Annotated in this window: 53 protein-coding genes, 1 pseudogene and 1 riboswitch (2 of these 55 only partly in view); of the genes and pseudogenes, 18 read left to right on the top strand and 36 right to left on the bottom strand. The window is 62.0% G+C overall.

What is annotated here, in order from left to right; all coding sequences use genetic code 11:
- The 3 genes in view from IQ26_RS04730 to IQ26_RS04720 are tightly spaced (at most 2 nt apart) and all read left to right on the top strand, a layout consistent with a single transcriptional unit that may run on beyond the window.
- Positions 1 to 816 carry the 3' portion of a dihydrodipicolinate synthase family protein gene (locus IQ26_RS04730; RefSeq protein ID WP_145714352.1) on the top strand. The gene continues 102 nt to the left of window position 1, outside the view, so 816 of the gene's 918 nt are visible here — the last part of the coding sequence; its start codon lies off the left edge, out of view; its stop codon occupies positions 814 to 816.
- A gap of 2 nt (positions 817 to 818) precedes the next feature.
- Positions 819 to 1,826, top strand: a complete 1,008-nt coding sequence (locus tag IQ26_RS04725; protein WP_145714349.1) for an ABC transporter ATP-binding protein — start codon at positions 819 to 821, stop codon at positions 1,824 to 1,826.
- A 2-nt stretch (positions 1,827 to 1,828) separates the two neighbouring features.
- On the top strand, positions 1,829 to 2,794 hold the full coding sequence (locus tag IQ26_RS04720) for an ABC transporter ATP-binding protein (RefSeq protein ID WP_145714346.1): 966 nt from the start codon (positions 1,829 to 1,831) through the stop codon (positions 2,792 to 2,794).
- A 64-nt stretch (positions 2,795 to 2,858) separates the two neighbouring features.
- On the opposite strand, the gene IQ26_RS04715 is transcribed toward IQ26_RS04720, so the two are convergent.
- From IQ26_RS04715 to IQ26_RS04705, 3 genes are all read right to left on the bottom strand, one after another.
- On the bottom strand, positions 2,859 to 3,329 hold the full coding sequence (locus IQ26_RS04715) for a nucleoside deaminase (protein ID WP_145714343.1): 471 nt from the start codon (positions 3,327 to 3,329) through the stop codon (positions 2,859 to 2,861).
- Positions 3,330 to 3,863: 534 nt separating this feature from the next.
- On the bottom strand, positions 3,864 to 4,001 hold the full coding sequence (locus tag IQ26_RS40270) for a hypothetical protein (RefSeq protein WP_240547003.1): 138 nt from the start codon (positions 3,999 to 4,001) through the stop codon (positions 3,864 to 3,866).
- 249 nt (positions 4,002 to 4,250) lie between these two features.
- Positions 4,251 to 4,502, bottom strand: coding sequence for a type II toxin-antitoxin system Phd/YefM family antitoxin (locus IQ26_RS04705; protein ID WP_145714340.1), 252 nt, complete (start codon positions 4,500 to 4,502; stop codon positions 4,251 to 4,253).
- Between IQ26_RS04705 and IQ26_RS04700 the strand changes: the two genes are divergently transcribed.
- Positions 4,477 to 4,863, top strand: coding sequence for a hypothetical protein (locus IQ26_RS04700; RefSeq protein WP_145714337.1), 387 nt, complete (start codon positions 4,477 to 4,479; stop codon positions 4,861 to 4,863). The two genes, IQ26_RS04705 and IQ26_RS04700, sit on opposite strands and share 26 nt — an antisense overlap.
- Before the next feature lie 119 nt (positions 4,864 to 4,982).
- On the opposite strand, the gene IQ26_RS04695 is transcribed toward IQ26_RS04700, so the two are convergent.
- The 9 genes and pseudogenes from IQ26_RS04695 to IQ26_RS04655 all read right to left on the bottom strand — a co-directional run bounded on the left by IQ26_RS04695 (position 4,983) and on the right by IQ26_RS04655 (position 13,694).
- On the bottom strand, positions 4,983 to 5,657 hold the full coding sequence (locus tag IQ26_RS04695; protein WP_145714334.1) for a protein-L-isoaspartate(D-aspartate) O-methyltransferase: 675 nt from the start codon (positions 5,655 to 5,657) through the stop codon (positions 4,983 to 4,985).
- A 396-nt stretch (positions 5,658 to 6,053) separates the two neighbouring features.
- Positions 6,054 to 6,571 (bottom strand): annotated as a pseudogene (locus IQ26_RS04690) (site-specific integrase); the annotation flags it as partial.
- Positions 6,572 to 6,631: 60 nt separating this feature from the next.
- Positions 6,632 to 7,492: a universal stress protein gene (locus tag IQ26_RS04685; protein WP_145714331.1), complete on the bottom strand. Its 861-nt coding sequence runs from the start codon at positions 7,490 to 7,492 to the stop codon at positions 6,632 to 6,634.
- Between the two features lie 281 nt (positions 7,493 to 7,773).
- Positions 7,774 to 8,136: a Na+/H+ antiporter subunit G gene (locus tag IQ26_RS04680; RefSeq protein WP_145714327.1), complete on the bottom strand. Its 363-nt coding sequence runs from the start codon at positions 8,134 to 8,136 to the stop codon at positions 7,774 to 7,776.
- Positions 8,137 to 8,146: 10 nt separating this feature from the next.
- Complete coding sequence (locus IQ26_RS04675) at positions 8,147 to 8,416, bottom strand: K+/H+ antiporter subunit F (RefSeq protein WP_145714324.1); 270 nt, start codon at positions 8,414 to 8,416, stop codon at positions 8,147 to 8,149.
- The gene (locus IQ26_RS04670; protein ID WP_145714322.1) at positions 8,413 to 8,904 is read right to left on the bottom strand and encodes a Na+/H+ antiporter subunit E; all 492 of its coding nucleotides are present in this window, start codon (positions 8,902 to 8,904) and stop codon (positions 8,413 to 8,415) included. The genes IQ26_RS04675 and IQ26_RS04670 overlap by 4 nt, the downstream gene beginning before the upstream one ends.
- Positions 8,905 to 8,906: 2 nt before the next feature.
- Entirely contained in the window at positions 8,907 to 10,439 is a 1,533-nt protein-coding gene (locus IQ26_RS04665; protein WP_145714320.1) for a monovalent cation/H+ antiporter subunit D, read from the bottom strand.
- A complete protein-coding gene (locus IQ26_RS04660; RefSeq protein ID WP_145714316.1) occupies positions 10,436 to 10,819 on the bottom strand; it encodes a Na+/H+ antiporter subunit C in 384 nt (127 codons plus the stop codon). Before IQ26_RS04660 ends, IQ26_RS04665 begins: the two co-directional genes overlap by 4 nt.
- Before the next feature lies 1 nt (position 10,820).
- Positions 10,821 to 13,694: a monovalent cation/H+ antiporter subunit A gene (locus tag IQ26_RS04655; protein WP_145714307.1), complete on the bottom strand. Its 2,874-nt coding sequence runs from the start codon at positions 13,692 to 13,694 to the stop codon at positions 10,821 to 10,823.
- A 566-nt stretch (positions 13,695 to 14,260) separates the two neighbouring features.
- Between IQ26_RS04655 and IQ26_RS04650 the strand changes: the two genes are divergently transcribed.
- Both IQ26_RS04650 and IQ26_RS04645 read left to right on the top strand, forming a co-directional pair.
- Positions 14,261 to 14,506, top strand: a complete 246-nt coding sequence (locus IQ26_RS04650) for a type II toxin-antitoxin system VapB family antitoxin (protein ID WP_145714304.1) — start codon at positions 14,261 to 14,263, stop codon at positions 14,504 to 14,506.
- Positions 14,506 to 14,934, top strand: coding sequence for a type II toxin-antitoxin system VapC family toxin (locus tag IQ26_RS04645; RefSeq protein ID WP_145714301.1), 429 nt, complete (start codon positions 14,506 to 14,508; stop codon positions 14,932 to 14,934). The genes IQ26_RS04650 and IQ26_RS04645 overlap by 1 nt, the downstream gene beginning before the upstream one ends.
- A gap of 59 nt (positions 14,935 to 14,993) precedes the next feature.
- Here IQ26_RS04645 and IQ26_RS04640 read toward each other — a convergent pair whose 3' ends face one another.
- From IQ26_RS04640 to IQ26_RS04595, 10 genes are all read right to left on the bottom strand, one after another.
- A complete protein-coding gene (locus IQ26_RS04640) occupies positions 14,994 to 15,761 on the bottom strand; it encodes a hydroxymethylpyrimidine/phosphomethylpyrimidine kinase (protein ID WP_145714298.1) in 768 nt (255 codons plus the stop codon).
- Entirely contained in the window at positions 15,752 to 16,357 is a 606-nt protein-coding gene (locus IQ26_RS04635; RefSeq protein ID WP_145714294.1) for a thiamine phosphate synthase, read from the bottom strand. Before IQ26_RS04635 ends, IQ26_RS04640 begins: the two co-directional genes overlap by 10 nt.
- Positions 16,354 to 17,130, bottom strand: a complete 777-nt coding sequence (locus IQ26_RS04630) for a thiazole synthase (protein ID WP_145714290.1) — start codon at positions 17,128 to 17,130, stop codon at positions 16,354 to 16,356. Before IQ26_RS04630 ends, IQ26_RS04635 begins: the two co-directional genes overlap by 4 nt.
- 4 nt (positions 17,131 to 17,134) lie before the next feature.
- The gene (gene thiS / locus IQ26_RS04625) at positions 17,135 to 17,332 is read right to left on the bottom strand and encodes a sulfur carrier protein ThiS (RefSeq protein ID WP_145714287.1); all 198 of its coding nucleotides are present in this window, start codon (positions 17,330 to 17,332) and stop codon (positions 17,135 to 17,137) included.
- Entirely contained in the window at positions 17,301 to 18,302 is a 1,002-nt protein-coding gene (thiO, locus tag IQ26_RS04620; protein ID WP_145714278.1) for a glycine oxidase ThiO, read from the bottom strand. The genes thiS and thiO overlap by 32 nt, the downstream gene beginning before the upstream one ends.
- Positions 18,299 to 20,128 carry a phosphomethylpyrimidine synthase ThiC gene (gene thiC, locus IQ26_RS04615; RefSeq protein WP_145714273.1) on the bottom strand — a complete coding sequence of 610 codons (1,830 nt, stop codon included), beginning with the start codon at positions 20,126 to 20,128 and terminating at the stop codon, positions 18,299 to 18,301. Before thiC ends, thiO begins: the two co-directional genes overlap by 4 nt.
- Before the next feature lie 100 nt (positions 20,129 to 20,228).
- Positions 20,229 to 20,345: riboswitch (TPP riboswitch) on the bottom strand.
- Positions 20,346 to 21,299 (bottom strand): carboxylating nicotinate-nucleotide diphosphorylase, encoded by a 954-nt coding sequence (gene nadC, locus IQ26_RS04610; protein WP_145714268.1) that lies wholly within the window; start codon positions 21,297 to 21,299, stop codon positions 20,346 to 20,348.
- A complete protein-coding gene (locus IQ26_RS04605; protein ID WP_145714263.1) occupies positions 21,296 to 22,828 on the bottom strand; it encodes an L-aspartate oxidase in 1,533 nt (510 codons plus the stop codon). Before IQ26_RS04605 ends, nadC begins: the two co-directional genes overlap by 4 nt.
- A complete protein-coding gene (nadA, locus tag IQ26_RS04600) occupies positions 22,825 to 23,799 on the bottom strand; it encodes a quinolinate synthase NadA (protein ID WP_145714249.1) in 975 nt (324 codons plus the stop codon). Before nadA ends, IQ26_RS04605 begins: the two co-directional genes overlap by 4 nt.
- Before the next feature lie 59 nt (positions 23,800 to 23,858).
- Positions 23,859 to 24,821, bottom strand: coding sequence for an NUDIX hydrolase (locus tag IQ26_RS04595; RefSeq protein ID WP_145714238.1), 963 nt, complete (start codon positions 24,819 to 24,821; stop codon positions 23,859 to 23,861).
- Positions 24,822 to 25,405: 584 nt separating this feature from the next.
- Between IQ26_RS04595 and IQ26_RS04585 the strand changes: the two genes are divergently transcribed.
- Entirely contained in the window at positions 25,406 to 26,062 is a 657-nt protein-coding gene (locus IQ26_RS04585) for a TerC family protein (protein WP_145714224.1), read from the top strand.
- Between the two features lie 119 nt (positions 26,063 to 26,181).
- Here IQ26_RS04585 and IQ26_RS04580 read toward each other — a convergent pair whose 3' ends face one another.
- Positions 26,182 to 27,318 (bottom strand): site-2 protease family protein, encoded by a 1,137-nt coding sequence (locus IQ26_RS04580; RefSeq protein WP_407660217.1) that lies wholly within the window; start codon positions 27,316 to 27,318, stop codon positions 26,182 to 26,184.
- Positions 27,319 to 27,549: 231 nt separating this feature from the next.
- Positions 27,550 to 27,987, bottom strand: a complete 438-nt coding sequence (locus IQ26_RS04575; protein ID WP_145714210.1) for a CBS domain-containing protein — start codon at positions 27,985 to 27,987, stop codon at positions 27,550 to 27,552.
- Positions 27,988 to 28,394: 407 nt separating this feature from the next.
- Between IQ26_RS04575 and IQ26_RS04570 the strand changes: the two genes are divergently transcribed.
- Positions 28,395 to 28,805, top strand: a complete 411-nt coding sequence (locus tag IQ26_RS04570; RefSeq protein WP_145714196.1) for a DUF427 domain-containing protein — start codon at positions 28,395 to 28,397, stop codon at positions 28,803 to 28,805.
- 54 nt (positions 28,806 to 28,859) lie between these two features.
- On the opposite strand, the gene IQ26_RS04565 is transcribed toward IQ26_RS04570, so the two are convergent.
- Positions 28,860 to 29,276: an HD domain-containing protein gene (locus IQ26_RS04565; RefSeq protein WP_145714176.1), complete on the bottom strand. Its 417-nt coding sequence runs from the start codon at positions 29,274 to 29,276 to the stop codon at positions 28,860 to 28,862.
- 29 nt (positions 29,277 to 29,305) lie between these two features.
- The gene (locus IQ26_RS04560; protein ID WP_145714170.1) at positions 29,306 to 30,277 is read right to left on the bottom strand and encodes an SDR family oxidoreductase; all 972 of its coding nucleotides are present in this window, start codon (positions 30,275 to 30,277) and stop codon (positions 29,306 to 29,308) included.
- Between the two features lie 399 nt (positions 30,278 to 30,676).
- Between IQ26_RS04560 and IQ26_RS04555 the strand changes: the two genes are divergently transcribed.
- Complete coding sequence (locus IQ26_RS04555) at positions 30,677 to 32,209, top strand: FAD-dependent oxidoreductase (RefSeq protein ID WP_145714165.1); 1,533 nt, start codon at positions 30,677 to 30,679, stop codon at positions 32,207 to 32,209.
- A 48-nt stretch (positions 32,210 to 32,257) separates the two neighbouring features.
- On the opposite strand, the gene IQ26_RS04550 is transcribed toward IQ26_RS04555, so the two are convergent.
- Positions 32,258 to 33,301 (bottom strand): EscU/YscU/HrcU family type III secretion system export apparatus switch protein, encoded by a 1,044-nt coding sequence (locus IQ26_RS04550; protein ID WP_145714158.1) that lies wholly within the window; start codon positions 33,299 to 33,301, stop codon positions 32,258 to 32,260.
- An 89-nt stretch (positions 33,302 to 33,390) separates the two neighbouring features.
- On the opposite strand from IQ26_RS04550, the gene IQ26_RS04545 reads away from it, so the two are divergent.
- Positions 33,391 to 34,185, top strand: coding sequence for a tetratricopeptide repeat protein (locus tag IQ26_RS04545; protein ID WP_240547002.1), 795 nt, complete (start codon positions 33,391 to 33,393; stop codon positions 34,183 to 34,185).
- A gap of 72 nt (positions 34,186 to 34,257) precedes the next feature.
- Here IQ26_RS04545 and IQ26_RS04540 read toward each other — a convergent pair whose 3' ends face one another.
- From IQ26_RS04540 to IQ26_RS39080, 7 genes are all read right to left on the bottom strand, one after another.
- Positions 34,258 to 34,716, bottom strand: coding sequence for a hypothetical protein (locus IQ26_RS04540; RefSeq protein ID WP_240547001.1), 459 nt, complete (start codon positions 34,714 to 34,716; stop codon positions 34,258 to 34,260).
- Between the two features lie 13 nt (positions 34,717 to 34,729).
- Positions 34,730 to 36,064: a type II and III secretion system protein family protein gene (locus IQ26_RS04535; RefSeq protein WP_145714508.1), complete on the bottom strand. Its 1,335-nt coding sequence runs from the start codon at positions 36,062 to 36,064 to the stop codon at positions 34,730 to 34,732.
- 54 nt (positions 36,065 to 36,118) lie between these two features.
- Positions 36,119 to 38,272: a type III secretion system export apparatus subunit SctV gene (sctV, locus tag IQ26_RS04530; protein WP_167522662.1), complete on the bottom strand. Its 2,154-nt coding sequence runs from the start codon at positions 38,270 to 38,272 to the stop codon at positions 36,119 to 36,121.
- A gap of 2 nt (positions 38,273 to 38,274) precedes the next feature.
- Positions 38,275 to 38,538, bottom strand: coding sequence for a hypothetical protein (locus tag IQ26_RS04525; RefSeq protein WP_240547000.1), 264 nt, complete (start codon positions 38,536 to 38,538; stop codon positions 38,275 to 38,277).
- Between the two features lie 65 nt (positions 38,539 to 38,603).
- The gene (locus IQ26_RS04520; RefSeq protein WP_240546999.1) at positions 38,604 to 39,044 is read right to left on the bottom strand and encodes a hypothetical protein; all 441 of its coding nucleotides are present in this window, start codon (positions 39,042 to 39,044) and stop codon (positions 38,604 to 38,606) included.
- The gene (locus IQ26_RS04515; RefSeq protein WP_162457862.1) at positions 39,041 to 40,039 is read right to left on the bottom strand and encodes a SctD/MshK family protein; all 999 of its coding nucleotides are present in this window, start codon (positions 40,037 to 40,039) and stop codon (positions 39,041 to 39,043) included. Before IQ26_RS04515 ends, IQ26_RS04520 begins: the two co-directional genes overlap by 4 nt.
- A gap of 116 nt (positions 40,040 to 40,155) precedes the next feature.
- Positions 40,156 to 40,332: a hypothetical protein gene (locus IQ26_RS39080; protein WP_156090921.1), complete on the bottom strand. Its 177-nt coding sequence runs from the start codon at positions 40,330 to 40,332 to the stop codon at positions 40,156 to 40,158.
- A 228-nt stretch (positions 40,333 to 40,560) separates the two neighbouring features.
- Between IQ26_RS39080 and IQ26_RS04510 the strand changes: the two genes are divergently transcribed.
- Positions 40,561 to 41,403, top strand: a complete 843-nt coding sequence (locus tag IQ26_RS04510) for a MurR/RpiR family transcriptional regulator (RefSeq protein ID WP_240546998.1) — start codon at positions 40,561 to 40,563, stop codon at positions 41,401 to 41,403.
- 86 nt (positions 41,404 to 41,489) lie between these two features.
- Positions 41,490 to 50,474 carry a DUF4781 domain-containing protein gene (locus IQ26_RS04505; RefSeq protein ID WP_145714130.1) on the top strand — a complete coding sequence of 2,995 codons (8,985 nt, stop codon included), beginning with the start codon at positions 41,490 to 41,492 and terminating at the stop codon, positions 50,472 to 50,474.
- Here the strand turns inward: IQ26_RS04505 and IQ26_RS04500 are convergent.
- On the bottom strand, positions 50,459 to 51,430 hold the full coding sequence (locus IQ26_RS04500; protein WP_145714500.1) for a LysR family transcriptional regulator: 972 nt from the start codon (positions 51,428 to 51,430) through the stop codon (positions 50,459 to 50,461). The genes IQ26_RS04505 and IQ26_RS04500 overlap by 16 nt on opposite strands.
- A gap of 51 nt (positions 51,431 to 51,481) precedes the next feature.
- A complete protein-coding gene (locus IQ26_RS04495; RefSeq protein ID WP_208760103.1) occupies positions 51,482 to 52,117 on the bottom strand; it encodes a L,D-transpeptidase in 636 nt (211 codons plus the stop codon).
- A 123-nt stretch (positions 52,118 to 52,240) separates the two neighbouring features.
- On the opposite strand from IQ26_RS04495, the gene IQ26_RS04490 reads away from it, so the two are divergent.
- The 6 genes from IQ26_RS04490 to IQ26_RS04465 all read left to right on the top strand — a co-directional run.
- Positions 52,241 to 53,059 carry a hypothetical protein gene (locus tag IQ26_RS04490; protein WP_240546995.1) on the top strand — a complete coding sequence of 273 codons (819 nt, stop codon included), beginning with the start codon at positions 52,241 to 52,243 and terminating at the stop codon, positions 53,057 to 53,059.
- A 16-nt stretch (positions 53,060 to 53,075) separates the two neighbouring features.
- On the top strand, positions 53,076 to 53,735 hold the full coding sequence (locus IQ26_RS04485) for a hypothetical protein (RefSeq protein ID WP_145714127.1): 660 nt from the start codon (positions 53,076 to 53,078) through the stop codon (positions 53,733 to 53,735).
- A 76-nt stretch (positions 53,736 to 53,811) separates the two neighbouring features.
- Entirely contained in the window at positions 53,812 to 54,579 is a 768-nt protein-coding gene (sctJ, locus tag IQ26_RS04480; RefSeq protein WP_276316402.1) for a type III secretion system inner membrane ring lipoprotein SctJ, read from the top strand.
- Positions 54,576 to 55,202, top strand: a complete 627-nt coding sequence (locus IQ26_RS04475) for a SctK family type III secretion system sorting platform protein (protein ID WP_145714121.1) — start codon at positions 54,576 to 54,578, stop codon at positions 55,200 to 55,202. The genes sctJ and IQ26_RS04475 overlap by 4 nt, the downstream gene beginning before the upstream one ends.
- Complete coding sequence (sctL, locus tag IQ26_RS04470) at positions 55,202 to 55,816, top strand: type III secretion system stator protein SctL (RefSeq protein ID WP_145714118.1); 615 nt, start codon at positions 55,202 to 55,204, stop codon at positions 55,814 to 55,816. Before IQ26_RS04475 ends, sctL begins: the two co-directional genes overlap by 1 nt.
- Positions 55,813 to 56,875: the 5' portion of a FliI/YscN family ATPase gene (locus IQ26_RS04465; protein ID WP_145714115.1), read on the top strand. It continues 299 nt past the right edge of the window; only the first 1,063 of its 1,362 coding nucleotides appear in the window; its start codon is at positions 55,813 to 55,815; its stop codon lies beyond the right edge, outside the window. Before sctL ends, IQ26_RS04465 begins: the two co-directional genes overlap by 4 nt.

Raw genomic sequence — 56,875 nt, 5'->3', positions numbered from 1 at the left:
GACGGCGGCGTTCACGGGCTCTTCGTGCTCGGCTCGACCAGCGAGGTGGTCTTCCATGACGAAGCTGCCCGCAGGGCCATCATCGAGCACGCGGTCAAGGTCAACAACGGCCGTGTTCCGATCTTCGCCGGGGTTATCGACCCGACAACCGATCGTGTCATCAACCACGCCAGGATAGCCAGATCGGCCGGCGCTGACGCCATCGTGGTCACCGCGCCCTTTTATGCCCGCACCAGCCAGCCAGAGATCGGCGATCACTTTCGCTATATCAAGGACGCGGTCGACATCCCCATCATCGCCTACGACATCCCGGTCTGCGTGCATGTCAAGCTGGAGCGCAGGACCACCGTCGGCCTTGCCGGCGAGGGCGCTATCGCCGGTATCAAGGATTCCAGCGGCGATGACGGCAATCTGCGTTACGTGCTCAAGGACATGGCCAACGACCCGAAGTTCTTCGGCATGACCGGATCCGAGATCCTGGTCGACAGTGTACTGGCCATGGGCGCGCATGGTGTCGTGCCAGGCCTCGCCAATGTCGACCCGCACGGCTACGTCAAGCTGTGGAACCTGATGCAGGCGGGCGACCACGCCGCTGCTCGCCTGGAGCAGGAGCGGCTGCTGAAGCTGTTCGAGATGGTCTGGATCTCGCTCGGCAGGACAAGCGCTGGCTCGGCCGGTGTCGGCGCCTTCAAGACCGCGATGAGGAGCCTCGGCATTATCGCTTCGAACACCATGGCGCGGCCACAGCGCAGCTTGAACGACGAGGAAACCGCAAAGGTCGAAATCATCCTTCGCGACGTCGGGCTGCTGCGCTGACCGTGGACGCTCCGATCCTCTCGATTTCGGGTCTGCGGGCGGTGTTCCGTATCGCGGGACGCGACATCGCCGCCGTGCAGGACGTCGATCTGGCGATAGGCTCAGGCGAGACGGTCGCGCTCGTCGGCGAGTCGGGATCGGGCAAATCCGTCACCAGCCTCTCGATCATCGGCCTGTTGCCGAAGAAGATCGGACACATTGCCGAGGGATCGATCGCGCTACGGCGCAGGGACGGCACAGTCACCGAGCTGACCGGCCTCGATCCTGAGTCGCTGCGCAAGGTGCGCGGCAACGACATTGGCATGGTGTTCCAGGAGCCGATGACCAGCCTCAATCCGGTCTACACCATAGGCGAACAGATCGCCGAGCCAATCCGCATCCATCGCGGCAAGTCGCATCGTGATGCGGCCGCCGACGCTGTGCGGCTACTGGCTCAGGTCGGTATTCCCGATCCCGATCGGCGGGCGCGGCAATACCCGCATGAACTGTCGGGAGGGATGCGCCAGCGCGCCACCATCGCCATGGCCTTGTCCTGCGATCCGACCTTGCTGATCGCCGACGAGCCGACCACCGCGCTGGACGTCACCATCCAGGCCCAGATTCTCGACCTGCTGGCCGAGCTGCAAGCGCAACGCGGCATGGGCATTCTGTTCGTCACCCATAATCTCGGCGTCGTTGCCGAGATCGCCGACCGGGTCGCGGTGATGTATGCCGGGCGCATCGTGGAATCGGGTCCGGTGAGCGAGGTGTTCACCCGTCCGCGTCATCCCTACACCGCGGGGCTGATGCGCTCGGTACCACGGCTCGGCCAGGCCTCGGCACTGAAGGCAGCAGGAACGCCGCTTCCGACTATTGCCGGCAATGTTCCGTCGCTGGCGCTTTTGCCCAAGGGCTGTTCTTTCGCGCCGCGCTGTTCGATGGCGGTCGATGCCTGCCGCACGGCGGTGCCGCCATTGTTCGCGGCGACGCCGACCCAGCAAAGCCGCTGTTTGCGCTGGGAGGATCTTTGACAGTGGATGCCCCCTTCCTTTCGGTCAGGAACTTGACCAAGCATTTTGCGCCGACAGCGTTCTCGCGCGGTCCCATCGTCAGGGCACTGGACGATATTTCCTTCGATATTGCGCGCGGCCAGGTAGTCGGCCTCGTCGGCGAATCCGGGTCGGGCAAGACCACGATCGGCCGCTCGGTGCTGCGTCTCATCGAGCCGACGTCCGGCGAAATAAGAATTGACGGCGTCGATATCACCAGGCTGAGCGCCGGCCCGCTGGCTCGCCAGCGCCGCAAGATGCAGTATATCTTCCAGGATCCCTTCGCCAGCCTGTCGCCGCGCATGACCATCGGGCAGATCCTGACCGAAGGCTTGGATATTCAGGGTATCGGCAACAGGCACGAGCGGCGGGCGAGGGCGCAGAAGGCGCTTGCCGCGGTCGAGTTGCCAGTCGATGCCTATGACCGCTACGCCCACGAATTTTCGGGCGGGCAGCGTCAGCGCATCGGCATCGCCCGGGCGCTTACGCTCGAACCCGAATTCATCGTCGCCGACGAGCCGGTGTCTGCCCTCGATGTCTCCATTCAGGCGCAAATCATAAATCTTCTGCGCGATCTCCAGCTCCGGCTCGGTCTGACCATGCTGTTCATTTCGCATGACCTGGCCGTCGTCGAATACATCTGCGATACGGTGATCGTTCTCTATCTTGGGCGCATCATGGAAGTTGCACCGGCGGCCGCGCTCTATGCCAGGCCGCAGCATCCCTATACGCGCGCGCTGCTCTCGGCCATTCCGTCGCTCGACCCACTGGCCAAGCAAGGCCGGCAGGTGCTGAAGGGCGACATTCCAAGCCCCGCAAACCCGCCAACCGGGTGTGTTTTCCGAACCCGTTGCCCGGTTGCCCTGGACGCTTGTGCCGGCACTGTCCCGCCGCTGCGGGCAACGTCCGATGGCCATCTGAAGGCCTGCATTCGCGACGACATCGCTTGAGGCAAGGCCAAAAAGCGGCCGCCGTCATCTTCTGGCTCTGATCAATGAGTCCGAAGCCGAGGCTCTAAGCTTTGCCCAGATGCTTTGGCCAGAATTCCTGATGCACTTCGGCGGCTTCGTCTTCGAGGTTCGGGCCAACCACAGTGACGATGCGCGCGCCGGTTTGCGACACCGCCCGGCTCGGCACGTTCAACCCGATCCCAGCGATCTCGCCAAGCCGCGCTTCGGAGCACGCGAACACCATACGCCCGATGCCCGACCAGTAAATCGCCCCGGAGCACATCGCGCACGGCTCGGTGCTGGTGTAGAGCGTGCAGTCTGCGAGAAAAGCAGTGTCGTAGTGCTGCGCCGCCAGTTTAACCAGGTTCATCTCGGCGTGGTTCGTCATATCGTGGCCGGTGAAGACACTGTTTTCGGCGCGCAGGATTACTTCGCTGTCCTTCACCAGCACCGAGCCAAACGGTTCGTCGCCGCGTTGCATCGCGGATTTCGAGAGCGCAATCGCCTCGCGTAGAAACGGCTCGTGGTTTTCCATCAGAGTCTCCCCAAAAAGCTAGTGCGGGATGATTTAGTCTTGAATCGGAGGGATTTCCAAGGGTCTGCAAATCAGATTCATGTCGGCGATCTGCATCGCCGCAACTGTCGTCTTCTGGCTCTAATCAATGAGCCCTGAGCCTAGTTTTTGCGCGGGTCGTATAATGGCTGACTGGCCTCGGCTCAACGCCTTGTCTATTTCGGTTCTTCATGTAATGTCAAGTATTATGCTACTTCGATGGAGATATTCTATAATTACTCGCCAACAATTGGGACGATTTCGGAAGCAAAACCACGTTCGCCAACCGGCCGCGAGCCGGTTCTCCGCAGCCTTCTCGCTGGAGCGGTCCAGGACCTGGCAACGGCGTTCGACTTGCCGACAATGACGACAGGCTGAAGTGCGCATCGTGAAACGGAGCGGCGGCCGTGGTCGGGGAGGGGAGTGCGAGGGGAAGGGCGTAGGGCGCCCCTCGCTCCGGTCCTGGCCCAGTCGATGCGGGTAAGGACCGGAGGCCTGCCAAGAAGATCAGTCCGGCTATTTGCGAACGATGCCGCGCAATCGAAGCTGCGCCGCCGTCTCTTTGATCACGCCAGCAATCTTGCGGGCAAATGCGGGACTGAACGCGCCTATCGGCGTCGTCGTCACCAGATCATAGGCTTCATCGACCTGCACCGGTTATACTCGTCCAGGATCAGCCATGACGGATAGTCGAGGCCGCCACGGCGGCATTCGATTTCGCTGATGGCAAGATGCGGGCGCGACCGGTCGGGTTTTTGCGAAGTCAACGGAATGAGAAACTAGGCTGCGGGCGTTGCTGGCGTCCGGACAACGATGCAAACCGGCCCTGCCTTGCGTCCGGATTCCTCGCCAGCGTCTGCTTCCCGCGCCCATTGCAATAATATCGGAGCAGACCGCCGGCTTTTAAGCATGGGGCGTGTCGCCGGAAATTACTGCATCCAGTCCAGTCATGAGTTCATTGTGGACTTCATCCGGTGCGTCCTCGGGCGTATAGGCGACGGAATGCTGCTGGCCGACGAGCTGGTGGTACTGAGCAGCGGACAGGATGACGAGCTTTTCCTTGCCGCGCTTGGTCAGCGCCACCGGCTCGATCAATGCCGTTTCGAGGATTTCGCCTGACACGCGATTCATGTCCGAGAATGTGAATTGCTTCATCGCCGTACTTCCTTTTGAAGTACCTACAACAGGTAATTCACGTAAGAAAAGCAAGAATGGTTGCGCGCTGGCGTCACCATCTCTGCCGTCGGTCTGCCGGCGCGTAACTTGTAACATTGGCGGACACGCCGAGGTCAGATCCGCCATCGAGGCGGCAGAAGTGGCGATCTTGGCAACGCGAACACAGGCAGGCGTTCTCGCATTCGGAGCCGAGAACGATGTGCGTATTGCCTTCTCAGACAACACGATCGAGGAGTTTGACCTCCACACCATCGAGGTGCGCCGCCTGCGCTATGACGGCCAGGAGCGCGGACTGCTTCGTCAGGCACGCGCCATGCGCTCGCGCGCAAACATGATCTGACGCTCATCCGCCGCCGAAACACCGATCTTCTCGCTCCGATTGATCCTGCTGACCCGGACTGGATCCTGGCATCTAGCGTGGCGATGGGAAATCCCGGTCGCGGCTGTCTGCACCTTTTATTAGGCCGTTTCGAGCCGGCTGAACCGAACTGGGATAAGCTGCCGCGTCTCGAGTTGCCCTGCTGCATCCTTGTCGATGACAGTCAGAAACTGTGCTTCTTCAGACCCCAAAGGCAGAACCATGCGTCCCCCCGGCTTGAGTTGCTTCAATAAAGCGGGCGGTGTCCGCTCAGCCGCCGCCGTGGCCAGGATCTTGTCGAATGGGGCGTGCTCGGGCCAGCCGCGAGACCCGTCTCCGACACGAATGCCGACATTGGATAAGCCGAGGCCCTGCAGGAGCGCCTCCGCATGGCTTGCGAATTCCTCGACGATTTCGACGCTCCAAACTTGCCCGGCGAGCTCCGCGAGAATTGCGGTTTGGTAGCCCAGGCCGGTGCCGATTTCGAGTACCGCCTCGTGCGGTTGCGGCGCAAGGAGATCGGTCATCAGAGCGACAATGAACGGTTGCGAGATGGTTTTACCGAAGCCGATCGGCAGCGGCATGTCCTGGTAGGCATAAGGCGCAACCGACGCTGGCACGAAGAGATGCCGGGGTATCCGCCTCATCGCCGCCATGACCCGCTTATCGAGCGCCGCCTTGCCAAGTTCCTCGCTTGCGAGATCGGTATGGATTGCAATCATCTCGACCATGTGCCTGCGTAGCACTGCGAGATGCTCGTCGTTCATTGGCTTCATGACCGTCGGGCTGTCCTCAACCAGGCTTGCTGCCAGATAGCTTATATCCTGTTCGTCACAGCAACGCCCGCCATCGTTTCCAGTTGCGGGTGCTTACGGCGAGCGGAGGGATTTGGGCGTTGCGTGCTGGTCGGCATCCGCAGCGGCGCACTCGCAGAAACGAACTCAGACGAACGAACGACCGTTGAGGTGAGGGAAGATGCCGAGTGCCGCAGCCGTGGGAGTGGACTGCCTATTAGAACCAAGGGCATCTCAGGCCTCTGCCAACCTGGTCAGGCAAGAACCCGCGCCGCCCGCCCGAGCGTCCGTTCCGCGTCATCGTAGTCGTTGGAGGCTTGGCTGATGGAGCGGTGCTGCGATTGCTGCATGGCTTCAGGCAGCGGAACGCCGCAGCGTGCGGTCGCCTTCTGACATATCGCCGCGGACGCCAGCGGCCAGCGCAGCGCGTTTGACCAGCCGGGCCACCTCCTGGTCGTTCAGCCGCTCGGCGCCGACGGACCTGTCTTGCCCGGTGACACGTCGAAACAGCGGGCCATGGGCGATGCGTGCCAGCCTCAGCCAGCTCTGCAGGGCAACCACCGGGCAGGTGGCATTGGAAGAGCCTCGGCCGATCTCGACCTCACGCCAGCCGGTTTTGCCGCGCAGCGTCACCAGAACACCTTTGTCGAGAATGTCGACCCAGCCGCGGCCGTCCTCCGTGTGATCCCTGGCAACGTCGAGGCCGACGATTTCGGAACGACCCAGGCCCCGGCAAAACCCAGAAGCAGCATGGCACGGTCGCGCAGGCCAAGATCGAGCGTCTCCAGCATGGCGATCAGATCTTCTGGGAGAATGGCTTCCTTCTGAAGGGGAGGGGAGGCGTGGCTGTTGCGGATGCCGGCCAGCACCGTGGCGATATGTCGGTCCTTGCGATCCCCGGATGCGAACTCGCCTGACAAGAACCGCAGGTTCCATGCTACCGGAGCCAAGCTGTCCTAATGGTACAGAAACAGGGGCTTTGAGGAATTTGCCAGGACGTCTCGGGTACAGGAGCCAAAGATCTCACGGATTCCTCTATGCCCGTACGCACCCATCGCGATCATTCCCGCGCCCAAGGTTTTCGCTGTCCCAAGGATCGCTTCTGCCGGTGTACCTGCTTGAAGATCTCCCAATCCAATTCCATGCGCCTGTTTGGTGCCGTGCCGTCTCAGGAGTGCGCAGGCGCGGGCCGCGGCTGCCGCAGCGGCATCCTCTGATCTGTTGTCGACGGTGAGGACATGAACCTCCTGTTCTACGGCGAGCCCGAGCAACGCGAATATATGTAGTGTCCGTGATGCAGCGGGACTCCCATCGAAGGCAATCAGCACTGGCGCGGCCAGATCGTCATCTGGCTTGCCGCCGGGGGGGACGAGGAGCACCGGCCGCGGTTCGCCTCGAATGATCCTATCAATGCACAGAGGCATTTCATAAAGCTCTCCGTCCACGTCGAACATACTGTTGCGACCGAGCACCACCAAATCGTGAGCGGTTGCTTCGAACTCGATCTGGATCCGTGGATCGCCATCCACTCTCTTCGTTTCGAACGCGGCGAAGTCCGCATCCTTTGCCCGCTCACCGAAGGTCCAGAGAACGGCGTTGACGCGATCGGACGCAGTCTTGAGTAATGTCAGATCGAGCGCCTTTTTGTATGCCATGCCGCCGATCGGAACCGGCTCAGGACGCTGGATCCACGCGGAATTGACGATGCCAAGGCCCTCAACATGACCACGGTGGCGTTTGCCAAGTTCAAGCGCCAACTGTCCAGCTTCGACGCTAGAAGCCGATCCGTCGAGCGCTACGAGGATACTGCGTAGCATTGATGTCTCCGTGGCAGTTAACAAGCACTTCCGTACCATCGGGGCTAACTAAACGATTTGATCAACGTCAATCCTAGACGTAGAACCTGCTAAATCAGGCAGACACGTGGCGTAAAGGTGCGTGCGTGTTCCCATCAAGGCCACGGCCGCGAGCCGATCGACAGGCCGGATACATAGGAGCGACATTCCGCTATCCCTGCACGCCTCATTTGCGAAAGCAGCCGGTCCATATAAAGGGTCGTTCTCTGCTTAGCCTCATGGCGGCTCGAGAGAGATGGACGCTAGGAGCCATTCTCGTCGACGGTAGCCCACCCGACCTTGCCACCCGTCCCAGGCAGCGCGCTGCGTTCGCCCGGGGAACGAAGAATATGCGCCTTCGCAATCATGTGGGCGCTCACTGGTGCGGTTAGGAAAAGAAAGATCGTGATCAGCAGCTCATGTATCGAAAACTGGCCGCGCACGAGGAGGAAGTACAGCATCGACGCGACCAGGATCGACCCGATGCCGAGCGTGGTCGCCTTGGTTGGCCCATGCAACCGGCGCATCAGGTCGGGCAGCTTGGCGAGCCCGAACGATCCGACAAACAGGAAGAACGCGCCGATCAGGATCAGGCCGGCAATGAGTGCTTCTGACAGGGGATGCATCGTTGCGTCCTTATTCGATCACGTTGCCGCGCAGGAGATATTTGCAGAAGGCCACGGTCGTTACGAAACCCACCATGGCAAAGAGCAATGCGGCCTCGAAATACATGGTGGTGCCGTAAAGAATTCCCACCAGAACGATCAGAGCGATCGCATTGATCACCATCGTGTCGAGTGCCAGCACGCGATCCGTCACGTCCGGGCCGATGGCAAGGCGGTAGAGGTTCATCAGCAGGGCGGCGCCGACAATCCCAAGGGCGATGGCGCAGGCGGTGGCGATCATTCGAAAATCCTCTTGAGCCGCTGTTCGTAGCGCGTCTTGATCCGCGCGATTGTCGCTTCGGGATCGTCCGTTTCAAGGCAATGCACCAGCAGCGCGCGGCCGTCGGCGCTGACGTCGGCGGTAACCGTGCCGGGCGTCATGGTTATCGTTCCGGCCAATACGGTGATCGCCTCAGGTGTGGTCAGGACCAGCGGCACGGTGATGTAGCGTGTGCGCAACCGGTCGCCGCGCCGGAACAGGACCAGATAAGCGACCTGCACGTTGGACACGACGATGTCCCAGAGCACGATCAGAAGGTACTCGATGACGACAAGTGGAGCACGCATCCGAGGGCGCCCGGGCCAGTAAGCGCTCGTGGCTTTCGGGATGAGAAGCCCGAGCACGAGGCCGATCATTGCTTGCGCGATCGACACATCATTGTTCAGCAGCACCCAGACTACGGTGATGAGAATTGTCAGCAAAGGGTGCGGGACAAGACGCGTCAGCATGACTACCTCCCCGCCGCACGGATGCGCGCATCCGCACCGAGCACGGCTCGGACATAGGGATCGGGATCGAGCGCCTGCCGGGCGATCCCCTCGAGAGACCGCACAGCAGAGCCGGCTGCGACCGACAGTCCAGCGGTTCCTGCCAGCAACAGTCCGACCACCATGATCGGCAGCAACGACCGGCGATCTGGTTCCTCCATGACGTTGTTCGCGTCACGGCTCTTCCAGAACAGGGTCGAGCCGGCGCGCGCAAAGCCGACGATCATCAACAGGCTGGTGCCGAGAATGGCGAACCAGATCAGCGGCCAGCCTGGCGCGCCGCGCAGCGCCTCCAGGACCATAAGCTTGCCGATGAATCCGGACAGCGGAGGCATGCCGACCGCCGCGATGGCGGCCAGAAAGAACAGCCCGCCGATCAGCGTCGCACGCTGGATCTCGCGCGCCGGGATCAGGCGATCGAGCCATTGCGCGCGCCGTTCGGCCACTAGGTCGGCGAGCAGGAACAGCGCCGCTCCGGTCAACGTGCTGTGGATGAGGTAATAGAGCGCGGCTGTCACCCCGGCGAGATCGAAGGTCCCGAGCGCAATCAGCAGAGTGCCCATCGAGGCGACGACCCAGAAGCAGACGAGATCGCGCAACGTCCGGCTCGCCAGCATGCCGACCGAACCGAATACAAGGCTTACGATAGCCGCCGGCAGAATCCAGGGATTGGCCAGTTGCGCCAGCGCGCCGGCCTCGGTGCCGAAGATCAGTGCATAGACGCGCAGGATCGAATAGGCGCCGACCTTGGTCATGATCATGAACAAGGCCGCCGACGGCGCCGATGTCGACGCATAGGTGGCCGGCAGCCACCAGTGCAGCGGCACCAGCGCGGCCTTGATGGCGAACACGATCAGCAGCATCAGTGCGCCGCTTTTCAACAGCGCCTGATCGGCGGCCGCGACCTGCGCCACCTTGCCGGCGAGATCCGCCATGTTGAGTGTTCCGGTCACCGCGTATATCAGGCCGACCGCGAACAGGAACAGGGTCGAGGCCACCAGGTTGATCGCCACGTACTGAAAGCCCGCCTTCAGCCGCGGCGCGCCGCCGCCGTGCAGCATCAATCCATATGAGGCGATTAGCATCACCTCGAAGAACACGAACAGATTGAACAGGTCTCCGGTCAGAAAGGCCCCGTTGATACCCAGCAGCTGAAACTGGAACAGCGCGTGAAAATGCCGTCCCTGGGCGTCCCAGCCCTTGACGGCATAGAGAAGGACCAAAAACGCAAGCGCCGACGTCAGCACCAGCATGGTGGCCGAAAGACCGTCGAGCACCAGCACGATTCCGAACGGCGCGGGCCAGTTGCCGAGCCGGTACGCGCGCGGCTGCCCGTCGTTCGCCAGCACGAACAGTCCGATCGTGATCGCGAGCAGCGCCGCGGTCGCCGCCACGGACACGATGCGCTGACGCGCTAGGTCGTGGCGCAGCGCCAGGATCAGGAGCGCGGCGGTCATCGCAGGCAGGATGGCGGGAACGACGATCCAGTTGCTCATGCAGGCGAGCCCACGCGTACTGGGTCCGGCTTTTCGCGCGGAGCCTGCGCGTCGTCGAGCGTGTCGAGATCGACCCGGTCGGAACCGGTTTCCAGAAAACCGCGCAAGGCGAGGACCATAATAAGCGCTGTCATGCCAAACGAGATCACGATCGCCGTCAGCACCAGTGCCTGCGGCAGCGGATCGGTATAACCGGCAGCATCCGGACTGATGATCGGCGGGCGGTTGATCGCGAGGCGCCCGATCGCGAACAGGAAGACGTTTGCCGCATATGACAGGAACGTCAGCCCCACGATAACCGGGAACGTCTGGCCGCGCAGCAACAGGTACACGCCGACCGCAACAAGAACTCCCGTAGCACTGGCAACGAGCACCTCCAAGTCACTTCTCCTGTCGGACTGGGTCTGCGATGGCAACCGTGCCGTTTGGCTCAATCGCGAAGTGGATGTCCATTGGACTGTCGGTGTCGGGGGAGCGTTCCGCTCGCTGCGCGATCCGCGAAATCTGGGCGAGCGAGAGGATCGTCACGCCGACGACGGTCAGGAATACGCCGAGGTCGAAGGCCACGGCCGATGCGATCCCGAATTCACCCATCACTGGCAAATGCAAATAGTCGTAGGCGCTGGTCAGGAACGGGCGTTCGAACACCCAGGAAGCAATGCCGGTCAGACCGGCGATCGCTATGCCGCCGCCGATCAGCGCGTGCGCGTCGAAAGGCCTGCGCTCGGCCGCCCAAACGTAGCCGCTGGCCATGTATTGGGTGATCAGCGCGATGGCCACGATCAGGCCCGCAATGAAGCCGCCGCCGGGCTGGTTGTGGCCGCGCATGAAGATGTAGGCGCCGACCGTGAGCGCAAGGGGCAGGAGTACGCGGGTGGCAACCACCAGGATCATCGGGTGCGCGTCCTTGGCCTCCTCGACCATGCGCAAGGCTGCGAGCCGGCGCGCGGCGGCGCCCTTAAGCGACTTGTCGAGCAGCGCGAAGATCGTGATGGCCGCGATGCCCAGAACGATGATTTCACCGAACGTGTCGAAGCCGCGGAAATCCACCAGAATGACATTGACGACATTGGTGCCTCCTCCGCCGGGTTTCGACTCGGCCAGATGATAGGCCGATATCGAGTCGAAGCCGCGGGTCATCACCGCATATGCCAGGCCGGCGATTCCAATGCCCGCGACAGACGCGACGCCGGCGTCGCGCCAGCGCGCCAGCGGGCGGGTCTCGCGCGCGCTCGTCCTCGGCAGGAGATTGAGCGCGAGCAGCAACAGGATGGTCGTCACCACCTCGACGGAAATCTGCGTGAGCGCCAGATCCGGTGCCGAGAACTGCATGAAGCCGAGCGAAACCACCAGGCCGACGACGCTGGTCAGGATCAAGACCAGAATGCGATCGTGGTGCTGCAGGGCGACCGCGATGCTAGCGCCGATCAGCGCGATCCAGGCAATGACGGCGGGCACCGTCATCGGTAGCGTCGGACGCGTGCCTTCGCCATGGTTGACGCTCCAGAAGCCAACCGCGCCGAGAACCACAATGACACCGACAATGACGCCGACATAGCGTTGCAGCGACCCGGTATGCGTGGCATCAATCCAGCGCCGGGCCGTCAGCGCGACGGCACCGATTGCTGCCTCGAACATGGTCTTCGCATCCGGACGCAGCAGAACGAGCCGAATGGCGTTGAGCCGGTGATAGATGAAGAACGTGGCAGCGCCTCCGGCGAGCGCGACGAGACTGATGAGCAGTGCCGGGGTGATGCCGTGCCATAAGGCGAGGTGATATTCGGGCAACGGCCCGCCGACGACCGCGAGCGCGGTGCGTTCGACGATCGCCCCGGCGAATGTCGCCGGCATCAGGCCGATTGCAAGCACCGGCAGGACCAGCACGGCAATCGGCAGCCACATGCCCGCGGATGGATCGTGCGGACGGGCCGGGTAATCGTGTCGCCTGGGCCCGAGAAACGTCCTGATGCCCAACCGCGCCGAATAGGCGACCGAGAGCAAGGTCGCCAGCCCGGCCAGCGCCGGGAACAGCCAGGGTGTACCCAGATAGGACGTCTGCGCGACCTGTTCGAGCATCATCTCCTTGGATAGAAATCCGTTGAGCAGCGGAATCCCTGCCATCGAGGCCGCCGCGATCAGCGACAGCGTGGCCGTGATCGGCATCAGCGTGAGCAGCCCCCCGAGTCGGCGAATGTCGCGCGTGCCGGCCTCGTGATCGACCACGCCGGCGCTCATGAACAGTGCCGCCTTGAAGGTTGCGTGATTGAGAATGTGGAAGACTGCCGCGACAGCCGCCATCGGCGTGCCAAGCCCCAACAACATGGTCATCATGCCGAGATGGCTGACGGTCGAGAACGCAAGCACCTGTTTCAGATCGTCCTTGAAAATCGCGATCCACGCCGCGATCAGCATCGTTACCATCCCGACCGGCGCCACGATCATGAACCACGTATCGGTGCCGGCCAGGGCAGGCCACAGACGCGCTAGCAGGAACACACCGGCCTTCACCATGGTGGCCGAATGCAGGTAGGCGGAAACCGGCGTCGGAGCGGCCATGGCGTGCGGGAGCCAGAAGTGGAACGGGAACTGCGCCGACTTGGTGAAAGCGCCACCCAATATCAGCAGAAGCGCCGGCACATATAGCGGTGAAGCCTTGATCTGCGCGCCGCGCGCGAGGATTTCGGTGAGTTGGTAGGAGCCTGCAATGTGCCCGAGCAGCAGCATGCCGGCGATCAGCGACAGTCCGCCTCCGGCCGTGATGATCAGAGCCATACGGGCTCCCTGGCGTGCTTCGGGCAGATGCCGCCAGTATCCGATCAGCAAAAACGACGTGAGGCTCGTCAGTTCCCAAAAGACGAGCAAACCCAAGATGTTATCGCTTAGCACGATCCCGACCATCGCGCCTTGGAACAGCAGCAGATAGGCGTAGAAGCGCCCGATCGGGTCGTTCCGGCCGAGGTAGAAGCGCGCATAGATGATGATCAAAAGCCCGATGCCGAGGATGAGCGCGGCGAAGAATAGTCCAAGTCCATCCAGAAAGAATGAAAACGACAGACCGATCTGCGGCAACCATTCAACTTGCGTCCGAAGGACCTCGCCGCGGTAAACCGCGGGCGCCCGGGAGAGCAGAAGCACCAGCGCCGCGAGAGTGACAACGCCGGTCGCAGCCGCGCAGGCGTTTCGTCCCGAGCGCTCCAGCAGCGACGGAAGCACCGCACCGAAAAAGGGAATGAGGGCAATGAGCCACAACGTCATTCGGGGGACTCGCTGATTGCAGCGCAGCTCGGCCCCAGTTTCATGGCCGCACGTCGCAGCGATAAGTCAGGATATCCCAGAAACACTGGAGCAAATGAAGCACGTTCGGCAACCCGCTGCAATTGTCGCATCCCCGAACGTCTGTGTTCGGGGAGCCGGTGCGACCTCCGGTCGCGGGCGGAAATGGTAGGATTGTCCCCGACCAAATGCGCTAGACTGCCGCCTAACGCCCGTTCTCGGGCCCCGCGGAATCGACATTCGCCTCCGGAGCAGCCTGTGATAGGACCCTTGCTGGGGAGCATGAAAAAGTTGGGGGTCGTCAGGCAGCCAGCTTGAATGCATGGAGATGCTAGTCCTCCCAGCCGAAGGCGAACTGGATTGTTCGGTGCAGCGCGTAGAGTGTCATTGCCTCCGCGACGAGCGGCCGGCGCAGCCTTGCTCTTGCGGCTGCGCGGACGGGCGCTGGCGCCCACCGCCAGCGTGTAAGCGGAGGAGCGGTGTCGCCCGAAAAAGCCTAGCGCGTATATCGATGATGCGCTATATAGATATCCAAAGGAGATATCCACATGGCTCTTTTCATTCGGGATGCCGAAGTCGACGCGCTGGCGGAAGAAGTCCGAAAGCTCACCAAAACGAGAACAAAGACCGAAGCAGTGCGGCAGGCCCTGCGAACGCAGCTCGCGCAAGCGCGGCGGATACTCCCCGTCAACGAGCGCCTGGCCCGTTCAAAGGCGCTGGCCGATGCCATGGGCCCGAGCGATCCCACCTTCGATATGAAGGCCTATACCGACGAGATGTGGGGCGAGGCCTGATGTTCCTCGATGCATCTGTTATCGTCGCGATCCTCGGCCGCGAGCCCGGATTCGAGGAAATAGAAAAGCGGTTGTCAGTGTCCGACGGGGCGTTTTTCGTTTCGCCTCTGGTGAAGTTCGAGGCATCAGTGGCCTTGGCGCGGCAGAAGGCATTCGTGGCCGGACCGAACACCAAGCCGTCGCCGGCCCTGCTGCAGCAGGCAGAACTTGCGGTGAGCGCATTCGTTGATGACCTCGATGCCCAAGAGGTGCCGATCTCGCCAGAGATCGGGAAGCAAGCGATCAACGCCAGTGTGGCCTATGGAAAAGCCGTTGGGCATGTCGCTGATCTCAACTTCGGCGACTGTTTCGCTTACGCGTGTGCCAAGGTGCTGGGCGTGACACTTCTCTACAAGGGTAATGATTTCGCCCACACCGATCTCGCATAGCGTGGCTACCGACGACGGGGTGCCGCGGCGGATGGGACCATTCTAATCTCCAGGAGTCCTCAGTCCCGAGGACCGATTTTCCGAAACCTCTCGAAAACCAGCAGTTTGCTTTTGCGCACGCCGTCTTCAAGCAGGCTTCCGGTTGCCAGATGAGCGGCAATGGCGCTGGCTAACATGCAGCCCGTCCCGCGCATCGATCCGGCAAGACGCGGCGCATCGAAGCGGATGGGCTCGTGACCGGAGCGCAGCAGGATGTCCGTGGATCGACATCCCGCGGCGTGGCCGCCCTTGATCAGCAGGGCGTGCAACCCAGCGGCGATCAGCAATTTTTGACCTTGTTGCAATGCGCCGTCCTCGTCCATGGCCTGTTCCGAGCCGGCAAGGACAGCCAGTTCGATGAGGTTGGGTGTGGCGAGACGGCAAAGCGGGATGAGTTCATGCTTCAGGACGCCGATGGCGCCTGGTTCCAGAAGCGGCCTACCCGAAGAGGAGGCCAGCACCGGGTCGAGCACTGCCGGTATCTGTGGGTTTTCGCGCAGCACATCCGCGACGGCGACGATGATTTGCTCCGTTGCGAGCATGCCGATTTTGATGGCCGCTACCTCGTTGGCTTGCAGCGCGGCACGCATCTGATCGGCCACCAGATCGGGTTGCAAATTGTGGATTTCCGTGACGGCTTCATGCGTCTGCACCGTCACGGTGGTAACGGCAAGGCAGGTGCGCACGCCGAGGATCGAGATCGTCTCGATGTCGCGGGCTATGCCGGCGCCGCCGCTGGAGTCCGATCCGCCGACGACCAGCACATGCGGTTCGCGCCTCAACGCCATTGGTCTGTCTTTTCGATCCACTCGCGCGTTCGCGCTTCCGGATCGGCGTTCAATGTTATGTCGGTCACGACCGCCGCGCTGTCCGCACCAGCGCCGAAGACACCCTCGAGCCGGTCGGGGTTGAGCCCGCCAATCGCAACCAGAGGTGTCGGCGCGATCCGGCGCTTCCATTCGCCAATCCGTTCGAGCCCCTGCGGCGCCCATTTCATCTGCTTCAGGATGGTCGGATAGATTGGGCCGAGCGCGATATAGTCCGGTCTTGCGGCAAGGGCTGTCTCGAGTTCGAGATGATCGTGCGTGCTGAGGCCGAGACGAAGACCTGCAGCCCTTATCCGGGTAAGGTCCGCCGCTTGCAGATCCTCCTGCCCGAGATGAATGAAGTCGCAACCCTCCTCGATCGCCAGCCGCCAGAAGTCATTGATGATGAGCTGGCATTTGTAGCGGGCGCACAAGGCCTTCGCCTTGCCGATCTCGGCGCGCAGCGCAGCCTCGTCGAGGTTCTTGACGCGAAGCTGCACCACCCTGACGCCGAGCGGCGCCAGCCTTTCGATCCAGGCGGCGCTGTCGACGATCAGATAAAAAGGGTCGATGTTCATTGAAAGACAGCCTGGCCAATTGTCGGCGTCGATGGGACGGCGACGTCGCGCGGCTCGAGCAGACCCGAGCGATAGGCCTCACGGCCGGCATCGACTGCCTTGCCGAATGCCCGCGCCATGCCGACCGGCTCGGCCGCCCTGGCCACCGCCGTATTGAGGAGCACCGCGTCGAAGCCGAGTTCCATCACGAGAGCCGCGTGAGATGGGCGGCCGATGCCCGCATCCACGATCAGCGGGACATCCGGGAAATGGCCGCGCATCGAACGGAGCGCGGTGACATTTACCGGCCCGAGCGCCGAACCGATCGGCGCGCACCACGGCATCAGAACCTTGCAGCCCATCCCCAGCAGCCGCTCGGCGACGACGAGATCGTCCGTGGTATACGGGAATACGGCAAAACCGTCTCCGCACAGGATTCGCGCGGCCTCGACCAAACCGAAGACGTCAGGCTGCAGCGTGTCATGATTGCCGATCACCTCGAGCTTGATCCAGTTCGTGCCGAAGATCTCGCGCGCCATCTTTGCGGTGGTGACGGCTTCCTTGACGGAGTGGCAACCGGCGGTGTTGGGCAAGACGTGCAGACGCAGCGATTGGATGAGCGACCAGAATTTCTCTCCACCCCTGCCGCCGCCTGCCATTTCGCGGCGCAATGAGACGGTCACCGCGGATGCGCCGGATGCCTTGACCGCATCGGCAAGAATGGCGGGCGAGGGGTACTGTGCGGTGCCGAGAAGCAGGCGCGACGGAAGCTTCGTTCCGTAAAGCTCGAGCACGTTGCTAACCTCCTTGCATGGGTGAGAGAATTTCGATCTGGTCGCCGTCCTTCAACTGGAACAGCGTCCGCTCAGTCGCATGCACGAGCTCGCTGTTCACGGCCGTTGCAAGCCAGTTGCCCTCGTAGTCGAGCGCAGCGAGAAGCTCCGCCAGGGTGGCGGTGGCGATCTCATGCGCTTCGCCGTTGACCGTCAGTTTCATCAGCAAGCTCCACTGGTTTGTCAGGTTCGAAAACAAGCTCGGCCGCCCGGCACGCCATGGCGGGGGCCAGAAGGAAACCATGGCGGTAGAGCCCGTTGACCGCGATGGTCTTTCCGCTCGTTTGGACGCGCGGCAGGTTGTCGGGAAAGGCCGGGCGAACACCGACGCCGGTCTCAACGATCGTGGCCTCGCCGAAGGTGGGATGAACCGAATAGGCGCCATTCAGGAGTTCCATCATCGAGCGCGCCGTGACCGGTCCCGTGGACAGACTCTCGATCATCGTTGCGCCCGCCATGAAATGGTGGTCGGCGCGCGGCGCCAGATAGAGCGGCAAGCGCGGGTGCAGCAGCCTGACCGGGCGCGACAGCGAAATATCCGGCGCGCGCAGGATCAGCATCTCGCCGCGAACGCCGCGAAGCCTTTCATCGCGGGACGCCATTCCCGTACAGTCGATCTCGCGGTCGAAACCCATCATGTGCTGGGCATCCATTCCGAAGCGGAATTCGACGCCGCTTCCGGCGAGCTTTTCATGCAGCGTCGCCATGGCACGGCGTGGATCGAGATGGGCTTCGCCCGGGAAGAACAGCCCGCGACGGAAACGGCCGGCGAGATCGGGTTCCAGAAGCGCAATTTCGTCTTCGTCGACCCGCCGATGGCCCAACGTGCGACTTGCAAACCGGTCGAGTTCGCCCACATCCCGCGGCATCGCCAAAACGAGCGTTCCGGCCCGCGTGACATGACCCGGCAGCACCGCATCCCACCAGTCGGCGGCGTCGCGTCCGAGATCCAGCACCGGCTGCCCGGCGCTTTCGCGCTCGCACCAAGGCGCCAGCATGCCGCCGGCCATCCATGATGCATTGCCGGCAAGGCCTTGCCTGGCCTCGGCGACGGTCACCGCCGCGCCGCGGGCGGCGAGTTCGAAAGCGGCGGTAAGGCCGGCGACGCCGGCCCCTTTGACCAGCACCCTCATGATGGCTCCGACGCCTTCGGCATGGGCGGTTCGCCGTTCACCGGCATATACAGATCGCCGCCCTCGCGGTATTTCGCCGCCATCGCCGCCATGCCCTCTTTCTGGGCCTCGGCCCGAATGTCGTGGGAGATGCGCATCGAGCAGAATTTCGGTCCGCACATGGAGCAGAAATGCGCCAGCTTGTGCGCCTCCTTCGGCAAGGTCTCGTCGTGGAAGGAGCGCGCCGTTTCAGGGTCGAGCGACAGGTTGAACTGGTCCTCCCAGCGAAATTCGAACCGCGCCCGCGACAGTGCATCGTCACGCAGCTTCGCTGTCGGATGACCCTTGGCGAGGTCGGCGGCGTGAGCGGCTATTCTGTAGGTGATGACGCCGGTCTTGACGTCGTTGCGGTCAGGGAGACCGAGATGCTCCTTGGGCGTGACGTAGCAGAGCATGGCCGTGCCGTACCAGCCGATCATCGCCGCCCCGATGCCGGAGGTGATGTGGTCGTAGCCCGGCGCGATATCCGTCGTCAGCGGCCCGAGCGTGTAGAACGGAGCCTCGCCGCAGACTTCGAGTTGCTTGTCCATATTCTCCTTGATCTTGTGCATGGGGACATGGCCCGGCCCCTCGATCATGACCTGGCAATCCCTGGCCCAGGCGATCTTGGTCAGCTCGCCAAGCGTTTCCAGTTCGGCGAATTGCGCCGCGTCGTTGGCATCGGCGATCGAGCCGGGACGAAGGCCGTCGCCAAGCGAAAAGGACACATCATAGGCGCGGCAGATGTCGCAGATTTCTTCGAAATGCTCGTAGAGGAAGCTCTCGCGGTGATGATGCAGGCACCACTTGGCCATGATCGAACCGCCCCTGCTGACGATGCCGGTGACCCGGTCGACCGTCAGCGGGACATAGTGCAGCCGTACGCCGGCATGGATCGTGAAATAGTCGACGCCCTGTTCGGCCTGTTCGATCAGCGTATCGCGGTAGACTTCCCAGGTCAGATCCTCCGCGATGCCACCGACCTTTTCGAGCGCCTGGTAGAGCGGGACAGTACCGATCGGCACCGGAGAATTGCGGATAATCCATTCGCGGATGTTGTGGATGTTGCGGCCGGTGGACAGGTCCATAACGGTGTCGGCTCCCCAACGGGTCGCCCAGACCATTTTTTCGACCTCTTCGGCCATCGAGGAGGTGACCGCGGAATTGCCGATATTGGCATTGATCTTCACCAGGAAATTGCGGCCGATGACCATCGGTTCGCTCTCCGGGTGGTTGATGTTGGCGGGAATGATCGCCCGTCCGCGCGCCACCTCGTCGCGCACGAATTCCGGCGTGATGAAGTCCGGGATCGCCGCGCCGAAAGACTCGCCGTCGCGCTGCATCCCGCCGCGTAAGCTCTCGCGGCCGAGATTTTCGCGTATGGCGACGAACTCCATTTCGGGAGTGATGATCCCGGCGCGCGCATAGGCAAGCTGCGTCACCGCCTTGCCCGCCCCGGCCCTGAGCGGTCGGTGGCGGACAGGAAATTCCGGCGTCAGCCGTTCGCCTGACACGAACCCATTATCCTCCGCCCTGACACTGCGGCCTTCCTGGAATTCGACGTCGCCGCGCGCCTTGATCCACGCGTGCCGGAACCGGGCAAGTCCGTTCTCGATGCTCGTTTCGACGGTCGGATCCGTATAGGGGCCGGACGGATCATAAACGGTGACGGGTGGTTCGCCTGCCGTCGGATGGACGGCGATTTCCCGCATCGGCACCCTGATCTGCGGGTGGATCGTGCCGGGTTTGTGGATCTTCCTGGAGGCGGGCAGCGGTCCCGTCGAGACAGTGGGGGTAATGGCATTCATTTGAGGCTCCTTTGCTCATGCATTGGAGACCCAGTTCTGTGCCGGAAGGATGAAAAAACGCTTTGGCCGGCCTGCTTACAGGTTTTCGGGCATGGATTCCCGCAAAGCGCTTGCACCGTCCCTACGCCAGTATGAACTGGATCAGGTTCAACGGGTCACTGCGCCGCGAAAGCCAGCAGTATCTCAGCCCCTTGCCGGGACTCCCCTGGTGAATGCGTTAAATTGAGCGGGCGATCGCCATCTTGTCAAGCGCATTCGGCCCATCAGTCGGCACGCCAGCCGGGCGGGCAGAATCCGCGCCCGCGTAGAGCAACCGCGCGCCGGGCGTATAATCGAGGCCGATATCCAGGATCGGCGCGCTGTGGGTCAGCCAACCGACCGAAATCAGATCGACGCCCGTTGCGGCAATCTCCGCAGCCGTGTCCAACGTGATCCTGCCCGATGCCTCGGTGATTGCGCGGCCGGCAACCATTGCCACTGCTTGCTGCAGATCGTCGACCGACATGTTGTCGAGCAGCACAGCGTCGGGGGCGAACTCCAGCGCCTCCTCAAGCTGGGCTAGCGTGTCGACTTCGACTTCGATCTTGACCAGATGGCCGGCACCAGTCCGCGCCCGCTCGATGGCAGCGCGAATTCCGCCAGCAATGGCGATGTGGTTGTCCTTGATGAGGATCGCATCATCGAGGCCGAAACGGTGATTGGAGCCGCCGCCGGCGCGCACGGCATTTTTTTCCAGCGTCCGCAGACCGGGCGTCGTCTTGCGCGTGCAGACGATCCTCGCGCGGTACTCGCGAACCGCGGCGACCATTGATGCGGTCGCGGTTGCGATGCCGCTCAAATGGCATAAAAAATTGAGCGCTGTCCGTTCGGCCGTGAGCATGGCGCGGGCGGGGCCGCTTACCGACGCAATGATCTCGCCCTGCCCAACATGGCTGCCGTCTGCCCGCTCCATCACCATTTCGAGGTCCTGGTCGACAAGCCGGAACGCGAGCATCGCGGGATCTAGTCCGGCGACAACTCCGGCCTGGCGCGCAACCAGAACGGTCGTCGCACGATGATCCTTCGGCACGATGGCATCAGTGGTCAGGTCGCCCGCTCGGCCGAGATCTTCCACAAGTGCCGCCCTGACCGCTGGCTCAAGCATGATGGCGGGAAGCGGCGAAAGCTTCATCGTATCGCCTCTTCAAGTGTTGGCGAGCATGCGAGTTCCTGGGCTGCCGCCACCGCGGCGTCGAGCGTGAGTTCCGAACGGCGGGCAACGGCCGCGCGGTGCGGAAAGTCCGTCCGGTAGTGAGCACCGCGACTTTCCTGGCGTAGCAAGGCGGCAACTGCGATCATCAGTCCGACGGCCGCGGGACCTGATGCCGTGGCAAGCGGCAGCAACGCGCGTATAGCGGCTTTCAGCCCTTCGCCATCGCGTGCGACGCCAAGTGCGCCCGACAGTAGGGGGCGCAAAGGCATTGGATCAGGCCAATCCTGATTGCGGGCAATCGCTGGTTTTCGTCGGCCGCAAGGCGAACTCGCCACGCTTTCGGCGACCCAGCGCGCGCACACGACAGCCTCGGTCAGCGAGTTGCTGGCAAGCCTGTTGGCGCCGTGCAGCCCGGTTGAGGCGACTTCACCGCAAGCCCAAAGTCCCGAAACCGAAGTGTGGCCGGCTTCATCCACGGCCACGCCCCCCATGTGATAGTGCTGGGCCGGCCGTATGGGAATGAGGCCACGCGCCGGATCGATGCCGGCGCGCCGGCAGGCTGACGCGATCGTCGGAAACTGCCGCGCGAATGTCGGGCCGGGTTTTTCTCGCGCATCGAGAAAGACGCGGTGGCCGTTCGAAAGATGTTTCCAGATGGCGCGCGCGACAACGTCGCGTGGCGCAAGTTCGCCACCTTGCACGCCTTTGAGGAAGCGCTGGCCTGTTTCGTCAACGATCGTCGCGCCTTCGCCGCGAACCGCTTCGCTGATCAGCGGCATCGGGCGATCCGGCCCGTCAAGCGCGGTCGGATGGAACTGGATGAATTCCAGGTCAGCAAGGACGGCACCCGCGCGCGCCGCAAGCCCCAGACCTTGTCCGCAACTGCCCAAAGGGTTGGTGGTGTCGAAAAACAGTCCGCCAATCCCGCCGGTGGCGAGGATGACCCGTCCCGTACCGAAGAACAGGGGACCTGTCGGACAGCTTGCCAGCACACCAGCGATCGCATTGTCCTCCACAGCCAGCCGGCGCGCCTCTGCGCCCTCGATGACCGTAATCGAAGGGGTGGATCGCACCGCCGCAACAAGCGCGCGCATGATCTCGCGTCCACTGCCGTCGCCGCCGGCATGAACAATACGCCGCCGGCCGTGTGCGGCTTCCAGCCCGAGAAGCAGCGCTCCCTCTGGCGTCCGGTCAAAGCGAACGCCTTGGCACGCCAGATCTTCGATTGCGGCCGGCGCCGCCTGCACGATGAGCCGCGCAACTTCCACGTCGCAAAGCCCGTCGCCCGCGGCGAGCGTATCGGCAAGATGGAGCGAGGGGGCGTCGTCGGAGCCAAGGCTGGCGGCAAGCCCGCCCTGTGCCCATGTGCTCGATGCGTCTGCTCCAAGCGGCGTTCTCGACAGCAGGGCTACCGGCTCGGGTGCCATGTGGAGCGCCGTCATCAGCCCGGCAATGCCGCCGCCGACGATCACCGGCCGGCCGCCAAGATTGCGGATCTGCGTGTTCATACGGCCAGCATCCGTTCGACCGCAAGCCGTGCTCGGGCTGCAATCTCGGGCTCGATCCTTACCTCATGCCTGTTCTGCTCGAGCGCCAAATGGATGTTGGCGAGCGTTATCCGCTTCATATGCGGGCAGAGATTGCAGGGCCGGATGAACTCGACGTCGGGATGCTCCACCGCGATATTGTCGCTCATCGAGCATTCCGTCATCAGCACGACCCGAGGCGGCTTTTGGCTTCCGACATAATCGGACATTGCGGCCGTCGAACCCGAAAAATCGGCTTCCACGACCACGTCGGGCGGACATTCGGGATGAGCAAGCACCGTCACGCCCGGGTGATCCTCCCGCAGTTGCCTGATGTCGGCTGGCGTGAATCGCTCATGCACCTCGCAGTGACCCTTCCAGGCGATGATCTCGACGTCAGTCTGCGCGGCGATGTTCTGGGCCAGGTATTCGTCGGGCAGCATGATCACTCGAGCAACGCCGAGAGATTCGACCAAGATCTTCGCATTGCTCGACGTGCAGCAGATATCGGACTCTGCCTTCACTTCGACCGATGTGTTGACATAGGTGACGACCGGCACGCCCGGGTATCGTTGCCGAAGTAGGCGGACATCGGCAGCAGTGATAGAGTCTGCCAGCGAGCAGCCCGCCTTCAGGTCCGGGATGAGCACCGTCTTTTTCGGATTGAGCAGCTTTGCCGTCTCGGCCATGAAGTGCACCCCGGCAAGCACAATGACATCCGCTTCGACCGCCATCGCCTTGCGGGCCAGCGCCAGGCTGTCGCCGACAATGTCAGCCACGCAGTGGAAGATTTCCGGTGTCTGATAATTATGCGCCAGAATGACGGCGTTTCGCTGTCGTTTCAGCTCGAGGATGGCATCGATGTCGTCTGCAAACACCGGCCATTCGATGGGCGGGATGACCCGCCGCACCCGATCGTAGAGAGCGGCCGTGCGAGTGGAGGCCTTGAGCATTCTATTATGCTCCAGATGAGTATAATTATGGCATATGCTTATCTTGAGCATAAGAAATGTCAAGCGCGTGAAAGCGGCAATTTCGTCCCTGCGGCAGTTCGTTCTGCCAACACCGTCTGGCGAAAGCGGAAGCGCTTGGCAGGACGCCCTCCTGTGTCGGACATCGTCTCGCCTGTCTCCTCGACCAGGTCCTGCTGCTCGATGAGGCGCCGGAAATTCTGCTTGTGAACGAGTCTGCCAGCCAGCGCCTCCACGGTTCGCTGCAGCTGCAGCAGTGTGAATATCGGCGGCATCAGTTCGAACACGACGGGGCGGTATTTGATCTTGGTCCGAAGCCTGGCGATCCCCGTCGCCAGAATACGGCGATGATCGGCGATCATCGGCCGACCGGGAATCGGCGACGCGCCGCCCGTGTTCAAGCTGCGCACGGCTTCCGCCACCAGCGCGGCTTCGTAGAGCAGCTCGTAACGCTGCAGGGCAAGTTCCTCGTTCCAGTCGCGATCGTCCAGGCCAAAGGCGATTGCGACGCGCTGCCAGCGATCGTGACGCGTGTATGGGTTATCTGCTTCGTCAGCCCAGGCCCGCAGTCGGGGCATGACGACGTCCGGCAGCATAAGCGGCACCCCTGCGCGGTGATCTTCCCACGGAAAATAGTTGTACCAGCCTTGCCAACCATGCATTGGCGAACGCTCTGCCTGTTCTTCCCGCGTCAGGCCAAGATAGCTGATCGAGATCACTCGTTGCATACGCTCGTCGCCGATCCGGTCGCGATCGGCGAAGGTATATAGCTGCTCGATGTAGCCCAGCCGATGACCAGTCTGCCGCTCCACCCAGGCCCTCAGACCCGACTGCAAGGAGCGATGGCCGAATTCAAAAGGGCCAGACGGCAAAGCACCCGCTTGCCCGATGGTCAGGACGCGCGGCTCACCATTCGTCACGGCAATCACAACGGCGATCAGGTCCGCACTGATGGCCTGGCCCCGAGCGCTTCTTGCGGTCTGCTTCGTCGTCTTATCTTGCATTAGGTTCGATGGAATTCCGAAGGCACCCGGACGGGCAAGCTGAGCGAAAGGTGAACTGCTACCTCCTGCCCGTCAACGTCTAGCACGGAATGACAGGTGCAGTTTCAACGTGAAGGAATTGGAGGAAAGATCGGATCCGAGACCTCTCGCGAATGGTGACGCCGATCCATGTCAACGAATGCTGCGGGAATTGCGCGAACGCAGGCTTCTCGAGTTCCGCCAAGGTCATGTCAGCGTGCTCTATCGACTTGGCGTAACGAAATTTGCCGAGCTCGATGACGGATATGTCTATAATTGACGCTATAGTGGCCTATGACGCCAAGGCGCGACGCCTGAATTTCGCATAGCCGGATCACAATTAAGCCTTGAGTTTTTGCGCTTCCGGCAATAGCTAGGTGCTACCAGGCCGGGCCCCTCTGGCAGTCCATCGGGACTGTGATGTCGGACTGGAATTCCAATCCGGGTGGCCTGGCGTTGAGATCTCTTCAGCTGTAGCGGCATTCTCTTGTCATACGCGGTGTCCGCGTTGCTCTACGGTTATGCTCGCAAGCCGCGTCACCCCTAGCTGAACGCAAGGGTGCCGTATGACAGAATTCTTCAGTCCCGAAGCACTGACCGCTCTTTTGCAGGTCATCATGATCGACCTGGTGCTGGCCGGCGACAACGCCATCGTTATCGGCCTTGCCGCGGCCGGGCTCCCCAAGGAGCAGCGCAGAAAGGCGATCGTCATTGGCATTATCGCAGCGACCGTTCTGCGCATCGGCTTTGCCGCCGCCACAACCCAACTCCTGCAGATCGTCGGCTTGCTGCTGGCCGGCGGTGTGTTGCTGTTGTGGGTATGCTGGAAGATGTGGCGCGAGCTCCGGCAAAACCATGCGCAGGAAGCACAGGCGATCGAAGCGCTTTCGGAAAGTGACGTCGACCACGACGGCATCGTTGCCGGCAAAGCTCCACGCAAGACCCTGGCGCAGGCAACCTGGCAGATCATCGTCGCCGACGTCTCCATGTCGCTCGATAATGTTCTGGCGGTTGCGGGTGCCGCCCGCGAGCACCCGAACGTGTTGATCTTCGGCCTTATCCTCTCGATCGCGCTGATGGGCATTGCCGCAAGCTTCATTGCCAACCTGCTTCAGAAGCATCGCTGGATTGCCTATGTCGGCCTGGTGATCATCCTCTACGTAGCAGGCGACATGATCTATCGCGGTGCTCTTGAACTTATGCCTCACGTCGCGGGCTCTTAAAACGCAAAAGACAGGCGGGCCGGAACAACGTCGTTCCGGCCTGCAGATGTTCGAGACTAGCTTTACGCCGACGACCAGGCGCACTCGCTCGATCCGGCGGTAGAAGGAAGCCCTCGTGCTCAGATCCGTGTGAGCCGCGGTTTGCCCTCACGCAAACGGCCAAAACGGAAGGCATCCGAAACGGCTGAGCGGACCATAAGCATCTCGCCTATCGTTTCGTGTGTCATGAGCCCCACCAGCCGTTCGGAATTGTCCACGACGGCAACGGCAGGCACGTCTGACTGCTGCATGAGCCGCAGGCTTTCCTCGAGGCTTTTTCGGTAATGTATCTTCGGGATATCGTTGCGCATTGCGCTCGTAACCGGTGCAGCGGGTCCCTTTTCCTTCAATGTCCGGATCATGTCGTCGCGTGTCACCAATCCCTGGAGATGGCCAGCGGAGTCGATGACGGGGAATTCGTGCTGCGTGGTGGCGAGCAGCATCTCGATCGCCTCGTCGAGCGTCGCCGACCGTTCCAGCCGGGCGAACTCGGTGATCATCACATCCCCGACCAGGACGCTTGTGGCAACCTCCCGGATCTGTGCGTTCTGCGCTTCCGCAGCCGCGGCGAGATAGACGAAGATGCCGATGAAGATGAGCAGCGGGTTGTAGAACAGCCCAAGGAAACCGAAGACGAAGGCCAATCCTTGCCCGATCGAAGCGGCGATCTGGGTCGCGCGCGACCAGGAAAGGCGGGCGGCCAGCGCGGCGCGCAGGATACGGCCGCCATCCATCGGGAAGGCCGGGATCATGTTGAAAAGCACCAGGAAGACATTGACCCCTGCAAGCCTGGCGAGAAAATTCGTACGCGGATCCTCGATCCCGGCCATCTGTTCGACACCTACCGCGCCCCCGAGCAAGGCGAAGATCAGCGCGGCGATCGCGACATTGACCAGCGGCCCCGCGATCGCGATCACGAACTCCTGTCCCGGCTCTTCCGGCATGCGTTCGAGCCTGGCCACGCCGCCGATCGGTAAAAGCGTAATGTCGGGCGTGCTGATGCCGAAGTACCGTGCGGCGGCGATGTGGCCGAACTCATGCAGGACCACGCAGGCAAAGACGGCAATGATGAAGGCAACGCCTTCCCAAGCCGCTGGCGCGCCGCCGATCCGATAATGCGTCAGCCAAATCCAGACGAGCAGAAGCAGGAAGGTAAAGTGAACGCGCACGGTCGTGCCTGCGATCGTCCCGAGGTTCAGCGACCAACCCAAATCCATTCACTCCGAAAGGCCACCCTTCATCATAGGCCTTGGCGGGACGCTTGCAATCGTCCGAGAATATCTGCGCTCATCTATATCGTCTGCAACTGCCGGCCACCCAGGCTGCGAGATGCCGCTTGGCACACATGGCACGCCTGGCTGACGAGTTTGTCCGGCGGGGAGCCAGCATTGGCCGGCGCCCCCCGGGACAGAAGATGCTGACCGGGCGCTAACATGTCACGGTGTCAGTCAGTGAGCGGTTTGCGAATGCTCGCCGCCCGGCTTCGAGATGCCGCTTAAAGCCTCTCCCGCTTCTGCCGCTTCGCCGTTGGTCGCGAGATCCCCAAGGGAGATGATGCCGACGAGCCTCTTGTCGCGGTTCAAAACCGGTAGCCGACGCACCCGCAGGTCGCCCATGTTCTCAAGCACCTGCTCGACGTCTTCGTCTTCGAAGCAGTATTTGACCTCCCGGCTCATGACATCACGCACCTTGGCGTCAGGTCCCTTTCCCGATGCTACGCCGCGGATTGCGATATCACGATCGGTGATCATCCCGACCAGCCGATCGTTGTCGCCCACTGGCATCACCCCGGCGTCGAGCTTGCCCATCATCTTCGCTACTTCGCCAAGGGACTGTTCGGGGTTCGCGATCTGGACATTCCTCGTCATGCAGTTGCCGACTTTCATGGCAATCTCCCTTTGCTTGATGCCCCGTCGCCGATTCGGTGTTTATGACCCAAGGAACGAACTCTTCGGCGGTAACGTTCCGTTGAATCTGGATTGAGTGACCCGCAGCAGATTTTTCACCTGTGGCTGGGAGGGCTTGGAAAACCTGCATCGCCGGAATCTTGCGGCATATCTTTGACGCAAAGTCGACCCCCAACGCGCTCCAATGCGCCAATCGCCGTAAACGCTGCGGCAGCGATATTTTCCGTCACGGCGAAGGCATGGACGCGGCCATCGCTGCCAAAGTTCTCCGTTTGGACTCGGCTTTGCACCAATGCATTTGTCGAATCGCCGATGACTGGCCGAACTGGAACCTCGATGGGCGATACGACGTTTCAGAAGGACAGCGCAGTCAACGGAGAAGTCGAATGCAGCCCTTAGCCGCAAATTCCGCCCGCCGCCGCAGCGCGCTTGCGATCACCCCGTTCAATGGAACCGTGACGGTCAGGTTCTCAGACGCGATCATTGCCTCGACCGAGCGGGCAAAAGTGCTTTACGAAGAAAGACATGATCCTGTTTTCTATATCCCTTTCGAGGATATCTATTTCGACCTTCTGGAGAAGACGAACACGACAACGCGCTGCCCATTGAAGGGCACGGCGAGCTATTGGCGGGTTCACGCGGTCGGCGGATCGGCTGACGACTTCATGTGGGCTTACGAGACGCCCGACACCCCTGCATTGGCTATCGCCCGCCATGGCGCCTTCGATCCCGACAAGGCGCGCATCGATGCCGATCCTGCCGAGGACAAGCGGCATACGCCTCACATCCCCGAGTAGAAAGCGTTTGGATTTTCACATCGGCCGGTCACGCCCCAGGCGGCGATCTTTGCGTCAATCGGCGAACTCTTCGTCGAGGATCCGCAAGCCGTCTTCATATTTCGATGTCGAGGTGCCAACCTGCCGTGCCTGCCACAGATTGTCAGCGAGATCCGCGCGCTTGACCGGCAGCGCCAATGGGTTGGCCGCTGCCCTGCGCACGAAAGCGGGGTCGTCCTCGTCTGGCCTGCGTGTCATGGCATCGACTGCCGACACGATGGATGTTCCGAAACCAGCCGCCTCGAGCCGATCGCGGTCCCAACCCTCTCCCTTCTCGAGAACGTCGTGAAGGTAGGCAACGGCCTTCTCGTCGAGTGTTTCGACGGCGTCAACGACCCTGCGGCAATGTTCGATATAGGGCCGTCCGGTCTTGTCGGTCTGCCCGGCATGAGCCTGTTCGGCGATTTTTGCCGCGCGGTAAAACATGCTCATCGTGTCGATCCTTGCGTTGCCCCCGATCGTCAATAGCCTCCGATAATCGGCAATATTTCGCCGGTGATGTAACTCGAGCAGTGCGGCGAGGCGAGAAACACATAGGCGGGCGCGATCTCCTCCGGTTGCGCCGGCCGTTTCATTGGCGTGTCTGCGCCAAATTTCGAAACGTCGCCGGCTTGCTTGTCCGACGGGTTGAGTGGCGTCCACACCGGACCCGGTGCCACGGCGTTCACCCTGATGCCCTTGCTGATCAGGTTGCCCGAGAGCGCGCGCGTGAAGGCATGAATGCCGCCCTTGGTCATTGAATAATCGACAAGTTGCTTTGAACCCTCGATACCGGTTACGGAGCCGCTGTTGATGATCGCCGAACCGGGCTTCATATGCGGCACGGCCTCCTGCGCCATGTGGAAATAGCCGTAGAGGTTGGTCTTCAGCGTGGTGTCGAAATGCTCTTCGGTCAGATCGCCGAATTCGCTGGAATGGATCTGGAAAGCGGCGTTGTTGACCAACACGTCGATCCGGCCAAATTCCTTCACCACCTCGGCCACCGCTTTATGGCAGTGGTCGCGCTCGCTGACGTCGGCCTTGACCAGCATGCAGCGCCGGCCCTCGGCCTCCACGGCCGCCTTCGTCTTTTCGGCATCCTTGTCCTCGGACAGGTAGAGGATCGCCACGTCCGCGCCTTCGCGCGCGTAGAGAACGGCCACCGCTCGGCCGATGCCTGAATCGCCCCCGGTAATCAGCGCCACTTTGCCGTCGAGCTTCCTCGACCCGATATAGAACGGCGCATCGTAAAGGGGCGCCGGCTCGATTGCCCATTCGTGCCCCGGCTTCGGCTGGTGCTGTTTGGGAAAAGGCGGCTCGGGATATTTGCGTGCTCCGGCCTGCATGGCGCCTTGTTGCTTTCCGCTGGATTTCGATTTGTCCTTGGCATCGATCCGACGCTGTATATGGCGCTGCTTCGCAGCTTCGCCGGCAATCTCGGATTTCATCTGCATAGCTGTCTCCTTGGATTGGAGAATGAACAACGCATCTGCGGCGAAAAGGTTTATGCAATCATCATTCTTTCAGTCAGCGACGCGCCCGAGAAACGGCCGTTGCAGCCGCGGCAACGAGTGATGGCGCCACCTAGTTTTCGACAAAGCGCCGATGAGAATCGCCCTTCCAATTGGCAGCATGCGCCGAATGTTGTTCCTGATCGCAGGGAATCCAAAATCGACGGTGCGTACTGCCCAACTGGCAACAAATGACGCAGCCGGACGTTTGGGCACAAGCGGTGTCGAGAACCTGAAGGCGTCCTAGCCAGGCAAAAGGTATTCCAAGGCTGGTGACCTGAAGATTCTCCGCTTCTCGGCCGTACAGGCAATTTTGACACCGGATCGCCAAGGGAGACGAAGATGGCTGAAGATCATACCAAGCTAAACGGGCCGGATCTGGCCGAGGGCATCGCGTTGTCCGATCTTTCCGACGGTGGAAAGCTGGTCGGCCATTGCGGCGATGAGCAGGTGCTGCTGGTGCGCCGCGGGGCCGAGGTCTTCGCCATCGGGGCGACATGCACACATTATGGCGGGCCGCTCGTCGACGGTCTGGTGGTGGAGGATGCCGTCCGGTGTCCCTGGCATCACGCGTGCTTCGATTTGCGCACCGGCGAAGCCTTGCGCGCCCCTGCTTTCAATCCACTCGCTTGCTGGTCGGTGGAACAACGCGATGGTCGGATCTTCGTGGGAGAGAAGCGCAAACGGACGCCACCGAAGCAGCGCGATGGAGGCTCCGGCCAAATTCCTGAGAAGATCGTCATTGTCGGTGGCGGCGCGGCCGGTTTCGCGGCGGCCGAAAAATTGCGGCGCGAACACTATCAAGGCAGCATTGTCATGTTCAGCAACGACGAAGCGCCGCCGGTCGATCGGCCCAATCTTTCCAAGGATTACCTGGCCGGCAAAGCACCGGAGGATTGGATTCCGCTGCGCACAGAAGGCTTCTACTCAAAGAACGATATCGACCTGCGCCTCAATGCCAACGTTGCCAGCATCGACGCACGTTCCGGCGAGGTCGTGCTCGCGGACGGCGCCCGTATCCCTTACGACAGGCTGCTGCTTGCGACCGGAGCCGAACCGGTGCGCCTCACCATTCCCGGCGCCGACCAGCCACACGTTCACACGCTGCGCTCGTTTGCGGATTGCAAGGCGATCATCGCACAAGCCGCGACCGCACGCCGCGCCATCGTGCTTGGCGCCAGTTTCATTGGTCTGGAAGTTGCCGCGGCCCTGCGCTCGCGCGATATCGAAGTTCATGTCGTGGCGCCGGAAAAACGGCCCATGGAGCGGGTCCTGGGGCCGCAAATGGGCGACTTCATTCGCGCCCTCCATGAGGAGAATGGTGTCGTGTTCCATCTCGAGGACACCGCGAGCAGCATCGACGGCAAGAAGGTGAAACTCAGCAGTGGCGATACGTTGGCGGGCGATTTCGTCGTCGCCGGCATCGGCGTGCGACCGCGGACAGGGCTTGCCGAGACGGCGGGGCTCATCCTCGACCGCGGTGTCGTCGTGAACGCCTTTTTGGAGACGAGCGTACCAGGGATCTTCGCGGCGGGCGACATTGCGCGGTGGCCGGATCCTCACAGTGGCGAGAACATTCGGGTCGAGCATTGGGTGGTTGCGGAGAGGCAGGGGCGAACCGCGGCCCTCAACATGCTCGGCCATGGCGAGAAATTCGTCGCCGTGCCGTTCTTCTGGAGCCAGCATTACGATGTTCCCATCAACTATGTCGGCCATGCCGCGCAATGGGACGAGATCGCGGTCGATGGAGACATTGCCGCCAAGGATTGCCTGCTCCGCTTCAAGCGCGAAGGGCGTACACTGGCTATCGCTTCGATTTTCCGCGATACCGAAAGCCTAAAAGCCGAGGTGGAAATGGAGCGACAGATCACCTAGCGAAGGGATGCTGTTGAAAAGTCTGAACTGCCGGGTGATGGGTTTGCATCATGTCAAGCCGAGCCGCACCAGGTGGCCGGTCACGGGTGAGAAGAGTTGCTCATCGATATAGCCGCCGGTGCGCGTAGTCTCGAACAGAGAGCCTGCGAGCGAGGGATCCTCAACGATCGGTATTGCAAGGCGCTTTGCTTCGGCGACCATCTTATCGGCGATGCGACCTTGCCCCTTGGCAACGACCACCGGTACCTGCGTTTCGCCCTTGACGTAGCGCAGCGCCACCAGTCGGTCGCGTTCGACGATGACCAGGATTGCGTTCTTCAGGCCGAGCTTCACCGGATTTGACACTGTCTCGCGCCGCTGGCGCTGGAATTCCTGCCTGATCAGCGGATCCCCCTCAAGGTCCTTGTACTCGCGCTTGTATTCGGTTTTGGTCATGCGCATGTCGCGCAGGAAAAGCCATCGCTGGATAGGCATGTCGACGATGCCGATGGCGACAAATGCCAGGGCGCCAGCAATTCCGAGTGGGGTGAGCACCGCCATGATCATGAGTTCAATACAGGTTTCACCGCATGCGGGAGTGTCGAAAAGCGGCTGCAGCCAAGCCATGAGGATGATCACGAACAGGCTGGCCAGCATGACAACCTTTGCCAGGCTCTTGATGAACTCAATGACGTTGCGCAATGACGCGATTTTCTTGAGTCCCTTTGCCGGGCTGATGTTGTCGAATTGTGGCTTGAGCGGCTCGAAAGAAAAGACCGGCCCGTAGGTGGCGATCACGCCGAACGCCAGCGTGAGTATGACAATAATGCCGACCATGGGCCCCATGACGACGAACAGCGCCACGATCGCATGGCGGCCCGCCCTCACGCTGGTTTCCTTGAATGAGCCGTTTGCCGACCCGGCCACGATCTGCACAAGCTGGTCCAGGTATTCCCACATCGTCGGCCAGACGAAGAACAGGTATGCGAGGGCGGCAAAGAGCGTGAAGCCCGAGATGAGGTCGCGGCTTTGCGGAACCTGACCTTTCCGCCGCGCTTCCCGCAGTTTCTTGTCCGAGGCGGGTAAGCCTTTTTCCTCAGCTTCTTCGCTCATATCACGACCTTGGCGCGCATCAGGTTCTTGTGTGAGATCCTGCCGTGTGTAAGGTCGGCGCGGGCTTGAACGGAGAGGTGGATATGCGAATGCGTATCGTGTTCATGGCAGTCGTTGCGACGGTGGCGTTGTCCTCCTGTCAGACAGCCAAGACTGAAAAGGATGCCGAAGCCCAGAGCGCATCGACCCAATCCGATCGGTTGCTCAAGCTGGCTGCCGACATTGAAGCGCGCGGCGAAAGCGGCACGGCGATCGCTCTTTACCAACGCGCGACGGCCATGCCTGATGCGAAGCCTGTCGCCTTCGTCAAGGCGGGCGAAGCCTATATGCGCGCCGGCTATCCGGCCGAAGCCCAGAAGGCATACCGCGGGGCTCTCGCCAAGGCACCCAATGACGGACCGGCATTGCTTGGGCTCGGTTCGGCAATGATCGATTCGGGGGATGTCGAGGCCGGCATCCGCGCCCTTGCGCAAGCCGCGCCGATCGTCAACACCAGCCGTGCCTACAACCGGCTTGGCGTCGCCCAGATTTTCGCCGGACAGGTTGAGGAGGCACAGGCCACCCTGGCGCATGCCCTCACGCTGGAGCCTGGCGACCTCGATATCCAGACCAATATGGCGCTTGCCGCTGCCTTGGAGGGCAATTCCGCGACGGCGCTGCCCCTCGTTCAGCGTGTGGCTTCGGCGCCGGGCGCGCAACTGCACCACAAACGCAACGTTGTGGTCGTCTACGGCCTGCTCGGGCAGGCCGAGCAGGTGAGAGCAGCTCCCCCTACCGGTCTGACGACGAAAGAAGTCAACACATTGCTCGCCAACGCCAAATCGATCCGGGGCAAGGCGACCATCAAGGCGAGGGCAAAGGCACTCGGTTCGATATCGGCCTAGCTCTGCGCAGGCGCCGCCACGCTCGTATCTCGGCACTACCGCCGGCGCGCCTGCGCAGCGCCGGCCCATGGGTCAGTTGCCCTCCTGAAGCGGCGCTTGTGCAGCCGCTGCACCGTCATTGGCGCCGCCGGTGGGGATGTCTTCTCCATAAATGTATCGCCGGGCCGCCCTTGCAGTGGGAGCCCCGGGCGCCGCGCCCATGCGCCGCCCTTCGACCAGATCGCGCTGGCTTTCGGCCATGCGTTGAAGATTATGGGCATTGGCGCAACCTGCCGGCAGATGCGGCCCGACATCCGAAACGATCGTCAAGTCCGTCGCGGCCGGGGAGGGGGGGAGATCAGCCGGTTCGTCGAGACAGGCGTCGGGTGCGAGCACTGCGACATCCGCGCCCTTTTGCGAGCCCGCATTGGTCGAGACATAGCTGTAGCCGGATGAATAGTCCTTAGGCGGTGGTTTGCCGTTGACGCAGCCCATGAGCGCGGCAAACGGAAAGACGAGCATTGCTGTGCGGAAAACAGAAAAGTTGGTCATGGTCGGTCTCCCGCTACTTCACGATCAGGCCCATCGCGGACGGGTCCTTGGTGCGTCTGCGCTTGGCCGGTCGATCGATCGGCGTCGCCAGACTGTGATCGCTGACCGGCTCGACCAGAAAAGGCGTAATCAGGATGACCAATTCGGTCTCTTCCCGTTGAAAACGCTGGGACTGGAACAGGGCGCCCAACACCGGAACGTCTCCCAGCACGGGAAATTTTTCCAGGTTGCGTGTGAAATTCTGCTGAAACAACCCGGCAATCGCGAATGTCTGGCCACTGGCGACTTCGACGATAGTGTCGGCCTTGCGAACCACGAAACTCGGCAGGTTGAAGCCGTTGGCGCTGACTGCGGCAGCATTGGTCGAGATCGAACTGACCTCGGGACGAACATGAAGGCCGATGCGGTTGCGGCCGATGAGCGTCGGCGTGAAGGTCAGCGAAACACCGAAGGATTTGTATTCGACGGTTACGGTGTCCTCACTCTGTGGCACCGGAACGGGGATTTCACCACCGGCGAGGAAGCTTGCGGTCTGGCCTGTGACAGCAGTCAGGTTCGGCTCGGCTAGTATCTTGACGAGACCATTGCGCTGCAGCGCTTCGACCAGCACATCAAAATTGAAGCCGGTTGCCTGTTCTATGCCCACGCCGAAATTTCCACCGTCGGCCGACGGCACGGCGTTGTCTTGGAACATGCTGAACTCGAAGCCGCTGGACTTGTAACCGACCGACCAGTCGACGCCGTAGGACTGCAACTCGCTGCGCGAGACTTCCGCGAACCGGACGCGAATGTTGACCTGCTGGGACCCCTGGATCGTGGTGTCGTTGATCGGCGGCGCCTCCGACGGAGAGTAAGTGCGGGCAACGCTGTCAACATCGACGGCTTCCTCGACGCTGCGCGCCTGCCCGGTCGCCACAATACGATTGCCGAAGATCATGAGCTCGGTCGAGGAGGTTGGCTGCAATGCCTGTCTCGCCTGGTTCGCCGGCGCCGAATCAGTGGAAACGCGGAATTGCGCGGTCGCTTCGATGCGTTGATCGGCGGTGATCGCGATCAGGTTGGTAAGCCCGGGCTTCAGGCCGAATACATAGACCACGTCCGCTGAAACCACCTGCAGATCCGCAATGGTGGTGTCGGCGATCAAAACCGATTCCACTGGTTCGTTAAAACGCAGGATGCGCCCCTGGCCGACAGGCAGGTCGATCATCGGTTGGCTCGGCAACGGCGTCACCTCCTGCGCCGACACCCCCGTCACTATGCAAAAAAGCGCTACGAAATACCAAAACGCCGCGATAGCCAGCGAGCGGCATTCAATCGGCCCAAAAGGCGGCCGAATACCCGCAGCCATATCGTGGATTCTCATTCTGTCCCTCTCTTGAGCATGCATCGCCCTCTGGCTCGGTCATGGAATCGCCCCGCTCTCTGCGCTCCCTGTTGGGAGTGAGTGTGAGGTTTGCCGGCCGTTCTGAAGCGACCCGCCGGTTATGGTGGCGAGTGGCTGTACGTTGAATTCGGACGACAGCTCCTGATAGGAAAGCACCGGAAGCTCCAAGCCGTGATGCACGAGCAGGCTGCGCATGTGGCGGCGCACGTCCGCGGCGGTCAGTACCGCCGGCAGAACCCCGGCCGACGTCTGCGCGAGTGCACGCTCGATCTGCGTTACCAGCGCTTGCGTATCGTCGCCGGAGAAATCGAGGAAAGTGCCGGTGGGCGATGACTGCACCGCCGCCCTCACGACGTCCTCGGCCGACCGCTGCAGCACGTAAGCCGCGATAATGTTGTTGCGATCGGCTGAACGAAAACTGATCTGCCGCCTTAGCGCCGAGCGCACATGTTCAGTCAGCAGCACGACATCCTGCTCGCGCCGGCCCCATTCGATGAGCGCTTCCAGGATGAGTCTCAAGTTACGGATCGGCACATTTTCTGCGACCAGTCGCCGCAAGACTTCGGCGATCTTCTGCAACGGTACCGCGTCTTGCGCTTCCCTCACCAGGTCCGCGTAGTCCTGTTCCATATCGGAAAGCAGCCGACGAGTTTCCTGTATGCCGACGAAATGACCGGCATAGAGTCGAAGTGCATACGAGGCCCATTTGGCAGACGTTTCAGCGGGCAGCAGGAAGCTGAGACCGCCTTCCTTCAAGATCGCTGTCTTCGCCTCGTCGACCCAGATCGTGCTGGGACGACCGGCCACCGGCGGGCCTGCCTCGTAGGCGACGCCGATAAGGTCAAGATGCGCGTCGTCCTCCTCGACCAGTACGCGGCCGGCAGGAATCTCGGCTTCCAGGATGGGGGCGCCTTCCAGGTCGATGCAGAGGCGCTGCGGCGCCAGCGTTTCGTCGATGTGGAAGCCAATTGCCGGCACATCGACACCGAGATCCCGAAAGAGATCGCGACGAACGCGATTTGCATGCGCGCTGAAGTCGGATTCGGTGATCGCCTTGCCGAGACCATGACCAAGGCGCGCAATGATCCGGAATGATGACTGCAACGTCTCGATGTCGCCGCCGGAACTCGCAGCGGAAAGCACGTGCTCTTGCGGGGCCGCAACCGGCAGGCCTGCTTCCAGGGTATCGGGTTTCGGGCTTTGCCGGCGGATGAGATATGCACCACCACCGAAAGCCGCGGCGAGCGCCAGGAAGGCGATCGACGGAAAGCCAGGCACCAGGGCGAGCCCGAGCATGATCACGGCGGCGAGTGCGAGCGCGCGCGAATCGCGCAGCAACTGGCCGGTGATCTGGCGGCCGAGGTCGCCCTGGTTGTCGGCTCCGGCGACGCGCGTGACCATCGTGCCGGCCGCCACTGCCACGAGCAGTGCCGGGATCTGGGCGACCAGGCCATCGCCAACGGTCAGCAGTGAATAGGTCGATGCAGCGTCGCCGAGCGACATGCCATGCTGGAGCGTGCCGACCGCAAAACCGCCGATAAGATTGACCAGGATGATGACGATGCCGGCGATGACGTCGCCCTTGACGAATTTCATGGCGCCGTCCATGGCGCCGAACAGCTGACTCTCGCGCTCGAGCTTCTGGCGCAGCCGGCGGGCTTCGGCCTGGTCGATGTCTCCGTTGCGCAGTTCCGCGTCGATGCTCATCTGCTTACCGGGCATGGAGTCGAGCATGAACCGCGCCGCAACCTCGGCGACACGCTCGGCGCCTTTTGCCACGACGATGAACTGGGCCACGGTGATGATGAGGAATATCACCAGGCCGACCGCTATGCTGCCGCCGACGACGAAGGTTCCGAAGGCCGTGATGATGTCGCCCGCATCCGCCTGAAGCAGGATCAGGCGGGTCGTCGTGATGGTGATCGCCAGCCGGAACAGGGTCGCTATCAGAATGACGGAGGGCAGCGAGGAAAATTCCAGTGGCTGCACGACATAGAAGGAAACCAGGAGGATCAGCACGCTGAGCGCGATGTTGGCCGTGATCAGCGTGTCGACCACGAAGGTCGGCAGCGGTATGATCATCATGACAATCGCGACGAGTATCAGGATGGCGATGACGAGATCGCCGCGCCGCGACAGCCTGGCAAGCAATTGCGTCATCCGATCCAACACGGCTAGTCGCCCTCCCGCCGCGAAAGATATGTCCGGAACATGGCGCGTGCTTCCGCCGTGCGGCCCGCTGCCAGCAGCGCACGGCTCTTCAGCAAAGCAAGCGTGGGATGTTCCATGCCTTCCAAAGTCTCCAATCTAGCGATCGTGGCGAGCGCCTTGTCTGCCTCGCCGTCGAGTATCAGCAGGTGAGCGAGCGTGCGCAGGACTCCGGGGTTTCCGGGGGAGAGCTGGGCGGCGATGAGAAGATAGGCTGCCCCCCGTTTCACCTGCCCATGACACCCGTAGAGATAGCCCAAGACGTGCAAGAGCTGGACCGTGTCGTGCGGGTCGGTCAGGTCTCGTTTCCTCCCTGCAACTGGCCAAGCAGATCCCGATGGCGGCCGATCTCGTCTCGCATCAGCGTTCGCGCCAGATCCTTGAGCTGTTCGCCTCCATCGAGATTGGGCACCAGATGGGTAATGCAATGTTGGAGGATCGAGACCGACCGCCGAAGGATCACCGGGTCGGAAATACGCGGCATGACAAAATCGACGAGGGCGTCTTCCAGGGATGTGCCCGCAGCATCCTGAGACGCCTGAAATTCGGCTGCCTCCGGTCGGTCGGACTGTTTGGCTGCGCCCGCCTGATTGGTCCGGCTGTTGGTTTTGCCGATGCCATTCAGCTGCCGCCGATTGATGGGCTGGCTGCGAAGACCTTCGGCATGCTGCGCTCCGCGTCCAGATGTATCCAGCCTGGCCGAATCGAGTCGAGGCCCTTCCAGGCGACGGTTCACTGGTATTTCAGCGCGACCTTGGCGCCACCTTTCGTCAGCAGAAGTTGTTTTTCGCCGATGCTCTCGATGGCCCAGCCATCATCGGTAAAGGCGCCTTCATGGTAGCGCGCGCCATCTGTCGTGATGATATAGGGCCGCTCGCCGTACCAGATCGCTTGCATGGTCAGACGCGGGGCGCGCGTGTCGGCATTGCCGGTGGTGACGTCGGAGGCGAGCAGCAGATGCTCTCCATAAGTTCGGTCGAACCACGATTGGACGTCGGTCCAGGCCTGGAGCTGCGGCGCGGGAATGGTGCCTGAAACCGTCAGGCGGCCGGCGGCCTGTTCGATGGCGAGCCCATCGATGCCTGCCTGTTCCAATTGGAGTTCGAGTTGCCTGCTGGCGTCGTCGGCGGTTGCCGGCGGCTCGCTATCGGCATGCGAGGCGTCGGTGAGCGCATATTGCTGGATGCCGTCGGCGAGCGCCACTTTCGTCAACCCAACATCCGAACGGGCCATTTCAGGGCCGGCCACGGACAGATTGTTGGCCGCCACGACGGCGGTGGATGCAACCGCGAGCAAACCCGCGGCGACAAGCCAGGACCGCCAAGCTAACTGTGACGGTACTTCGGTTTGGGTGGGGCCGGTGAGCTTCAGCCGGGCTTCCCCAAACGATGCTTCGAAGGGCAATTTGCAGCGGCGCCCATGTCCGATGGGCACGACATCGCCATTTGCCAGGACGACATCTCCTCCGACAGCTTCGACCTCGACAAAACCTGCCTTTCGGCGAAGGCGGGCATGTTCGGCGGCGATTCCCGAATCTCTCAGAACTATGCCGGACCCGACGCTGGAGCCGATCGTGTAAAGGAGTCCATCCAATTCCACCTTGGCACCGCTGTGCAGCCCGCCGACGATCTCCAGGATGGCAGGTTGCGTTGCCGGCTGCCTGTCGGTGCGTTCGGCAAAAAGCTGCGGCAATGCGGCGTTCCACTGTCCGAGAGTCGATTTTGCGGTCATGCCGATTGCCCTCCCATCCACCCGTTTGACACGGGGCGCTGGTGTGCGAAAGTTTGCCAATGCCGGACAAAGCATGTGCGCCGCCCAGCTTCAGGCGGCGCACATGAATGATGCTATTACGAACTCGCTCGGGCGATTCCTTCCGCCATGCGGTTCATCGCTGCCTGCTTGGATTCCTGCATTGCCGATTCAAACTTCAGGCCAAGCATTCTGATATCGTGAGCCTTTTGCTTCTCGAGCAGCTGCTCCGGTGTCAGCTGAGTGCTGTTGTTGATACCGGGTACGTCTCCCATCTCGCTCGTCCTTCATCTGGTTGAACTTCGAAGACCCAAAAAATGCCGGAGGCACTCAAGGTGCTTCACGATCACAATCTATGCCAGCGCGAACCGAAATGGAAGTCCATTTGGAATGGAATTGGATTCGAAGTTCCATATGTTGCGTTTGTTGCGTTCCAAGAGTAATCTCGGTGCGGGGTGAATAGGGTGAGGGTTATGGAAAAAGGTCCTTTGACGGAACAATTGGTGGAACGATTTGAGGCAATGCCGCCGCAGCTGCAGATAGCTGCCCGGTTTGTGCTGGATCATCCGCAGGATGTCGCGCTGATGTCGATGCGCGAACAGGCGCATCAGGCCGGCGTTTCGCACACGACGATGATGAGATTGGCGCGGTGGCTTGGCCTCGACCGCTACGAAGACATGCGCAGTCTTTATGCGAAGGCACTGCGTGCGCCGGGCTTTTCCTCTGGCGGATCAGTCGGCCTGGATCGCAGAGGGGAGGGCGATGGCGGCCATGCCACAGCCGGCGTTGTTGCCGATACGCTCGCAGCACAAATCGCAAGCCTTGGCGAATACGGCACCGCCATGCAGCTGATCGCCGCGGCCGAGGTTCTTGCCGGCTGCCGCAGCCTTTTCAGTCTGGGCTTCCGGTCGGAGCATGCTGTTGCGCATCATTTCTCCTACACGATGTCGCAACTCGGCAAGCGGGCGGTACTGCTCGATGCGGCCGGAGGGCTTGGCATCGATCTCCTGCGTGGAGCCGGTCCGGCCGACGCGGTGCTTGCCGTGAGCGTAGCGCCCTATTGCCGGATGACCATCGAGACGGCGCGGCAAGCCGCCAGGCAGGGCGTGGCGGTCGTCGCCATTACCGACAGCAGCGTTTCGCCGCTGGCCCGCATGGCCAACGAAAGCGTTCTGGTGACCTGCGGTTCGCAATCCTTTTTCACAAGCATGGCACCGGCCCTGGCCGCGGCGGAAATACTTGCCGCGCTGATCGCGGCCAGGTCCGGCGCAACCACCGATCAGACTGCGAAGGACGTCGAGCGCGAACTCGAGGCGCTTGATGTTTTTTGGAAGCCGCCTCGATAGCCGTCCGACCAATGTGTCGGGGCGCGGGGGCGTGACGGCAGCCTGACTGCTGGAACAGGATTTGATGTGTTTCCGGAGATTGTTCGATGGTCCGCCCGATTACCCTGAAGCCTTCAAATCCACCAAATCCGCCCCAGAAGATCGCGCCGAAAACGAATGCCGATCGGACATCGAGGCTTCAAAATGAGGCGGCCAAGCTGCAGGAGCAGATCAGGCTTGCCAACAAGATGGGCGAGCGAGACTGGGCGGCACAGGCGCGTCAAAGGCTTTCCCAAGTCAATTCCGAGCTGAGTTCTCTGCAGAGCCCGCCGATTGCGACGACCGCCGCGCCCGCCGGGGCCCGTCTCAACGGCACCACGGGCGGTCCGTCCGGCAATGGTATGACGACGCCGGCGCTTTTCACGACGCCGTCGCTTTTCACGATGCCCGCCACCTTTAGCGCCACGAACGGTACGCAGCTGGTGACGTTGGACGGCGGCACGGGTCAGAACCCGCAAGCCACGGCCAACGGCATCGTCAAGGACATCACCGATGGCAAAAGCATCGACAACATCGCTGCCGACCGGGGGATGACGCGAGAGGACGTGCTCGCCGCGTTGAAAGCTGGCGGCATGACGGTATCGACAACCGACCCGACCAGCGACAATGGCGATGTGCGGACCACGCGGATAACCGACGGCAGCGGCAAAACCGTCACCGAATACTACGATCTTCAGCATGGCAACTATCATGCACAGGTGACCGGCCCGGGCGGCGCGGAGACGACCACGCCGCTTCGCGACGGGCTCGGCCGCAAGCAAACAAACAGCTACAATCCCGACACCGGCGCCATCACCACGCGATACGAGGACGATCTCGGCAGTGGCACGGTCACGACACGGACTTCCCGGCCGAATGGCGCGACCATAGAAACGACGGCGCCGGGGAGCGGTCCTGCACTGCCGGTGACCGTGGTGACCTCTCCCGATGGTCGCAAAACGACGCTGGCTGCCAAGCAGGACCCCGGCGGAGACAGCACGAAGGCAATCAAGGATGGGCTTGCCGCGGGCAAGAGCCTCGAACAGATCGCCACGGAACAAGGGCTGACCCGGGAGCAGGTGGTCGCCGAGTTGGAAGCGAGCGGCCTGCAGGTCAAGTCGACTGACCCGAAAAGCGACAACGGAGACATCCAGACCGTTGAGACCGTCGATCCGCACACCGGCGACAAGGTCACGTACCGCAACGACTATCAGCATGGCGTGCGGACCGTCGTGACCGTTGTCGACGGCAAGGAAACCAGTCACTCCGTGGACGGCTTTGGCGGTACCCGCCATAGCGTCAAGAACATCAAGACCGGTGAGAGCACGACGACTATCGTCGATCCGAAGGCGAATACCGAGGTCAAGATCGTCGTCGACAAGGAGGGCCGCACAACCACCACGACGACGGAAAAGCTCAACGATGGCACCCGCGAGACCGTCAAAGTCACGTTTAATGGCTATACGCTGACGACGCATCCCGACGGCAACATGACTCTGCACGACGACAAGCTGGGTACGGACCTGAAGCTCGAGGCCGGCAGTCGCAACGCGGCGCTGGCCGAGACGCTGATGTCGGTCAACCCCAACAGCAGCGATCCGGCGCGCGCCAAGGAAGGCCAGGTCGTCAAGACATTCGTGGAGGGTGTGTTCGCTGGCGAGGCGTTGCCGGGCCTTTTGGCCGCCGCCGAGCAAAAGGGTGTCGACAAGCAGCAGCTCATCGACAAATACGGGCTGGGCGTGGTCGCATCGCCGACTCGCGATGAAAACAACAAGGTCATCGACCCGTTTGGCAATCCGCCGCAGGGCAACGCGCCATCGGGCGGCAAGTGGATTCCGATAAAGGTCGATGGCGTCTATCGCTGGGTTGACCCGGAGGTCGGCAAGGCGATCATCGCTGAAAACACGGCGTTGTCACGGGTCACCGAGGCGCAGGCGCGGGCCACTCAGAAGCAGGCGCAGACCGACGTCTATCTGCTCGACCCGGCCTATAAGGACGCGGTCGAGGGAGCCCGGACCGTCATCAACAAGGCTCTTGCTCCGCACAATCTGATCTGGGTCCCGGAAAAACCGAAAGGCACTCTGGCCGAGGCCAATGCCCGGCTCACCAAGGCGAACACGCTTCTGGAGAATGCGACCAACGCGCGGATCGAATATGAGAGCGCCGAAAGCGGCCTTGCGGATGCGATCGACAAGAATGCGCAGCTGAAGCCTCTGAGCGACCCCAACGCGCCTGCCGCCTATCCAGCCGACGGTCCGCGTGTCGATCGCCATGCCGAATATGCCCAAGGGCTTGCCGACCATGCCGGCGTGAAATCACTCTTCGCCGATATCGGCCTGCATATGAGCAAGGGTGATAAATTCACGGTCGACTATATGGTCGGCCAGGCGGAGTTTCTCGGGGTTTCGCCGGATTCCGAAGAGTTCAAGAAACTCAAAGGCATGCAGGAGGCGGCTGGTAGCCAGGTTGAACTCGCCGAAGCCTATCAGACGTTTTATAGCGCGCATGCGAATGCCGCCGGTATAAATGCGCAGGCAACAAGCCTCGAGAACCAGCTTCTCGTTGAATACAACAAGAAAAATCAGCATCTGTTCGAGCCGGACAAGAAACACAGCACCTATGGCGGCGACTATCTCGGCAAGTTCGTACGGCAGGAGATAAAATACCACGAAGACGGCCAGATTTCGGTTATCAATCATTTCGAGGAAGGCACCACCGAACAGAAACTCACCGTCAACCTCAGCGACAAGAACACGACTGAGGAATACCGCGACAGACCGCTCAACCGGCAATGGCAGGAACTTCTGGGCTGCGGCTCGGATGGGCTTCAGGGCGCCAGGATGGCCGAGGCCCAGGCCGGCAAAGACCTCAACACGGTTTTTTCCGATCAACTCGGCAACGGTCTGGAGGATCTGACGGCGCAGCTCAAGACGCTTCAAGCCGACTACGACAAGGCACTCGCCGATTTCGGGCCGGGAAGTGTCGCCCCTCCGAAAGGGACTTTGCCCGACGGCGTCGAGCCGGTCGAGATCACCGTTGGCGGACAAACGATCAAGGTGGCGCCGGATGTTGCCGCCCAGGTCGAGAAAAACGGCATCGATGCGCTGACGCAAGCCGGCAAGGCGGTCTGGATCGATCTCGATCCAGGCGATTCCAGCCAGGGCCGTTGGGTCGATCCCAGGCTGGCGGTCGCCAGGATCAAGCTCGTCGACACCCGGAACCAGTTCGACAATACCGAGGATCTGCGTCGGCAGGTCGACGGATTCGTCAGCTGGCACGATGTGCGCACCCGCGAGCCGGGCCTGCTCTACGATCGCAACAATTATTCGGACAAGGCCTATCTCGACAGGCACCAGCAGGAAACGCTGGACGGCCTGTTTCAGCCCCAGTTCCAGAGCCTGCTGGACAACGGCTTCGACAACCAGTTCCGCCCGCTGGACGCCGATGCGCTCGACCGGGACGTCACGACCGCGCTCCATCTCGACACCTCGACGCAACAGGACCGCGACATCCTGGCCGATGTCACCGAGGAGATCCGCGAGATCGGCGGCGACAATGCACAGGTGCGCAAGGTTCGCCTGTTCTACGTGAGCGATGGCGCGCCGACGGAAGAGGTGACACTGTTCGCCGTCAAGAATGGCGACGGCGTTCGCTATGTCGACCGCACCGGCAGGGCGTTCGACAATCTCGGGGATTTCCAGGACAACAACATCCAGTTCAGCGAGCACGGCAAGCTGGTCGCGCCGAAGGGCCTGGAGATGAAGGCGGGCGATGACGGCAACGTGGCGCTCGAGGTCGTCAAGGCGCGCAACGTGTCGGTCATGGACCGGGTCGTGGACCCGGTGATCGGCATCGGCACCGGACTGGCGACCCTCGCTTCGTTCACGCCTCTTGCACCGGTGGCGGCGCCCCTGGCCTACGGCGGCGCCGCCTACCTGGGAACCCGGGCGGTGATACGGCAAGTCAACCACATGAACCATGGCGGCGAATGGGACGACACCGAGTCCATGATGAACGTGGCGAGCGTGGTCACGACCGTCCTGCCGACGGCGTCCAGCGCTTTCCGTACATTCGGTATGGCGAGAACGACCTCAATGACGTGGACGCAGGCCTTCCGCGGCAGCATCGGCGCGACGAAGGCGGGTTCCCCCCTTGCGCAGCAAACCCAGACCTACATGCAATCCACCGCTGCCCTCAACAGGGCGGCCTGGGGCATGGATGTCGGGGCCATGATCGTCGGTGCGCCGTTGCTGGTCGCATCGGGGTACGACCTGGCCGCCAACGGTGACCAGATGACGGGCCTCGAACTGGCCAACGCGATCACCGGTCTTGGAACCGGCATCGCCGGCACCGGCCTCGGCATCCGGGGCCTGCGCCACCTGCGGCCGGGTTCCGGCGGCCAATCCCCCGCCAGCCCCAATGCGGCCGTGCCGCCGAATGCGGCAATCCCGCATGCGCCGAACCAACCGCCATCGCCACCCTTGGCTGGGGGTCCAAAGGGAGCAAATCCGCCGGCAGCGCCGATCGTGGTCAATGTGGCTGGCCCCCACAGTCCCAACGCGCCTGTCGGCCCGCAAGCCAGCCACCCGATCGTTGTCCCAACCGCCTCGGGCGGCAATGGCGGCCTTGGCCGCCTGGTCTGGGATCCGGCGACAAAAACGTTCTCCGGCACGCCGGAGCGCAATCCAGGACAGTATACCTACACAAGCGGCAAGGATCCCAGGACACGTTCGGCCTATCTCGACGGCCTGACGCCCGAACAGTTGTTGGCCAGATATCAGCGCGAATCCGGGTATTATTCCGCCCGTGAAATGGCCGAGCGCTATGGTCCGGACGGTTTGCAACTGCCGGCGAAGTCGCTGAAGGATGCATTGCCCGACTTCCGGGTCGGCGTCACCTTCCGGGTACGGCTGAATACCGGCCAGTTCGTCGGCATCGGTTCGCCGACCATCTCGGCGGTCGGGTTTGGCATCGGCACAAAAACTGATTTTGGCATCATCGGATGGTCGATCCTCGACAGCTTTAGCCAGAAAAGCGTGGCGCCGCTGAAAGACGCGCTCAGCACGCAGGGCGTTGTGTCGTTCCGGGCGAGGGAATACCTCAACATCACCGGCCTCCAGGCCGGTGTCTGGCCAGTCTCAAATCAAACGGCATTCCCGGTCCGCGCCAAGGATTTGGCGAAGGTAGCCCAGGAAGCGCTGTTCACCGACAAGGCTGGTTACGACGCGCGAGTGCGCGATGTCCGCGTGGCCGGAAAGACGCCAGACGAGGATGGCGCCGCCACCGTGATCGAGCTGGGCTATACCCCTTCGCTGAAAGGCGAAGGGGTGTCGCTTGCTCCCGGCGAGCATGATTTCTTCGGCGTCCCCGCCGAGAGCAACGGCGGTCATGTGCGCCTGCAAGGCACGCTGCCCTTCGACCGGGTAATGACCGAATTCAAGGCGGGGCTGCGCCTGCCCGTGCTTGCCAATCATGTCGATACGGTCGATCAACTGCCACGGGCAGGTTTTGAGAAGCGCCCGGAATCGCCGGTGAAAGACACGCTCAGGGCCGGCGATGTCGTGTCAAAGCAGGCGTTCGATCAGATCGAAGCCGCTTTGGGTTCGACCACTCTGCATGTGCGGTTCACGGTCAAGGATCCGGCCAAGGCGGCCGATCTTGTCGCGGCGTTGAAAACGGGCGATGTCGACGCGATACGAGCTCTTGTCGCCGCTGGCGAGATCGATCCCGCGAAAACTGTTTCGTTTGTCGAGAATCCGATAACAAGCGGGTTTCGCCTTTCGGCTGTGCCCGGCAAGACGCCGTCAAAGGATATCAATCTTTTGACGGGCGAGACGGTTCGCATGGGCAATCCCGATGCGATGCTGATCGACGTGATCTTCAACGACAACAACAGGCTGCCGGGTGTGCTCGGCTTCAATCCCGACAAGATGGTCACGTCGGCCAGCTACCAGGTAAAGGGCAAGGTTCAGTCCTGGCTTCCGGAGGGGATGCAGCCCAACCGGCCGCCCCAATCCAGATCCATGCCAACGGACGGCAACATCTACCAGGGCCTCTACGGTTCCTACGGCACGCCGGCCACGCGCTATACGGCATCGCTTTCCACGCCTCCCTTGCCATCCGGCCCCTTTGCCTACAGCGCCGAGGTGAGGGTGCAGTTCAAGTCCAGCGCGGCAAAGGCGCCGTCCTCCATAGCCAAGGGCAAGAATGCCGTCCTGACGTTCGACGGCGTGGACGGCAAGCCGGTGGACATTACCGTTCCCGCCTGGCTTGCGCATGCCCTTGGCGATACGCCCGCCGGGGCGGCGACGGTTGTGCCCAAGGGCGGCAAGGCATCACTCGACAAATTCCTGGGCGACCTGGAAAAGCAGGCGCGGCCTGACCAGGCGAGGGCGATCGCGCAATTTCGAAAGGATTTCGGCGATGTGATTGCCGACGGCAAATTCCTGCGGTCGGATGCGGCTGATGCCGTGGTAACCTTCCTTTCCCTGCAAGTGGGCCGCCGTGGAAGCGGACCGATCCGCATCAGGGACGAGAACGGCCAGTGGATAACGGCGACCCGGCTTGGGCCGGTACCGCGCAATGCAGACAGCGTCTATGTGCCGCCGGCAGAGGGACCGCCTGCGCGCGGCGACGAACCGACGCTGATGCACAAGTCGCACCAACTGGTGCGCGATTCCGATACCGGCGAGGCCTTTGTTTTGCCGTGGATACGGGGCGCTTCGGAAGAGCACGTGCCAGGCAGTTTGCCGAAATCCGCGAGCCAACATGGGCCCGCAGCAGGCCCAAGGCCGGCGCCAGACGCCAAGGCTCTGAAGCAGATGACCGGCGAAGACATGGCGACGCTGGCGGAGGCTCAACTGCAAGGAATGGCGCCGGTGCTCTTCGGCCGGCTCAGTGTTGAGCAGGTCGGAGGCTTGACGTCCGAGCAGATCGGCTGGCTTTCGGCGCAGCAACTGGCGGCGATGAAGCCGAAGCAATTGCGGGCATTGACCCCCGAACAGATGCAGGCGATCAAACCGGAATTGCTGAATGCCATTCCGGCGGGGCGCATTACGCAATTCAGCCCTAAGCAGGTAGCAGCGCTTTCACCCGAACAGCTCGCCGCGTTGACGGTCGCCCAGACCAAGAAGCTGACCGCGGCGCAACTCGCCGGGCTGTCGTCCGAACAGTTTAACGCGTTCACTACGCAACAGTTCAAGGCACTGAGACCGGCACAAATCGCGGGGCTCAAGCCTGAACAGATCGGTTCGCTGAAGAAGGAGCATCTGGAGGCGTTTTCGCTCGAACAGTTCGCGGCGCTCTCAACCAAACAACTGGCGGCGTTGTCCGGGGAACAATTCGCTTTGTTCAAGCCGGAGCTGATCGGCAGCTTGAGCACGGAACAGTTGTCCATACTCACCGCGGAACAGTTCAATTCGCTTACGAAGGAGCAACTTGGCGCCATCAAGCCTGGTCGGCTGGGCAAGGTCGGCGCTGACCAACTCGCCGCTTTCAAGCCGGAGACAATCGCGGCATTGTCGCCCGATACAATCGCGAGCCTGACACCGCAGCAGATCGCGGCGCTGACCGGCAGCCAGCTCGGTGCGCTGACGGTTCAGCAGGTTGGACGGCTGACATCCAGGCAGATCGCGGCGCTGACGCCCGACCAGCTTCGGTCGATGAGCCCTGGCCAGTTACGCAAATTTACGCCCGACCAGTTGCTGGCAATGAGCAGCGAACAGTTGGGCGCCCTGTCGCTCCTTCAACTGACCACGTTCCGGGCAACGCACAAAAAACAGCTGACGGCCGAGCAGGCGGCCGAACTCAAGCAATTGATAAAGACCGCGCGCAAGCAGGAGCTCAAGCAGGTGCTGCTTACGTTCGGCGTTATGGCGGGCGTGTCAACCGCAATGTGGACCACGCTGCCGCGTGGTTGGGCCTTGACCATCGGCGGCGTCGCTTTCTCCGTGCGCGGTACGGTGTTCACATTGCAATCGTTCTTCCCGAATGCGACCGGAATGAACACGCGTTTCGGGCGCACGCTCAACACCATTGGAGGACTGACTTTCTCCGCGGCAGCGCCGGGCGCGCTGCTGCCCTCGGTGGAGGGCACCAATCTCGGCGTGAATGGCACGTATTCGGTGGGCAATCTCATCTATGGCACGAAGACCTCCTTGCAGGTCGTCACGCAACGTCCGGTGCTCCGCAACGCTGCCGAGCACATCGCCGGACCGGCCTATATTGCGGGATCGGCGGTCTATATGTGGCAGTCGATCAAGACCGGCGATCCGGTCGATATCACGGCCGGCGCCATGTTTACCTTCGGGTGTGCGGAATTCTGGGTTTCGGCATTAAGAACCGATTTCCGGAATCGCAAACCGGTGCCGATCACCGATCAGCAAGTCGCTGCCGCTGCGAAATCCGATGCCCGCTGGGCAATGGCGGATCGCGTCACGCTCGGCGTCACATTCGGCATCGGCATGTTCCTGTTCTCATGGTCGGCGCTTCGCTCCGAGCCATGGAACAACGCCGCGCCGGCGAGCGATCCCGATGAAGACATCGATCCCGCCGACGATGTCGCGCCGCCAGTCGATGATATCCCTGGGAAGCCGGAGCCGAAACCTGAGAAACCCGCCGAGCCGTTTCCGCAACTCGTCGTGCTCGCAGATGACGGCTTGAACGTCAGGGCAGGGCCTGGACAACAGGCGGATGTGATAAGCGTCCTCGAACCCGGAACGCTCGCTCAGCAGACGGGTGGACCGTCGAATGCAAACGACGGTGCCTGGATTCCGATTGAGGGATACGGCGCCGACGAAAAGCTCCATGACGGATGGGTCGCGGCCGAGTATGTCGAGCCACATCCGGAAGGTTCGCGCAATGCACGCGGCAGAACGAATCCCGCGCTCGAGGCGCAAGGCTATCGTTGGGTCGATGCCCGGCTTGGCCAGAGCATTGGGCTGATCGCCAGGAGCAGATCCGCCGACGTGGCGAAGACGGTGGCGTTGAACATGGACCACATCCTTCGCCCCGACGCGATCTTCGAGGGAGACCGGATCTATCTGCCGGCGTAGTCCCGCAACAATCTGGCGAAGCCGTCGGCCGGCGACTTTACGACGGCGTTGTCGTTGCGGACTGCGTAAGCCTTTGCGGTACGCAAGGCGAGCTCGGCAGCATGTTCAGCCACCGGGTTTGTGGGTTCCATGGCATAGGATGCGGTGAACAGCAGGTCTGAGGGATGCCAGTCGCAGTCGACAATAAGCAATTTGCCTTCGGCTACATGGTCGCCGACCAAGTCGCGCGGAAGCGACGCGATCCCGATCCCGTCCAGTGTCATCTTGATGGAGGCGGCAAGCGAGTTTGCCGGGAACACCCGCGGAGGCTCGTCGAATTCGCTGCTGAGCTTGCGGTAGATTTCACTGTAAGGCCGTGTGGTTCGGCCATAGCTGATGATCGGGAACTGCGTCAGTTGGCAAAGGGTCAGTTTGCTCGTGTTCGCCAATTTGAGCTGCGGGGCGCAGACCCAGACCAGCGGAACCGGTGGCATTCCGACGTTTTCGATACGAAATTCCAGAACCGGGCCCATCAACACTGCGAGATCGATTCGCTGCGAGATGAGTTCGTTGCGCAAGTTCGTCGTCGCGTCGACGAGAAGATCCGTCTCGATCAAGGGAAAGTCGACCTGAAACTCTCGTAGGAAATCGGGGAGCCAAGTCTGGACGATTGTCTCCGAAACACCAAGCCGTAGCACGCCGCCTGTCCCGGCATCCGGATGCGCCGCCATCTGCAGCTTGTCGGCCATGCGAAGAACGCGTTTTGCCGCCGGCAGCAACTGGTGCCCTTTCGCGGTCAACCGGACGGAACTGCTGTGGCGCTCGAACAGCTTGACGCCGAGTGCCTCCTCCAGGCCAGCGATGCGGCTGGAGATTGCGGGCTGAGTCGTGTTCAGCCGTTCAGCGGCTTTTCGAAAGCTGCCGAGCGTCGCCACCCAAAGAAACGTTTCTAGCTGTTTGATGTTGAAAGGGATCATCGGCAACAATCCGTCTGATGGCCTGCAGCGGTAGGCGCGCGAAATGGATCATCAATGCCGGACGATCACCTGGGCTCCGACATCGACGCGTTCGAAGAGGTCGATCACATCCTCATTGGTCATGCGAATGCAACCGGAAGAATTGGCTTGGCCCACAGTCCACGGTTGGTTGGTCCCATGGATACGATAAAGGGTGCTGCCGATATAGAGCGCGCGGGCGCCAAGCGGGTTGTTTGGGCCTCCCTCGACATAACGCGGCAGTTCGCGCCCTTTGGCAGCTTCCCTTGCCACCATTTCAGCCGGCGGCCTCCAATCTGGCCATTGACGTTTGCTCGATATCCTGTCGCGACCCGACCAGCTCAATCCGTCCTTGCCAACGCCAACCGCATATCTCAACGCTTTCCCGTTCCCCATGAGATAATAGAGGCGGCGTTCGGAAGTGTTGATGACGATCGAACCCTCGGGCTCGGCTTCGCTGGACGCGACGACCTCGCGCGGGACCGGCGCCCGGTCAGGGTTGTCAATGTAGCCCGGGTCCGGCTCGGAGTACGACGGCGAAATCAGGACGTTTTGCGTCTCGTCGTAGCTCCATGTCCTGGGATCGTATCCGCTTTGTGCTTGCGCGCCTGCAGGTGCAATCCCGCAGATAAGCAAGGCAAGACCTGCAAACAGACCTGTCCGGCCCAGCAACGCGCAACCGTTGGCGGTGGAGCGTGTCGCGGCAATGGATCCGGTTGTCAGCGGTTTGACAAGAAGGGCGCCCGACACGTGGATTTCTCCTGCTTTGCCTAACTGACATGCTCTCGAGGCATGGCGCGGGACACCATACCCGTTTGGAATGCAAGCGCAACATTTGGCACCGATAGTCTCCTGACATTCCAAATGGACTTCCTTTTTCAATATTGGCGCACTACAGTGAATAAGCGGGCAAACCGGCAACGCCGCCCGCAAGCTTTAGCGATGTTGCACTTTGTCAGGGCACTGATGGTGACGGAACGCGAGACCTGCAGGCCAGATCATCGCCCCTGGGCCGTAAGGATGCGGGGGCTGGCCGCGGCAGTACTCGTGGCGGGCCAGATATCGGGCACCGCTGGTGCGGACGCTGCCGAACCGCACTGGCCGGACGGCACCTACAAATACATTACCATCAACCAGGCGGTCGCCGACGCGCTGGTGGAATTCGGGCGTAACATTGGCACGCCGGTGCATGTCAGTCGCTCGGTCAAGGGGCGTCTCAGCGCCGGCATGCCGGTGGGCTCCGCACGGCAGTTCCTGGACTCGGTTTGCAAGCGCTACGGGTTGGTCTGGCACTTCGACGGTTCGGCGATCAACGTCGTGGCGGAAGCCGAAATGCAGACCGAGATAATCAAGCTGGACGCCAATGCGGCGGCCGGAGCGACCGAACGGTTGGACGCACTGGGCATCAGCGAAGCGCGCTTTCCGATCAAGGTCTCCGAAAAGGACGATGTGATCTCCGTGTCGGGCCCGCCATCCTACGTTTCGCTGGTCAGGAAGACTCTCGGCGTTTCCGCGTCGCGCGCAGCTCAAAACACTGGTCTCATTCCAGTCCGCGTCTTTCGCGGCAGGCAGGCGGAAGCACAAAACTTTCCGGCCAAGCCGGATAATTGAAGAGAAAGGCAAGCTCATGCAGATCGCACCCGTCGGCGCCCTTGAGGTTGTACTCGCCAACATGACCACCAGCGTGGCCTCGCAACAGCAGGCCGCTGTCGCAGTCGCGGCGCAACCGGGCAATCGCATGGTGGGCGCCATGCAGGAAAAACAGGCGGCGTCGAAGCTCAAGGCGCCGGATCGCAGCGCGGATGCGTTGCCTGCCGGTGCGCAAGTCGCACAATCGCAATCAAACAGTGCCTCGGTCAAAACCGCGCAGTCCTTGAAAACCGAGCCTGCGAGCCCGCTCGTCGAACAACAACTTTTCCGTTATCTCACCGAACTGGAAAGTTCGGGGTTGGCGACGGGAAATGTCGATCCCTCGGCGCTGGCCAGGAAGGGGTTCGATTCGCTCGGCGCGGCGATGGAGCAGTTCCAAAAGGCTTTCGATGCCGCCGGCCGGTCGGCATCTCCAGCCTCCGAAGCGGCACCGGCGGCCGACCCCGAAGAAGGAACTGCCCGCACGGAAGCTCCTCACAGGCCCAACGATGGCGCAGCAGCCAATGGCGATCAAATCGTCGAAAAAATGCTGCAGAACTATATCTCGGTTTCATGGGCGGTGTTTGGTGCGTCGCTGGCCAGCAACAGCGTGACTGCCGCGACTGCGTCCCTCAACACCCTCATCAAACAGCAATAGCGGGGGGATTTTGCAGAACCCAAGCCTCCTTGCGAAATGGCTGCCGGCCTCGCAGCGTTGCAGCGCATTGTGCCGCGTGGCATTCGTGGTGCTGGGCATGCTGCTTCTGCAGGCCTGCTCGGTCGAACTCTACACCGGCCTCGACCAGCGGCAGGCGAACGAGATCGTTGCAACGCTGATGCGGCACGGCATCCCGGCGCAACGCCAGTCGGACAAAAGCGGCACGATGACGGTCTCGGTACAGAAGGGCCGCTTTGCCGACGCGATGGCCATTCTCGACGAGAGCGGGCTTCCTAAACAGGAGTTCGCCACGCTTGGCGAGGTGTTCAAGAGAGACGGCCTCGTATCATCGCCGGTCGAGGAGCGGGCGGCGATGATTTATGGTCTCAGCCAGGAATTGTCGCGTACGATCTCTGACATCGATGGCGTGCTTTCCGCTCGCGTTCATCTGGTGCTGCCGGAGAACGATCCGCTAAGGCAGCGACTGGTGCCGTCCTCGGCCTCAGTTTTCATTCGCCATCGCGTATCGACACCGATGAACGACCTGATACCGCAAGTGAAGATGCTTGTGGCCAACGGCATTTCCGGGCTGACCTACGACAATGTTTCGGTGGTGCTGGTTCCGGTCGAGGTGGCGGCACTCAGCCCGGTATCCGCCGACGCTGGTTTTGCGACATTTCTCGGGCTTTGGCTGCATCCGGACAGCCTCGTCGCGGCGATGTGGCTGTTCTACGGGTTGTGTGCCGCAGTGATCGCGCTTGCCGGCAGGCTCGTCTACCTCCATTGGAACCGGCCGCGCGGCGTTTATGCACTCGAAACACCGCTGTCCGTGAAGAAAACATGAGCGGATCGATCTCGCCTGCGCCGCGCGACAGTGTCGAGTGGCGATCATTTCTGGAATGGCCGGCCGACTATGCCGAGCCGCGACGGTTGGCCGAATGCTTTAAGGGTGCAATCGGTGAGGATGCCTGCGAGCGCATGCTGCGCACGCACAGGCTACGCTCCAGACTTTCGGAGCTGCTGCTAAATCATTACCGGCTCGACGCTTCCATGCCGGAGGTCGAGGACCTTGACGCGACGATAGCGCTGTCGTCTGCCGAGCAACTCGAACAGACCGCGCTTCGCGCCGGCGCTATTTATTGGTCGGGCAGCTTCGCCGGCAGCATCCTTGGGCACATAACGGCGGCGTTGCACGAACAGCTTGGCGAAGCGCTTTGTACTTTCGCGATGAAACACCGCGATCTGGCGGGACCAGCACGGCAGCTCGATCCGTTGGACGGCATTCGCGATCGTATTTTTGCGGACGGATGGCGATGCATCGGTGCGTGGTGCCATGCCGCGCCGGCGTCGATGGGACGCCGCGTGCTTCTAAAGCTGCCACCCGACGATCTGGTTGACAGGCTTCCAGACGCGCCCTTCGCCCATACCGGAGCGGCGATCGTTCGGCGAGCGGCAGGTGCGGCGTGATGGCAAGCGAAGCGGCAGCGAACCAGGATTTGCCCGTGCGACCGCGCGGCGTCATCCTGCGCGCGGCTGAGGCCGCAGCGTGGTGTGACGGCCATGCCTTTCTCGAAGCCGCGCGGCGCGAGGCGGATGAGTTGCGGGACGCCGCGCGCAAGGTCTACGCCAGCGAGTATGCGCAGGGCTACGAAGACGGCAAAGCCGCAGGCAGCGCAGAAGCCGCGCGCTTGGTCAGTGAGACCACCGTCAAGGTGGACCGCTACCTCGGGACGCTGGAGCAGGAAGTGATCGACCTGGCTCTCGATGTGGTGCAGCGCATGCTCGGCGAATTCGACGTCACTGCTCTCGTCGCCAAAGCGGCTCGTCAAGCCGTCGCGGAGGTCCGTCGGGCGAAGTATTTGAAAATATCCGTGCATCCCAACGCGGTGGCCGTCGTGAGGGACGAACTGGACGCCGTCCTGCGCGACAGCGATGTGGGCTTTACAATCGAAATTAATGCCGACAGCAAACTTGCCGAAGGCACCTGCCTCGTCACCACCGATGTAGCTGTCGTCGATGCCAGCATCGATGCCCAACTCGCCGCCATCACGTCAGCAGTGGCGGGAAAGGAGCGGGCATGACGGGCACTTTCGCCGGCAGCATCGACAGCAAGCTTGCCAGGATTGTTCCCAATCTGCGCGAGGGACTGCGCGAGGACACCAGCAGACCTCGAAAAGGGCGTGTGCGGCGCGTAACAGGTGTCGTCATCCACGCGACAGTCGAAGAGGTTCGGCTCGGCGAAATCTGCGAACTCGTCGATCCGAGGACAGGATTGAGGACGAAGGCCGAGGTCGTCGGCCTGCTCGACGAATCCGCCGTCCTGGTTCCGCTCGGGGACCTTGCCGGCCTGTCCAGTCTGACTGAAGTGATTGCGACCGGAAAAAATCTGCAAGTCCCGGTGGGGCCGGGTTTGCTCGGTCGGGTCATCAGCGCGCTTGGAGAGCCGCTCGATGGCCGCGCCCTGTCGCCTGACGGCATTGTTTCCCACTATCCGGTCGATGCTTACCCGCCATCACCACTTGAGCGCGCGATGATCACCGAGCCGATCCAACTCGGCATCCGTGCGCTCGATGGTTTGCTGACCTGTGCGCGTGGGCAGCGCGTCGGCATTTTCGGCGAACCCGGGGTAGGCAAGTCGATCCTGCTTTCCGATATCGTGAGCGGTACGAATGCCGACGTCGCCGTGGTCGCGCTGGTTGGCGAACGCGGCCGCGAGGTGCGCGAATTCGTTGAACGCCATCTTGGGCCTGAGGGCCTGTCGCGCGCCGTTGTTGTCGTGGCGACCTCGGATCGGCCGGCAATCGAGCGCGTGAAAGCAGCGTACGTCGCTACCACGATCGCCGAATACTTCCGGGATCAGGGCAAGCACGTCCTTTTGGCCATGGACAACATCACCCGGTTTGCGCGCGCGCAGCGCGAGATAGGCCTGGCTTCGGGCGAGCCGCCGACACGCCGCGGTTTTCCGCCCTCGCTGTTTGCGGCACTGCCACGGCTGCTCGAACGTTCCGGCCCCGGCAAGGTCGGTTCCATCACCGGTCTCTACAGCGTGCTCATGGAGGGCGACGGCGCCATGGACCCTGTTGCGGAGGAGATCCAGGCGCTCCTCGACGGCCATGTGTTCCTGTCCAACGAACTTGCTC

It is taken from the genome of Mesorhizobium tianshanense, from assembly GCF_007830515.1.
GTDB lineage: Bacteria > Pseudomonadota > Alphaproteobacteria > Rhizobiales > Rhizobiaceae > Mesorhizobium > Mesorhizobium tianshanense.
Note: the sequence above shows the minus strand (reverse complement) of the source record. Positions and strands in the feature narration are given on the sequence as shown.

What these genes read in the sequence shown, in the direction of transcription:
- IQ26_RS04575 (WP_145714210.1), bottom strand. Translation starts at nt 27,987, where the DNA reads ATGAAAGTCGGCAACTGCATGACGAGGAATGTCCAGATCGCGAACCCC.
- IQ26_RS04585 (WP_145714224.1), top strand. Translation starts at nt 25,406, where the DNA reads ATGACAGAATTCTTCAGTCCCGAAGCACTGACCGCTCTTTTGCAGGTC.
- sctL (WP_145714118.1), top strand. Translation starts at nt 55,202, where the DNA reads ATGGCAAGCGAAGCGGCAGCGAACCAGGATTTGCCCGTGCGACCGCGC.
- IQ26_RS04535 (WP_145714508.1), bottom strand. Translation starts at nt 36,064, where the DNA reads ATGGCTGCGGGTATTCGGCCGCCTTTTGGGCCGATTGAATGCCGCTCG.
- IQ26_RS04565 (WP_145714176.1), bottom strand. Translation starts at nt 29,276, where the DNA reads ATGAGCATGTTTTACCGCGCGGCAAAAATCGCCGAACAGGCTCATGCC.
- thiC (WP_145714273.1), bottom strand. Translation starts at nt 20,128, where the DNA reads ATGAATGCCATTACCCCCACTGTCTCGACGGGACCGCTGCCCGCCTCC.
- IQ26_RS04560 (WP_145714170.1), bottom strand. Translation starts at nt 30,277, where the DNA reads ATGCAGATGAAATCCGAGATTGCCGGCGAAGCTGCGAAGCAGCGCCAT.
- IQ26_RS04485 (WP_145714127.1), top strand. Translation starts at nt 53,076, where the DNA reads ATGCAGATCGCACCCGTCGGCGCCCTTGAGGTTGTACTCGCCAACATG.
- IQ26_RS04695 (WP_145714334.1), bottom strand. Translation starts at nt 5,657, where the DNA reads ATGAAGCCAATGAACGACGAGCATCTCGCAGTGCTACGCAGGCACATG.
- IQ26_RS04680 (WP_145714327.1), bottom strand. Translation starts at nt 8,136, where the DNA reads ATGCATCCCCTGTCAGAAGCACTCATTGCCGGCCTGATCCTGATCGGC.
- IQ26_RS04555 (WP_145714165.1), top strand. Translation starts at nt 30,677, where the DNA reads ATGGCTGAAGATCATACCAAGCTAAACGGGCCGGATCTGGCCGAGGGC.
- IQ26_RS04595 (WP_145714238.1), bottom strand. Translation starts at nt 24,821, where the DNA reads ATGCAAGATAAGACGACGAAGCAGACCGCAAGAAGCGCTCGGGGCCAG.
- IQ26_RS04500 (WP_145714500.1), bottom strand. Translation starts at nt 51,430, where the DNA reads ATGATCCCTTTCAACATCAAACAGCTAGAAACGTTTCTTTGGGTGGCG.
- IQ26_RS04580 (WP_407660217.1), bottom strand. Translation starts at nt 27,318, where the DNA reads ATGGATTTGGGTTGGTCGCTGAACCTCGGGACGATCGCAGGCACGACC.
- IQ26_RS04505 (WP_145714130.1), top strand. Translation starts at nt 41,490, where the DNA reads ATGGTCCGCCCGATTACCCTGAAGCCTTCAAATCCACCAAATCCGCCC.
- IQ26_RS04670 (WP_145714322.1), bottom strand. Translation starts at nt 8,904, where the DNA reads ATGCTGACGCGTCTTGTCCCGCACCCTTTGCTGACAATTCTCATCACC.
- IQ26_RS04655 (WP_145714307.1), bottom strand. Translation starts at nt 13,694, where the DNA reads ATGACGTTGTGGCTCATTGCCCTCATTCCCTTTTTCGGTGCGGTGCTT.
- IQ26_RS04605 (WP_145714263.1), bottom strand. Translation starts at nt 22,828, where the DNA reads ATGAACACGCAGATCCGCAATCTTGGCGGCCGGCCGGTGATCGTCGGC.
- IQ26_RS04700 (WP_145714337.1), top strand. Translation starts at nt 4,477, where the DNA reads ATGTCCGAGAATGTGAATTGCTTCATCGCCGTACTTCCTTTTGAAGTA.
- thiS (WP_145714287.1), bottom strand. Translation starts at nt 17,332, where the DNA reads ATGAAACTGACGGTCAACGGCGAAGCGCATGAGATCGCCACCGCCACC.
- IQ26_RS04715 (WP_145714343.1), bottom strand. Translation starts at nt 3,329, where the DNA reads ATGGAAAACCACGAGCCGTTTCTACGCGAGGCGATTGCGCTCTCGAAA.
- IQ26_RS39080 (WP_156090921.1), bottom strand. Translation starts at nt 40,332, where the DNA reads ATGGGAGACGTACCCGGTATCAACAACAGCACTCAGCTGACACCGGAG.
- IQ26_RS04635 (WP_145714294.1), bottom strand. Translation starts at nt 16,357, where the DNA reads ATGAACATCGACCCTTTTTATCTGATCGTCGACAGCGCCGCCTGGATC.
- IQ26_RS04685 (WP_145714331.1), bottom strand. Translation starts at nt 7,492, where the DNA reads ATGCTACGCAGTATCCTCGTAGCGCTCGACGGATCGGCTTCTAGCGTC.
- IQ26_RS04645 (WP_145714301.1), top strand. Translation starts at nt 14,506, where the DNA reads ATGTTCCTCGATGCATCTGTTATCGTCGCGATCCTCGGCCGCGAGCCC.
- IQ26_RS04640 (WP_145714298.1), bottom strand. Translation starts at nt 15,761, where the DNA reads ATGGCGTTGAGGCGCGAACCGCATGTGCTGGTCGTCGGCGGATCGGAC.
- IQ26_RS04515 (WP_162457862.1), bottom strand. Translation starts at nt 40,039, where the DNA reads ATGACCGCAAAATCGACTCTCGGACAGTGGAACGCCGCATTGCCGCAG.
- nadC (WP_145714268.1), bottom strand. Translation starts at nt 21,299, where the DNA reads ATGAAGCTTTCGCCGCTTCCCGCCATCATGCTTGAGCCAGCGGTCAGG.
- IQ26_RS04705 (WP_145714340.1), bottom strand. Translation starts at nt 4,502, where the DNA reads ATGAAGCAATTCACATTCTCGGACATGAATCGCGTGTCAGGCGAAATC.
- IQ26_RS04665 (WP_145714320.1), bottom strand. Translation starts at nt 10,439, where the DNA reads ATGAGCAACTGGATCGTCGTTCCCGCCATCCTGCCTGCGATGACCGCC.
- IQ26_RS04545 (WP_240547002.1), top strand. Translation starts at nt 33,391, where the DNA reads ATGCGTATCGTGTTCATGGCAGTCGTTGCGACGGTGGCGTTGTCCTCC.
- IQ26_RS04675 (WP_145714324.1), bottom strand. Translation starts at nt 8,416, where the DNA reads ATGATCGCCACCGCCTGCGCCATCGCCCTTGGGATTGTCGGCGCCGCC.
- IQ26_RS04570 (WP_145714196.1), top strand. Translation starts at nt 28,395, where the DNA reads ATGCAGCCCTTAGCCGCAAATTCCGCCCGCCGCCGCAGCGCGCTTGCG.
- IQ26_RS04490 (WP_240546995.1), top strand. Translation starts at nt 52,241, where the DNA reads ATGGCGCGGGACACCATACCCGTTTGGAATGCAAGCGCAACATTTGGC.
- IQ26_RS04540 (WP_240547001.1), bottom strand. Translation starts at nt 34,716, where the DNA reads ATGACCAACTTTTCTGTTTTCCGCACAGCAATGCTCGTCTTTCCGTTT.
- thiO (WP_145714278.1), bottom strand. Translation starts at nt 18,302, where the DNA reads ATGAGGGTGCTGGTCAAAGGGGCCGGCGTCGCCGGCCTTACCGCCGCT.
- IQ26_RS04475 (WP_145714121.1), top strand. Translation starts at nt 54,576, where the DNA reads ATGAGCGGATCGATCTCGCCTGCGCCGCGCGACAGTGTCGAGTGGCGA.
- nadA (WP_145714249.1), bottom strand. Translation starts at nt 23,799, where the DNA reads ATGCTCAAGGCCTCCACTCGCACGGCCGCTCTCTACGATCGGGTGCGG.
- IQ26_RS04650 (WP_145714304.1), top strand. Translation starts at nt 14,261, where the DNA reads ATGGCTCTTTTCATTCGGGATGCCGAAGTCGACGCGCTGGCGGAAGAA.
- IQ26_RS04550 (WP_145714158.1), bottom strand. Translation starts at nt 33,301, where the DNA reads ATGAGCGAAGAAGCTGAGGAAAAAGGCTTACCCGCCTCGGACAAGAAA.